Source organism: Sphingobacterium sp. NPDC055346, assembly GCF_053645235.1.
The window spans coordinates 230,686-288,356 of record NZ_JBSHMI010000007.1 but is presented as its reverse complement, the minus strand read 5'-3'; the positions used below and the strand labels follow the sequence as shown (position 1 = coordinate 288,356).

49 protein-coding genes and 1 tRNA gene (2 of these 50 only partly in view) are annotated in these 57,671 nt (G+C 40.2%); 21 read left to right on the top strand and 29 right to left on the bottom strand.

The window, feature by feature from the left end; genetic code table 11:
- The 4 genes in view from ACWICE_RS15685 to spt are tightly spaced (at most 13 nt apart) and all read right to left on the bottom strand, a layout consistent with a single transcriptional unit that may run on beyond the window.
- Positions 1-157, bottom strand: partial view of a CDP-alcohol phosphatidyltransferase family protein gene (locus tag ACWICE_RS15685; RefSeq protein WP_185213477.1) — the 5' portion only. The gene continues 542 nt to the left of window position 1, outside the view; 157 of the gene's 699 nt are visible here — the first part of the coding sequence; its start codon is at positions 155-157; its stop codon lies off the left edge, out of view.
- A 13-nt stretch (positions 158-170) separates the two neighbouring features.
- Positions 171-1,169: an NAD-dependent epimerase/dehydratase family protein gene (locus ACWICE_RS15680; RefSeq protein ID WP_454298745.1), complete on the bottom strand. Its 999-nt coding sequence runs from the start codon at positions 1,167-1,169 to the stop codon at positions 171-173.
- The gene (locus ACWICE_RS15675) at positions 1,166-2,287 is read right to left on the bottom strand and encodes a hypothetical protein (RefSeq protein ID WP_254529458.1); all 1,122 of its coding nucleotides are present in this window, start codon (positions 2,285-2,287) and stop codon (positions 1,166-1,168) included. The genes ACWICE_RS15680 and ACWICE_RS15675 overlap by 4 nt, the downstream gene beginning before the upstream one ends.
- A gap of 12 nt (positions 2,288-2,299) precedes the next feature.
- Positions 2,300-3,511, bottom strand: coding sequence for a serine palmitoyltransferase (gene spt, locus ACWICE_RS15670; protein WP_185213474.1), 1,212 nt, complete (start codon positions 3,509-3,511; stop codon positions 2,300-2,302).
- 309 nt (positions 3,512-3,820) lie between these two features.
- Between spt and smpB the strand changes: the two genes are divergently transcribed.
- The gene (gene smpB / locus ACWICE_RS15665; RefSeq protein ID WP_185213473.1) at positions 3,821-4,276 is read left to right on the top strand and encodes an SsrA-binding protein SmpB; all 456 of its coding nucleotides are present in this window, start codon (positions 3,821-3,823) and stop codon (positions 4,274-4,276) included.
- Here smpB and ACWICE_RS15660 read toward each other — a convergent pair.
- A complete protein-coding gene (locus ACWICE_RS15660) occupies positions 4,263-5,186 on the bottom strand; it encodes a helix-turn-helix domain-containing protein (protein WP_454298744.1) in 924 nt (307 codons plus the stop codon). The genes smpB and ACWICE_RS15660 overlap by 14 nt on opposite strands.
- A 175-nt stretch (positions 5,187-5,361) precedes the next feature.
- Between ACWICE_RS15660 and ACWICE_RS15655 the strand changes: the two genes are divergently transcribed.
- From ACWICE_RS15655 to ACWICE_RS15645, 3 genes are all read left to right on the top strand, one after another.
- Positions 5,362-6,864, top strand: coding sequence for an aldehyde dehydrogenase family protein (locus tag ACWICE_RS15655; RefSeq protein ID WP_454298743.1), 1,503 nt, complete (start codon positions 5,362-5,364; stop codon positions 6,862-6,864).
- Positions 6,865-6,934: 70 nt separating this feature from the next.
- Positions 6,935-7,309, top strand: a complete 375-nt coding sequence (locus tag ACWICE_RS15650; RefSeq protein WP_313191786.1) for a DUF779 domain-containing protein — start codon at positions 6,935-6,937, stop codon at positions 7,307-7,309.
- 125 nt (positions 7,310-7,434) lie between these two features.
- Positions 7,435-8,511 (top strand): NADH:flavin oxidoreductase/NADH oxidase, encoded by a 1,077-nt coding sequence (locus ACWICE_RS15645; RefSeq protein WP_454298742.1) that lies wholly within the window; start codon positions 7,435-7,437, stop codon positions 8,509-8,511.
- Between the two features lie 3 nt (positions 8,512-8,514).
- Here ACWICE_RS15645 and ACWICE_RS15640 read toward each other — a convergent pair whose 3' ends face one another.
- The 3 genes from ACWICE_RS15640 to ACWICE_RS15630 form a co-directional block, all read right to left on the bottom strand.
- A complete protein-coding gene (locus tag ACWICE_RS15640) occupies positions 8,515-8,916 on the bottom strand; it encodes an acyl-CoA thioesterase (protein ID WP_185213468.1) in 402 nt (133 codons plus the stop codon).
- A 21-nt stretch (positions 8,917-8,937) separates the two neighbouring features.
- The gene (locus tag ACWICE_RS15635) at positions 8,938-10,758 is read right to left on the bottom strand and encodes a MutS-related protein (RefSeq protein ID WP_454298741.1); all 1,821 of its coding nucleotides are present in this window, start codon (positions 10,756-10,758) and stop codon (positions 8,938-8,940) included.
- A gap of 229 nt (positions 10,759-10,987) precedes the next feature.
- On the bottom strand, positions 10,988-11,644 hold the full coding sequence (locus ACWICE_RS15630) for a protein-L-isoaspartate(D-aspartate) O-methyltransferase (protein ID WP_093101430.1): 657 nt from the start codon (positions 11,642-11,644) through the stop codon (positions 10,988-10,990).
- A 178-nt stretch (positions 11,645-11,822) separates the two neighbouring features.
- Here ACWICE_RS15630 and ACWICE_RS15625 point away from each other — a divergent pair, with 178 nt between their 5' ends.
- The 4 genes from ACWICE_RS15625 to ACWICE_RS15610 all read left to right on the top strand — a co-directional run bounded on the left by ACWICE_RS15625 (position 11,823) and on the right by ACWICE_RS15610 (position 17,090).
- Positions 11,823-12,680: a DUF4886 domain-containing protein gene (locus ACWICE_RS15625; protein ID WP_454298740.1), complete on the top strand. Its 858-nt coding sequence runs from the start codon at positions 11,823-11,825 to the stop codon at positions 12,678-12,680.
- Between the two features lie 95 nt (positions 12,681-12,775).
- Positions 12,776-13,426, top strand: coding sequence for a DUF6266 family protein (locus tag ACWICE_RS15620; RefSeq protein WP_454298739.1), 651 nt, complete (start codon positions 12,776-12,778; stop codon positions 13,424-13,426).
- Between the two features lie 130 nt (positions 13,427-13,556).
- Positions 13,557-15,890 (top strand): TonB-dependent receptor, encoded by a 2,334-nt coding sequence (locus ACWICE_RS15615; protein WP_454298738.1) that lies wholly within the window; start codon positions 13,557-13,559, stop codon positions 15,888-15,890.
- Positions 15,891-17,090 (top strand): PepSY-associated TM helix domain-containing protein, encoded by a 1,200-nt coding sequence (locus ACWICE_RS15610; RefSeq protein ID WP_454298737.1) that lies wholly within the window; start codon positions 15,891-15,893, stop codon positions 17,088-17,090. It abuts the gene before it with no gap.
- Here ACWICE_RS15610 and priA read toward each other — a convergent pair.
- Both priA and ACWICE_RS15600 read right to left on the bottom strand, forming a co-directional pair.
- Positions 17,084-19,564 (bottom strand): replication restart helicase PriA, encoded by a 2,481-nt coding sequence (gene priA, locus ACWICE_RS15605; RefSeq protein ID WP_454298736.1) that lies wholly within the window; start codon positions 19,562-19,564, stop codon positions 17,084-17,086. The genes ACWICE_RS15610 and priA overlap by 7 nt on opposite strands.
- Positions 19,565-19,718: 154 nt before the next feature.
- Entirely contained in the window at positions 19,719-20,108 is a 390-nt protein-coding gene (locus tag ACWICE_RS15600) for a DUF423 domain-containing protein (protein WP_454298735.1), read from the bottom strand.
- Positions 20,109-20,240: 132 nt separating this feature from the next.
- Here ACWICE_RS15600 and ACWICE_RS15595 point away from each other — a divergent pair, with 132 nt between their 5' ends.
- From ACWICE_RS15595 to ACWICE_RS15575, 5 genes are all read left to right on the top strand, one after another.
- On the top strand, positions 20,241-22,889 hold the full coding sequence (locus ACWICE_RS15595) for a hypothetical protein (protein WP_454298734.1): 2,649 nt from the start codon (positions 20,241-20,243) through the stop codon (positions 22,887-22,889).
- Positions 22,890-23,005: 116 nt separating this feature from the next.
- Positions 23,006-24,013, top strand: a complete 1,008-nt coding sequence (locus tag ACWICE_RS15590; RefSeq protein ID WP_185213459.1) for a DHH family phosphoesterase — start codon at positions 23,006-23,008, stop codon at positions 24,011-24,013.
- Positions 24,014-24,040: 27 nt separating this feature from the next.
- Positions 24,041-25,033 carry an FKBP-type peptidyl-prolyl cis-trans isomerase gene (locus ACWICE_RS15585; protein ID WP_185213458.1) on the top strand — a complete coding sequence of 331 codons (993 nt, stop codon included), beginning with the start codon at positions 24,041-24,043 and terminating at the stop codon, positions 25,031-25,033.
- Between the two features lie 109 nt (positions 25,034-25,142).
- Positions 25,143-25,937, top strand: coding sequence for a TatD family hydrolase (locus tag ACWICE_RS15580; protein ID WP_454298733.1), 795 nt, complete (start codon positions 25,143-25,145; stop codon positions 25,935-25,937).
- A 3-nt stretch (positions 25,938-25,940) separates the two neighbouring features.
- Positions 25,941-26,963, top strand: a complete 1,023-nt coding sequence (locus ACWICE_RS15575; protein WP_185217747.1) for an asparaginase — start codon at positions 25,941-25,943, stop codon at positions 26,961-26,963.
- On the opposite strand, the gene ACWICE_RS15570 is transcribed toward ACWICE_RS15575, so the two are convergent.
- The 12 genes from ACWICE_RS15570 to ACWICE_RS15515 form a co-directional block, all read right to left on the bottom strand.
- Entirely contained in the window at positions 26,950-28,251 is a 1,302-nt protein-coding gene (locus ACWICE_RS15570; protein ID WP_454298732.1) for a bifunctional folylpolyglutamate synthase/dihydrofolate synthase, read from the bottom strand. The two genes, ACWICE_RS15575 and ACWICE_RS15570, sit on opposite strands and share 14 nt — an antisense overlap.
- 10 nt (positions 28,252-28,261) lie before the next feature.
- On the bottom strand, positions 28,262-29,083 hold the full coding sequence (locus ACWICE_RS15565) for an energy transducer TonB (protein ID WP_185217745.1): 822 nt from the start codon (positions 29,081-29,083) through the stop codon (positions 28,262-28,264).
- Between the two features lie 58 nt (positions 29,084-29,141).
- Positions 29,142-29,549 (bottom strand): ExbD/TolR family protein, encoded by a 408-nt coding sequence (locus ACWICE_RS15560; RefSeq protein ID WP_185213453.1) that lies wholly within the window; start codon positions 29,547-29,549, stop codon positions 29,142-29,144.
- Positions 29,550-29,581: 32 nt separating this feature from the next.
- Positions 29,582-30,280 (bottom strand): MotA/TolQ/ExbB proton channel family protein, encoded by a 699-nt coding sequence (locus tag ACWICE_RS15555; protein ID WP_454298731.1) that lies wholly within the window; start codon positions 30,278-30,280, stop codon positions 29,582-29,584.
- A gap of 34 nt (positions 30,281-30,314) precedes the next feature.
- Positions 30,315-31,361 carry a hypothetical protein gene (locus ACWICE_RS15550; protein WP_454298730.1) on the bottom strand — a complete coding sequence of 349 codons (1,047 nt, stop codon included), beginning with the start codon at positions 31,359-31,361 and terminating at the stop codon, positions 30,315-30,317.
- A 37-nt stretch (positions 31,362-31,398) separates the two neighbouring features.
- Positions 31,399-33,114: a TonB-dependent receptor gene (locus tag ACWICE_RS15545; protein WP_185213450.1), complete on the bottom strand. Its 1,716-nt coding sequence runs from the start codon at positions 33,112-33,114 to the stop codon at positions 31,399-31,401.
- A gap of 12 nt (positions 33,115-33,126) precedes the next feature.
- The gene (locus tag ACWICE_RS15540) at positions 33,127-36,156 is read right to left on the bottom strand and encodes a tetratricopeptide repeat protein (protein WP_254529481.1); all 3,030 of its coding nucleotides are present in this window, start codon (positions 36,154-36,156) and stop codon (positions 33,127-33,129) included.
- 534 nt (positions 36,157-36,690) lie between these two features.
- Complete coding sequence (locus tag ACWICE_RS15535; RefSeq protein WP_185213448.1) at positions 36,691-37,626, bottom strand: aspartate carbamoyltransferase catalytic subunit; 936 nt, start codon at positions 37,624-37,626, stop codon at positions 36,691-36,693.
- 21 nt (positions 37,627-37,647) lie between these two features.
- Entirely contained in the window at positions 37,648-38,193 is a 546-nt protein-coding gene (pyrR, locus tag ACWICE_RS15530; RefSeq protein ID WP_185213447.1) for a bifunctional pyr operon transcriptional regulator/uracil phosphoribosyltransferase PyrR, read from the bottom strand.
- Positions 38,194-38,967: 774 nt separating this feature from the next.
- Positions 38,968-40,002, bottom strand: coding sequence for a collagen-like triple helix repeat-containing protein (locus tag ACWICE_RS15525; RefSeq protein ID WP_454298729.1), 1,035 nt, complete (start codon positions 40,000-40,002; stop codon positions 38,968-38,970).
- An 82-nt stretch (positions 40,003-40,084) separates the two neighbouring features.
- On the bottom strand, positions 40,085-40,282 hold the full coding sequence (locus tag ACWICE_RS15520; protein ID WP_454298728.1) for a hypothetical protein: 198 nt from the start codon (positions 40,280-40,282) through the stop codon (positions 40,085-40,087).
- A 144-nt stretch (positions 40,283-40,426) separates the two neighbouring features.
- Positions 40,427-43,450, bottom strand: a complete 3,024-nt coding sequence (locus ACWICE_RS15515) for a glycosyltransferase family 117 protein (protein WP_254529483.1) — start codon at positions 43,448-43,450, stop codon at positions 40,427-40,429.
- 264 nt (positions 43,451-43,714) lie between these two features.
- Between ACWICE_RS15515 and ACWICE_RS15510 the strand changes: the two genes are divergently transcribed.
- From ACWICE_RS15510 to ACWICE_RS15490, 5 genes are all read left to right on the top strand, one after another.
- Positions 43,715-43,785, top strand: a tRNA-Gln gene (locus ACWICE_RS15510).
- Between the two features lie 468 nt (positions 43,786-44,253).
- Positions 44,254-46,215, top strand: coding sequence for a tetratricopeptide repeat-containing sensor histidine kinase (locus ACWICE_RS15505; protein WP_454298727.1), 1,962 nt, complete (start codon positions 44,254-44,256; stop codon positions 46,213-46,215).
- Positions 46,208-46,840, top strand: coding sequence for a response regulator (locus ACWICE_RS15500; RefSeq protein ID WP_185217735.1), 633 nt, complete (start codon positions 46,208-46,210; stop codon positions 46,838-46,840). The genes ACWICE_RS15505 and ACWICE_RS15500 overlap by 8 nt, the downstream gene beginning before the upstream one ends.
- 200 nt (positions 46,841-47,040) lie before the next feature.
- The gene (locus tag ACWICE_RS15495; protein ID WP_185213442.1) at positions 47,041-47,997 is read left to right on the top strand and encodes a ribose-phosphate pyrophosphokinase; all 957 of its coding nucleotides are present in this window, start codon (positions 47,041-47,043) and stop codon (positions 47,995-47,997) included.
- A gap of 173 nt (positions 47,998-48,170) precedes the next feature.
- Entirely contained in the window at positions 48,171-48,767 is a 597-nt protein-coding gene (locus ACWICE_RS15490) for a 50S ribosomal protein L25/general stress protein Ctc (protein WP_185213441.1), read from the top strand.
- Positions 48,768-48,854: 87 nt separating this feature from the next.
- Here ACWICE_RS15490 and ACWICE_RS15485 read toward each other — a convergent pair whose 3' ends face one another.
- The 6 genes from ACWICE_RS15485 to ACWICE_RS15460 form a co-directional block, all read right to left on the bottom strand.
- On the bottom strand, positions 48,855-49,469 hold the full coding sequence (locus tag ACWICE_RS15485) for an SCO family protein (protein WP_454298726.1): 615 nt from the start codon (positions 49,467-49,469) through the stop codon (positions 48,855-48,857).
- Between the two features lie 8 nt (positions 49,470-49,477).
- Positions 49,478-50,242: a formylglycine-generating enzyme family protein gene (locus ACWICE_RS15480; RefSeq protein WP_313261768.1), complete on the bottom strand. Its 765-nt coding sequence runs from the start codon at positions 50,240-50,242 to the stop codon at positions 49,478-49,480.
- A 48-nt stretch (positions 50,243-50,290) separates the two neighbouring features.
- Complete coding sequence (gene nirK, locus ACWICE_RS15475) at positions 50,291-51,730, bottom strand: copper-containing nitrite reductase (protein WP_313261766.1); 1,440 nt, start codon at positions 51,728-51,730, stop codon at positions 50,291-50,293.
- A gap of 272 nt (positions 51,731-52,002) precedes the next feature.
- Positions 52,003-52,725 carry an iron-sulfur cluster repair di-iron protein gene (gene ric, locus ACWICE_RS15470; protein ID WP_185213439.1) on the bottom strand — a complete coding sequence of 241 codons (723 nt, stop codon included), beginning with the start codon at positions 52,723-52,725 and terminating at the stop codon, positions 52,003-52,005.
- Positions 52,726-52,729: 4 nt separating this feature from the next.
- On the bottom strand, positions 52,730-54,967 hold the full coding sequence (locus ACWICE_RS15465; protein ID WP_454298725.1) for a nitric-oxide reductase large subunit: 2,238 nt from the start codon (positions 54,965-54,967) through the stop codon (positions 52,730-52,732).
- 66 nt (positions 54,968-55,033) lie between these two features.
- A complete protein-coding gene (locus tag ACWICE_RS15460) occupies positions 55,034-55,582 on the bottom strand; it encodes a plastocyanin/azurin family copper-binding protein (RefSeq protein WP_454298724.1) in 549 nt (182 codons plus the stop codon).
- A gap of 216 nt (positions 55,583-55,798) precedes the next feature.
- Between ACWICE_RS15460 and pth the strand changes: the two genes are divergently transcribed.
- The 3 genes from pth to ACWICE_RS15445 all read left to right on the top strand — a co-directional run bounded on the left by pth (position 55,799) and on the right by ACWICE_RS15445 (position 57,426).
- A complete protein-coding gene (pth, locus tag ACWICE_RS15455) occupies positions 55,799-56,362 on the top strand; it encodes an aminoacyl-tRNA hydrolase (RefSeq protein WP_254529496.1) in 564 nt (187 codons plus the stop codon).
- 78 nt (positions 56,363-56,440) lie between these two features.
- The gene (locus ACWICE_RS15450; protein ID WP_093101669.1) at positions 56,441-56,623 is read left to right on the top strand and encodes a hypothetical protein; all 183 of its coding nucleotides are present in this window, start codon (positions 56,441-56,443) and stop codon (positions 56,621-56,623) included.
- 17 nt (positions 56,624-56,640) lie between these two features.
- Entirely contained in the window at positions 56,641-57,426 is a 786-nt protein-coding gene (locus tag ACWICE_RS15445) for a prohibitin family protein (protein ID WP_185213436.1), read from the top strand.
- A 72-nt stretch (positions 57,427-57,498) separates the two neighbouring features.
- Here ACWICE_RS15445 and ACWICE_RS15440 read toward each other — a convergent pair whose 3' ends face one another.
- Positions 57,499-57,671: the final stretch of a M56 family metallopeptidase gene (locus ACWICE_RS15440; RefSeq protein WP_454298723.1), read on the bottom strand. It continues 1,765 nt past the right edge of the window; 173 of the gene's 1,938 nt are visible here — the last part of the coding sequence; its start codon lies beyond the right edge, outside the window; it ends in the stop codon at positions 57,499-57,501.

The window sequence follows — 57,671 nt, the reverse complement described above, 5'->3', positions numbered from 1 at the left end:
AAGAACCGAAAAGACCGATGGCAGTCAGGCCATCAGAAGATATCCATGCGGGGATCTTTGGAACGAGATAGGATATTAACTTCTGTTCCGGATTACTTAAAATATTAGTACGCTTTCTGTCTTGAAAAAGCTTTTTATTAATTTTTTGTCCACTCATTTCAACTGAAAATTTAGAGCCACTTATTTTCTTTATACCAAAATAAACTCTCCTTCAATCCTTCATCCAATTTATATTGGGGATCAAAGTTTAAGTTCTGCATTGCATGTGTTATATCACAACCCCAGTTTTCTGCGGTTAGCTCTCTTAGTCTTTCAGGGTAGATGACGGGAGTTTTGGATGAGTTGCGATATAGTCTTTGTGAGAGTTCGGCAACGCTTTTCACCAGACTTAAAGGAACATGCATTCTGAATAGTCGTTTGTTCAGGACTTCCTTGAAAATCTCAGCCATGGCATATCGGGAATAGACCTCGCCATCACTGATATTATACGTCTGGAGTCCATCTTGTTTTACCATGCAACCTTTCAACAGTACGTCTACAAGGTCCTTGACATAGATAAAACTCAATTTCTGTGGATTTTTCCCGATATAGGGGTCCAATCCTTTGTTCATTGTATCGAAAAGGATAAAAATATCCTTTTCGCGGGGTCCATATACGGCCGTTGGGCGGAATATGGAAATTGGGGCATCGGGATATTTATCCTGAATCATCAATTCAGAAGCTTCCTTGCTCCTGCCATACACCGTCAATGGGCGATATGGCGTTGATTCGGTGATCAATTGGTCACTGGTGTAGGGAATCGGACCGATGGCTGCCAAGCTACTTACGTAACTGATCCTTTCCAAAGGCATGATATCCGCAGTTGCCGCCGACAGAATAGCATCTGTATAGCCAACATTGACTTCCCGCATTATATTTTCATCTTTAGCCTTAGTCATTGCAGCGGCATGGATGATATAATGGTACTGTTCTTTTTCGAAAAGTGCTTTTAATTCTTCCTGATTTCCCAGGTTGGGATAGACAAACTGATCGACATAGGGCTGTATATCTTGGATTTTGCTGGATTTACGAACCGCAGCATGCACCTCAAGACCTAGGTTTTGGGCAGCCTCAACAAGGTGAGAGCCAACAAAACCACTCGCACCAGTTATGAAAATCTTTTTTTTCATATCGCTTTTTCGAAAAGGCGATAGCGCTTATAAAATTCAGCGTTGATCTGTTCAATAGCGTGATTCATGAGGTAGTTGTGGTCCAACATCCAGGAACATTCCGCTTCGACGATTCCCGATGGGATTGCATTCTTGATGATCCGTCCGTAAAGACAGGCTTCAATACCTAATTTCCTGTAATTGTCCAGTACCCCTAACATTAAAACCCTTACAGATTTTACTTTTTTCAAGCCAAACAATAGCTTGAAGATACCGGTTGGGAACAACCTGCCGCGTTTGATCTTGATCTGGATTTCGTTGACATTTGGAATACCTAGCGCAAATCCAATGATATCATCCCCTTTTTCTGCCACAATGCAATACTTAGGGTCAACGATCATTTTCAAATCTTTTGCGGTATGCATAAACTCCTCATCTGTCATGGGAACAAACCCTAGGTTTTTATCCCAGGCTTTATTATAGACTTTCTTGATCTTGTCAGCTTCCCTTGCGAAATCTTTCATGTTGATTTCCCTCAGAATGATTCCAGAACGTTTCAGCCTAGTTTCCAATTTATCCAAAAGGAGAACAGAGCGTTTATTTGAGTTTTCCTTATTTACCAGGTAAGCCCTCAGGTCCACTTTCTTAACGAAGCCGGCAGCTAAGATCAAATCTTGGTAATAAGGAGGATTATAAGGCATCATGGCCATTGGAGGCCTATCGAAACCTTCAACCAAAAGACCCACGCTGTCATTGGTTGACAGGTTGATGGGCCCCACCATATTGTTTGCACCCTTTCCTTTCACCCAGGCTTCAGCAGCTTGGAACAATTTATCGGCAACCTCCTGATCATTTACACAATCAAAGAAACCGAATTGCCCTTCATTTACATTATTAAACTGATTATGGTTTGTATTGTAAATTGCTGCGATCCGCCCGACAATCTTTTCATCTTGATAAGCCAAGAACAATTGCACGGATGAATGCTTATAGAACGGGTGTTTAGCGGGATTCAACATATCATCCTGTGCAACAAAAAGCTCTGGAACATAATTTGGATCTCCTTCATAAAGGTCATGAGGAAAATCGATAAATTTTGCTCTTTGTTTTTTGCTTTCAACAGGAACTATAGTAATCACTTTTATCTGATTTTATTCACTAATAAAACTTTCAACTTCCAATGCTTTGAACACTTTGGTCATTTTCTCGACAGCTTCATCGATTTGATCGAAGGTATGTGTAGCCATCAGGGAGAAACGGATCAGGGATTCTTCAGCAGGAACAGCAGGAGCAACGACAGGGTTTACAAAAACTCCGTCATCCTGAAGCATTTTAGTAACGATATATGTTTTTTCGTTGTTTCTAACGAAAACAGGTAAGATTGGGCTTTCGGTAGCACCAAGGTCAAATCCGTTTTCCAACAACAATTTTTTAGCATAGTTGGTATTCGCCCACAATCTTTCTATATGCTCAGGTTCTGTCTGGATAATTTCCAATGCTTTCAATGTTGAAGCTACAGAAGCAGGCGTCATACTTGCACTGAACATCAATGAACGGGCACGGTGTTTCAAAAATTCTATTGTATCACTGTCTGCCGCAACGAAACCGCCTAATGAAGCCAAGGATTTACTGAAAGTACCCATGATCAAGTCAACCTGGTCGGTCAGACCGAAGTGGCTTGCCGTACCTGCACCGTTATGACCGATTACGCCTAAACTATGGGCATCATCACATAATATTGCAGCATCAAACTCGTTAGCTACTTGAACAAGTTCAGGTAATTTTACGATATCACCTTCCATACTGAAGATACCATCGGTTGCAATCAACTTAAAGCTTTCTTCAGGAAGGCGGGAGATTTTATCTCTCAGGTCTTCGATATTGTTGTGAGCGTATTTAATAACTTTTGAGAATGACAAACGGGAGCCGTCGATAATCGAGGCATGATCACGTTCGTCCAAAAGGATGTAGTCATGACGACCCGTTAAGCAAGAAAGGGGTCCTAAGTTAGATTGGAAACCTGTACTGAAAAGGATAGCTGATTCCTTGCCGACATAATCAGCAAGTTTCTCTTCCAGTTCCACGTGGATATCCAACGTACCGTTTAAAAAACGGGAACCAGCACAGCCAGTACCGTATTTTTCAAGGGCATCCTGAGAAGCTTTAATAATTCGAGGATCGGTCGTCAGTCCTAGGTAAGAATTCGAACCAAACATTAATACTCTGCGGCCGTCAATTTTTACTTCGGTATCCTGTTTAGATTGGATCGGTCTAAAATAAGCATATAAGTTTTTTGACTTGATATCTCCTAACTCGCCATTTAAAAACCGCGCAGTTCTTTCGTTTAATTTTCCCTTGCTCATTCGTCAGGTATCTATTTTCTCAATAATATTTACTTTTTGAACTTTTAACAAAAAACGTCAAAAATCCCACAAAGGTACAAAACAAGTTCTATTCACATAAATTAAATCATGTTTATATTACTTTTTACTACCTTTCTTTACAAAAAATCGACGCAAACATACAAAACTTAAACCTCAAATCATGTTTCATTTGACATATAAATATCATAAAATTAAATTAATATTAAGAGAATGTTTAGTGTATATTACATGGAAATTTTGCAAAATTTCATAAATTCTTACATTTGTGCTTCAATATAATTAATAAAAATGGCAATTTCATCAACGGTTAACATTAAAAACAAACGCGCATCCTTTGAGTATCACCTACTTGACACGTATGTTGCGGGCTTAGCTTTACTGGGTACCGAGATAAAATCCATCCGTCAAGGCAAAGCAAACATCAATGATAGTTTCTGTGCCTTTTTTGAAGATGGCCTTTACATCCGTAACATGCACATTGCTGAATATTCATTTGGATCATTCTATAACCATGAATCCAAAAGAGACCGTAAATTGCTCTTAACCAAGAAAGAGCTGAAGAAATTGCGTGAAAAGGGAGAAGAAAAAGGCTTTACCATTGTACCATTGCGCATCTTCATCAACGATCGAGGTTTTGCCAAGGTAGAGATCGCCCTGGCACAGGGTAAAAAAGATTTCGACAAGCGTGAAACCATTAAAGAGCGTGAAAGTAAGAGAGAATTGGACCGCGCTATGAAACGCTAATATCTATTTTTCGCTGGTAATTACCTGGAGTCATATTTTCCCGAGCCTTGAATAATCGGCTGAAATAATTGACATCGGTAAAGCCACAAGCGTAACAAACCTCCTTAATAGACATATTCGCACTCAGCATTTCCTTTGCCTTCCGCAAGCGTTCCCGAATGACGAGCTCCATCGGAGTAATCCCATATTCATCCTTAAACATCCTAAAGAGCGTAGCCTTGCTCATGTTAGCCTTTCGGCTTAGGTCTTCAATGGTAATTCTTTCCGTTAGGTTTTCCCTAATATATCTTTTCAGGTTAGACATCTCATCATTAGCTGTTGAATGAGGTTCAACCAGTTCGCCTAATTGCTGTTGCTGAATAATCCTAATCAACAGCTCCTTGAACAATAGATCTGCAAGTACATCCTTAAAAGGATCGTCGCTGATCATATTGCTAAATAATTTATTGGTCAAACTTGCCAGTTCATCGGTATTTACCAAATGGAACTTGTTCCAGGAGAAATCCCAAGAAAGGCTATTATTTATTTTAGGGTATGCATTATTCAGGTAATCAATGGTTTCCTCGATTTTATCGGCAGAAATCAACAAGGCCGTACATTGGGTGGGCTCCATTATCTTTGCATCAGGAAAATCAATTTTCATGGATCTATCAGCAGGGAGCACGAGGGTTTCTCCAGGGAGATAATCAAAGGCAGGCACATCTTCGAGGTGCATAATTTTCTTTCCCTTCAGCATATTGATAATGACCATATCATTAAACTGTAGGGGTACCAAGTGGCTCGGTTGATAAGTTTCATACACATTCAACTCAAAATTGTTCAATGTATACGCACGTCTATTTTCAACCAACGTGTTCAATTCCCTCTCCGACGAATAAGGAAGCTCTCGGACTAAATTATTCTTTCCCATACTACTCTATTTTATAATTGGCTGTTAACCAAAAATAAAAAAAAGTAAACAAAATCAAAAAACAAGCTATTTGAAAATATTATGCTATGATTAGCGACGATAATGCTATATAAAAAAATTGCCTCTTGGTAAATTTGAGAAAGAGTCCAATATAAACTATTAAAAACACAGAACTATGAGCGCATTAAATAGACCAACGTTCAAAGAGCGTTACGATAATTACATTAATGGAACCTTCGTTCCACCCACTCAAGGAAAATATTTTGACAATATCTCCCCTATAGATGGCAAACCATTTACACAGGTTGCCCATTCCACAAAGGAGGATATTGATAAAGCTGTTGAAGCAGCAAGCAAGGCTTTTGAAACTTGGAGCAAGACCTCATCAACGGAACGCAGCAATATTTTATTCAAGATTGCAGACCGTATTGAACAGCACTTGGAACAGGTTGCCATTGTAGAAACGATTGACAATGGAAAAGCAGTACGTGAAACATTGAATGCCGATATTCCATTGGCAATTGATCATTTCCGTTATTTTGGTGGAGTGATCCGAGCTGAAGAAGGATCATTATCTGAATTGGATAGCAAAACGGTATCCTTAATCGTTAATGAGCCAATCGGTGTAGTGGCACAGATCATACCTTGGAACTTTCCGATCTTGATGGCCGTATGGAAATTGGCTCCTGCCTTGGCTGCGGGCTGTACCGTAGTCCTCAAACCGGCAGAGAGTACGCCTACATCCATCATGGTATTGATGGAAATCATTGGCGACTTGCTTCCTCCGGGAGTAATAAACGTAGTAAATGGATTTGGATCAGAATTAGGTAGGCATCTAGTGACCCATCCGAAAGTAGCGAAAGCTGCCTTTACTGGATCAACTGCTACAGGTAGAATGGTCATGCAATATGCTACGGAGAACATTATCCCGGTTACCTTGGAATTAGGTGGTAAATCACCGAATGTATTCTTTGAGTCTGTAATGGACGAAGATGATTCATTTTTGGACAAAGCAATCGAAGGAGCAGTATTGTTTGCCCTGAACCAAGGTGAGATTTGTACCTGTCCATCTAGGTTATTGATCCAAGAGTCCATCTATGACAAGTTTATAGAGCGCGTCATTGAACGAGTGAACCAGATCAAAGTTGGAAACCCATTGGATCCAACCGTGATGATGGGAGCCCAAGCTTCCAAAATACAGAAGGACAAAATTATGTCCTATATTAAATTAGGAAAAGAGGAAGGTGCAGAAGTATTGACTGGAGGCGATGAAAACCATTTAGGTGGAGATATCGACGACGGTTACTACATCAAGCCTACTTTATTCAAAGGGAACAATAAGATGCGCATTTTTCAAGAAGAGATCTTCGGCCCTGTATTGGCCGTTACGACCTTCAAGGATGTAGACGAGGCCATCGCCATTGCGAACGACACCATTTATGGTTTAGGAGCAGGTGTATGGACCCGTGATGCCCATGAACTTTATATGGTCCCTAGAGCCATTCAGGCTGGCCGTGTTTGGGTAAACCAATATCACAGTTATCCTGCTGGTGCTCCATTTGGTGGTTATAAACAATCCGGCATAGGACGTGAGAACCACAAAATGATGTTAGCCTATTACCGTCAAGCTAAAAACATGCTCATCTCATACAGCAAAGAAAAGCTTGGATTCTTTTAATAGAGTTTAATAGTTAAATGTGTGAAAAGGGGTTATGCTCTATAACCCCTTTCTTAAAACTGCTAGAATTATGATCTCAAGGATAGATGTAACCGAAAATGCGAAAGCCGTAATCAAGGAATTAGAGGAAAAGCATGGCCCATTGATGTTTTATCAAGCAGGTGGCTGTTGTGAAGGAACCCAACCACAGTGCTTTGAAAAGGGTGGATTTTACCCCAGGATGAACGATGCCATGATAGGCCTGGTCGAAGGTTTTGAGTTTTGGGTAGACCGCGATCTTTTCGAATACTGGAAGTTTTCACATTTTACATTGGATGTACTGGATGGGTTTGGACCAGGAGGATTTTCATTGGAAACCCCTATGGGAAAAACGTTCAAGATCCACTATCGGTTATTTACGGAGGAAGAACTGAAGGAATTACCTGAGGTCATCCGGAATGAATAATAAAAAATTGATCTTTTTGGGTTCAATTGCTTTCTGAAAGTCAATAAACCCTAATTATGCTGTTTTTTTGATAAATGATCTGTAAATTTAATGAAAGGTCGAATTTATTAAACCCAGAAAAACAGATGACAAGCCCTTCCCTATTCTCTTCATTAAAACTTTCCCATTTAGAACTCAAAAACAGAATCGTTGTTTCGCCAATGTGCCAATACAGTGCAGTTGATGGCTTTGCCAATGATTGGCATTTGGTACATCTCGGCCAATTTGCCATTGGACGTGCAGGAGCAGTGATCCAAGAGGCGACTGCAGTAAGTCCTGAAGGCAGGATTTCTTATGGCGATCTCGGGATTTGGAAGGATGAGCATATCAAAAAATACAAACAGATAACCAATTTTATTAAAAGTCAGGGAAGCCTAGCGGGGATCCAATTGGCACATGCTGGAAGAAAGGCAAGTACGGATCTGCCGTGGATAAGCAGGAAACAATTTTCTCCAGATGAGGAACATGGTTGGCAGACTGTTGCTCCCTCTCCTATTCCATACCATGAAAAAGAACATCCACCCATTGGTTTAAGCCAGAGCGAGATCCAAGAAATCATTGCCCAATTTAAGGACGCAGCAGCAAGAGCAGTTGAGGCTGGTTACCAGATCATAGAAATCCATGCCGCCCATGGCTATTTGATCCATCAGTTCCTTTCACCTCTGGTCAATTTCAGGGAAGATGGGTATGGAGGTAGCTTCGAAAACAGGGTCAGGTTTCTGTTGGAAATCGTAGATGCCATCAAATCAGTTTTAAAAACTGAGCATTCGCTATGGGTCCGCTTATCGGCGACCGATTGGGCAGATGGCGGTTGGGACATTGAACAGACAGTTAAATTGACCCACCTCTTGAAAGGGAAAGCTGTTGAAGTGGCTGATATTTCTTCTGGAGGAGCTGTATCCTTCCAGAAAATCCCAGTTGAACCAGGCTATCAGATACCCTTTTCCGATCAGGTCAAACAAGCCAGTGGGATTGGGACAGGAGCTGTAGGCTTGATCACTAGTGCCAAACAGGCACAGGACATCCTAGATCGAGGTGCTGCAGATCTGATTTTATTGGGCAGGGAATTCTTGCGTCATCCCCACCTTGTCTACACTTGGGCCCAAGAATTGGGCGTAGAGCAGAGCTGGGCACCTCAATATGCAAGGGCAAAGATTGAATAGGAATTATTCTACATCCAAACCTTCCAAGACTGGAATAGGCTTTTTGTCATCTCCCAAAGCTACGAAGGTAAAACGGCCTTGGATCGCCAGTTCGCGACCATCTTCATACATACCTTCTCTAAAGATTTCTACATAAACCTTTAGGCTTGTCCTTCCGACGGTCTCTACACGGGCTACAGCTTCTACAATGCTTGCAGAAGGTATAGCTTTATGGAAATCGATTTTGTCTGTAGATACTGTAACTAGGGATTTTCTACAAAAACGTGTAGCACACATAAAGGAAACCTCATCCATGATCGCCATGGCTTTACCACCGAACAAGGTGTCATGATGATTGGTAAGGGAAGGAAACACAGTCATGGTAATTCGTGTTTCACTTTGATCGATACGTTCTTGAATAGTCATTTTATGAATTGAGCCGCAAAGTTAATCAACTTTTTCGCTTTCTACGACTATTCCGATGCCTTTCAGCAGCATCGAAGCGTTAAAGATGGTACATGCACCATCCTTTAATTTGTAATCAAACAACATTTCAGAACCATGCACCTGTATATCAAAATGATAATTTTTAAGGTATCCCGGATAATCATTAACGAGTTCAGAAAGTTGAAGGTCATGGGTGGCCAACATTCCGCGTCCATGTAGTTCAATCAACTTCTTGATGATCGCTTTTGATCCTAAATATTTATCCACGGAATTGGTTCCCCTTAACATTTCATCGATCAAGAAATAGCTTGACTTAATATCCTGTACCCGCTCCAAGATAAATTTCATGCGATCTAATTCGGCCTTAAAGGTTGAAGTGCTCTCGTTCAAGGAGTCCTTGATCCGCATGTATGTCACCAATTGATAGATAGGGAGGGCGAACTTCTTGGCACAGACTACAGCACCAGTATAGGCTAATACCGCATTTATACCTATTGTCCTTAGGAAAGTACTCTTACCGGCCATATTGGAGCCTGTGATGAGCGCTATTTTATGGTCATGGGCATCATAATCATTAGCGATGGATTTATTGGCTGGGATCAAGGGATGATTGATATCTTCAGCAAAGAGTTGGTCTTTTTCAAAATCCTCCAAAATACTTGGCTGTGTCCAATCTGGATGGTTGTACGCAAGGATGGATAAAGAAACCAGACTTTCATATTTTGCCACAGCGTCAAAACCGGACAGAATGGAATCTTCATATTGATCTTTCCATTTGCTGATGGCCATGACCTGCTTAAAATCCCACAGGGCAAGCATGTTTAGGATGGCACCTATCAGCATATTATTACGTACGTCCAATTTATCGATCAACTTACCCAGTTCATTGATGATACTGGAAAGTTTCTTTTGCTGAGCTTCTACTTCGATCTTTTTTTGAAGCTCCTGATTTAAGGCAGCTGTATACTTTTTATCTTCCATCAATTTGATGGCATCGGCAAATCCAATCAATGATACGCCAATCTTATCGATCTTATTGGAGAAATGGCTGACCTTGCCGGCTTGGACCATCGTCCATAACAGGTGGATGATGCCTAAGCCTAGGAGATAGCCTCCGATATTATGGACAAACACAGAAAACAAGATTCCAGCCAAAAATATCCATGGAACTATGGGAACATACATTCTATAGAAGGCGTTGCCAAATTGGAAAGATTTATCGTGGAAATAGCTATAGATATAGGATCTTAAGTTGATCTTGGAGCCTAGATTGAACAACATTTTGGTTTGGAAAGCCTGCAGATGTTCAGGGTCTGCTTTCAGTTCCTGAACCGCTTCCTGCCTTGCAGATATCTCTTTTTTGTTAGATGGAGCGTCCATCCATGAATGCAAAACCGCAACTCCATCTTTTGTCGCACAACGGTTGACCAGCTCGAACAAGGAATTAGGGCCGAATATATCCAGGTCTGAACTATAGGGGTGTTTAGGGTCTTCGAATGCCTCCCCATCATCGTACATGTTCTTCTTACGGTCTTGAACATGCAGTTCATTTTCATTGACACTCAAAAAGACTTTAGCCTCCTGCAGTTTTCGATCCACCTTTGCCTGTCTATATACCAGGAATGCAAAGAGAAAGATAACCAATAGAAAAGCACCCAAGACCAGAAAGATATTGTTCAGGGAGAACAGTTGCCAAATACCTATAGCCCCAAGGACCATTAGCCCCAAACGGAGAAAGGCATTTTTATTGATTTGCTTCTCTAATGATTTTATTTCCTCTTTGGTCCTATTGACATTGCTTTGGTAGAAATCTGCACTCATAGGAGCTAAGGTAGGGAAAAGACAACAGACAACAGACAACAGACTATAGAAAATGCATGTTTAAAAGCATTTTGCAATTATTAATCCTGCTTATTTTCACCTAAATCAAGCATCAAAATTGAATTAAGTAATCCTGAACTGTCTATATATACATCCTACCTTAATTTTAAGACAAAAAAAGACGCATTTAAGCGTCTATTGTCTGTTGTCTAATGTCTGTTGTCCTTACTCACCAAGCCTGATCCCCTACAAGAGGCACGAACCTGAAGGTATCGAGTTCGATTCTTTCGAAGTCGTTTTCACCTACTCGAAGGATGGTGACCATTTTTTGGAATTTCTCATCACCTACAGGGATAACCAAAAGACCTCCCAAACGAAGTTGTTTCAGCATTTTTTCAGGTACAAAGGGAGCCCCGGCAGTTACGATGATTTTGTCATAGGGTGCTTTTTCGGGGATACCTTTGGAACCATCGCCCAAGAAAAAGTTTGGCTTATAGCCCATATAGGGCAATACCTGAATGGTTCGATGGTAAAGGTTTTCCTGACGCTCAATGGTATACACATCAGCTCCCAATTCCATAAGGATACAGGTCTGATAACCAGAACCCGTACCGATCTCCAGGACTTTATCACCTTTTTTGATGTGCAGCAATTGGCTTTGATAAGCTACGGTGTAGGGTTGGGAAATCGTCTGGCCATCACCGATTGGAAATGCAATATCCCGGTAAGCTTGGTTCCAGAAGGTTTCATCAAAAAAGAAATGACGAGGGACTTTTGCAATTGCCTGCAACACCTTCTTATCTTCAATCCCACGTTTTTCGAGATGTTTCACCAACTGCTTCCTTGCGCCCTGTTCCCGGTAATTGTCTATAAACTTATAAGCCATATGTCTCAAAATTACCCTTATTTTACCATATTATTAAGGTTAAAATGCAAAACATTCAAGCTCAGAACGGTTCTGAAAAATGAGAAAGAAAATATCCCTAAGCTTTATTTTTTGTACTTTTATACGTCTAGGAAATTAAAAAATAATATTCCTGGCCCTCACCCAAAAAATTGATAGAATGAAAAAACTGACTATTTATCTGTTTATCATATTACTGCAGTTTCAAGTAGTACTTGCTCAGGAGACTTCTCCGAACGATGATGATGTCATGAAGGTTCTTGCGATAGGGAATAGCTTCTCCGAGGATGCCCTAGAAAATTACCTACATGAGTTATCCACTGCTGCAGGCAAAAAGATTGTTATTGGCAATTTATATATCGGAGGTGCGCCACTAGACCTGCACCTTAAAAATGCCCACAATAACCTGAAAGCATACAGCTATCGAAAAATAAGCATGGACGGTTCCAAAAAGACTACGGAACAGACCAGTATTGAAGATGCCTTGGCAGATGAAAACTGGGATTATGTAAGTTTGCAACAGGCTTCACCACTTTCTGGAAAGTACAATGTCGTTATGCAAACCTTAACCGACCTTTGGACGTATGTATTTGCACATGTCCATCCAGATACCAAACTCGTTTATCACCAAACATGGGCCTACCAACAGGACTCTAAACATGAAGGCTTTACTAACTATGACAATAGTCAGAAAAACATGTACGACAGCATCATGAGCGTCACGTCGAGATTAGAAAAAACTGGTGATTATGCCTTTATCGTTCCTGATGGCACTACCATCCAGAATGGAAGGACCAGTTCCATTGGTGACCAATTCACTCGCGATGGTTATCACTTGAACCTGGACTATGGTAGATTTGCGGCTGCACTGACTTGGTATGCTAAACTTTTCGACCTTGATCCCACGAAAACAGACTATAAACCCGAAAAGGTGACGGATCTACAGGCGAAGATTGTAAAGGAAGCCGCAAAAAAGGCTGTGAAGAAACCATTTAAAGTATCAAGAGTAAAAAAGTAGATTAATAACATTTACTTAAAAGAAATTTAATTTCATGTTAACTTGCTTTGAAGGCTGTTGTTTTGTAAGTTTAGAATAGAACAAACAGGTGTGATATGGCAACTTTAAAAAATGGAAATAAAATCCCACTTAATGGAAAGGTGGGATTTTTTGTTTACAGTAGTAACAAAAGTCCAATCGCGACAAACCCAACTCAATTAAGATTGACCAAGGAAAGGATCTTTCCAAAGAAAAAGTCAGACTCCAAATTTAATTTTCTCAAAGCATACATTGCGGAGATCCTCCCCTATATCCGGTTAGGGTTTAAAAATTATCATAATGGATGGACCAGCTATCAAGCTGCCATGTCGTATAATTTTAAACATTCCGTTCTTGAAAAGGAATCTAGGTTTGAACTGAATTGGGAGAAATTCAGTATCAGTAGAGGTTTTGAAAATCCGATCCAGGATGTCAAAATCAACTTATGTCATGATTCGGATTCATTTAGGATTTCTTGGGATTACGATAAAGTTCTATCTAGTGCTTATGATATGGAAGGTTATAGGATCATGATCCTACTTCAACCGGAAATTAATGGGCCCAATAAAATCTACGGTATGGTAAATGGGAACCTTTTAGTGGAAAGACAACAACAACTCTTCTTAAGGAAACACAATAAGAATGCGATTTATCATATGTATGTTGCTTTTTTATCTAATGACGGCAGCTATAATTGTACAAATAGTTTGTACCTGGGGGAAATATAAATTAGGCGGATTGCCAAGAGTAAATAGCTTAATAACAAAAAAATATAATATTATTTAATCTGGGCTTTTGTAAATAAGGGGAGATTATATAAATTTGGCGCAATTTATAATTGTTCTAAATAAAAATAAGATGCACTACCTATACAAATTGTTAACGAAAACCCAGCTTTTACTGTTCCTGATTTTTCCAATTTCTTTAACCGCCCAACAACTGGAAATCCAGGTAAATAATGAAAACTCGGGTAGACAAGCCGATGTTAACATTAAGGTAAATGGAAAAACCATAGGAAAAACAGATAATAATGGATCAGTCCTTATCAATTATGAACAGTTCAAACTACCATTAAACCTACAGATCAGCCATTCGGGCTATTTAACCCTATTTCATACCGTTTCACCTGACACTGTAAAACAGCCACTGATCTTTACCCTGCAGGAAAAAAATGATTTAGATGAGATCGTAGTTACAGCAAGTCGCAAACCTGAACATATTTCAACAGTCCCATCCTCCATTTCGATATTAACGAGTAAAGAGATTGAAGCTCAAAGCCAAATCAACACGAATATTTCCAATATTTTGGGTAACAGCATTCCTGGTTTAGGGGTAAGTAGCAATAAGGCAACCAATACCGGACAAACCCTAAGGGGCAGGTCTGTTCTAGTGCTTATTGATGGAATTCCGCAGTCTACTCCGTTAATGAATGGTGCTAGAGATATCAGATCTATTGATCCTTCAGTAATTGAAAGAGTGGAAGTAATCAAAGGGGCAACATCCATTTATGGTAATGGTTCTGCCGGAGGTATTATCAATTATATTACAAAAACCAATAAGGATGCAAACAAGGCAATTTCTGGAAGCAGTAATCTTAGAAGCACCATAAACCCTCTACATTCTTCAGAGACGATTGGATATCGATTTGATCAAACATTATTTGGAAGGGCAGATAAATGGAATTATACAATCAGTGGTACAGCTGAGTATAATGGTCTCCAGCGGGATGCCGATGGCATTGCTCTTGGTCAGGTGGACGGTCTATCGAATTCACATCAGTACAATGCCTTTTTGAAGGTAGGATATGATATTAATGAGAATTCAGGAGTTACTGTCTTGTATAATTTTTTCAACAGTTCCCAACATGCCAAGTACATTAGTCAAACCGGTAAATATGGGCAAACACCGACTATTGGAATCAAAGGTGAAGATCCAGGAAAACCTACAGGTACTCCATATAACCATAATGCCATGTTAAGTTATTTCAATAATAATTTAATAGGTTCTACTTCCATTCAGGCTTCCTTGTATTATAATACTTTTCGCTCAATGAATAGATATATTGAGAAAGGAACTGCTTGGTATGGCCCGGGGCAAACACAAATTAATTCAGAGAAAAAAGGTTTAAGGCTTAACCTGAACACACCCTTTAAGCTATTCAATGCCAATTCCGATATCACCTACGGATTAGACCTGCTGAATGATGTAACTGACCAAAATTTAACGGATGGACGCATCTATATCCCAGATATGAATATGGTGAACATAGCGCCATATGCTCAATTGCGTATTGATGTGTTAGAAAACCTGATTTTAAAGGGAGGTGTAAGGTATGAAAATGCTACGGTGAAAATCAAGGATTTCAATACTATCGCTACAGGTCCTAACAACGAAGGCAGTATCGCGGTGACTGGAGGAAAAATACCCTATAAAGGTGCAACATTCAACGCTGGACTTCGATACAATAAATATGAAATTTTCAATCCATTCATTAGCTTCTCCCAAGGCTTTGCCATCAACGAGTTGGGAAGAATCGTAAGAAGGGCAACCGACAATGATCTGGATAGTATCAAAACTGACCCAGTAATCACCAATAACTACGAGATAGGATTTTCTAGCCATTACAGTATATTCAATTTCTCGGCATCCTATTACTATAGCACTTCAAAGATGGGGGTTGAATTAGTAGATGTTGGCGGATATTTAGTGGCACAGCGCCTACCTGAAAAAGTACAGGGACTAGAATTTACTTTGAATGCCGAGCTTTCCAAGCAATGGACCATAGGCGGAACATTTGCTCACGTGGAAGGAAAAGCAGAGGACTCTGAACAGGTATCTCACTACCTCAACGGCACGAGGATAGCTCCGAACAAAGCTACAGCCTACCTGATCTATACACCGACTGATGCATTAAATCTACAATTACATTGGATACATACAGGTTCTAGAGATCGTTTTGAACGCAATGATAAAGGCCTTTACAAAAACAGCGAAGGTCCGATCAAAACCATAGACCTCTTCAACTTATCAGCGAGCTACAGGATCAACAAACAATGGGGACTTGGACTTGGTGTGGAAAACCTATTGAACAAGGATTATTACCCGGTCATCAGTCAGTACAGGGCGGTGGATGCAGAATATGTAAAAGGTACTGGGACTACCGCATCATTAAATATTAATTATCGATTTTAAATGGTAAAAAGCTTCATCCTTTGGTTGCATAAATGGTTAGGCCTCACAACAGGAATCGTTGTTGTCATTTTAGGCCTGACTGGTTGTGTATACACGTTCTTTGATGAGCTAAAGTTAGTTTGTTATCCTGATCGATATATTTTAGATCAACGCTATCATTCTAGTGATGCCCTCCCCCTAAGTCAACTTAAAGAAATTGCCAGCAAACAATTAAATGATGGCGAGTCCATTTCTAGGGTTGATCTGTATCCGGAAAAAAACAGGAGTTGGATTTTTCGTGTTCAGGAAATTGATCCCGATGCATTTGGTTATTGGAATTACTTCAAGACCTATAAAAGGATCTTTTTAAATCCATACACTGGAGATCTACTCTTTGTGGAGAATTCGAAAACCGAGTTTTTCCAAGTTATTTTGCAGATGCACATGAACCTGTTGTTGGGCAAAAAATACGGGACATGGGTTGTTGGAATCTCAACAATAATTTTTGTCGTCATCCTAATTTCTGGAATGGTGGTTTGGTGGCCAAAAAGATGGAAAGGAAAACCGTTGAAACGCAGTTTATGGATAGATTGGAAATCGAAATGGAAAAGGCTAAACTATGATTTGCACAATGTTTTAGGCTTTTATTCTTTTCTAATTTCATTGGTTTTAGCTATCACGGGTCTGGTTTTTACCTATCCTTCCTTTAAAAAGGCCTACATTTCATTTTTCAATTCCTTTGATGGCTCTGAAATCAAGAAGCTTGAAGGAGAACCTTTTAAAATCCCCAACTATTATCCAGAGGGTGAACAGCTTGATAATGCGCTCCACTTCCTATTGGAAAAGTATTCCAATGCTGGAATGATGTCCATTAGAAGTAGTAAAGAAGAAGACGAAACTTTTGATGTTCAGATCAGGATGACGGAAATGAAGACTGGTGATTTTAGATGGTATTACTTCAATAAAAAAGAAAACAGTATTGAAAAGGTAACTTCTTCCGAAAATTTAAAAGCCGGTGACCGAATTGGGACATTAAATTACGACATTCATACGGGCAATATTTCTGGGTTGCCAACGAAAATCCTGGCTTTTCTTATTTCTTTAATTTGCGCGAGCTTACCAATTACAGGATTTGTGGTTTGGCGCAATAAGGTAAAAGGGCAAAAAAGAAAGGCAGAAAAGCAGATTAAAAAGCGTGATTTATTGAAATCCAATCAATAAGGGTCTACATCGATCTGAACGCGGACGCCCTTGTTTTTCTTATCCAATTCAAAATGCAATAATGCCTGTTTGATGAGTTCCTTTACTTTCGAAATAGAAATGTTTTTCCGTTCAATCTTCAAGGTAATGGTCTGAATAAAGTTATTCCTTACCCGAGCGACAAGCGGGGGTTCTGGCCCAAGGACACGTTCAGCTAACTGCTGTCTCAGTAGGGACGCTAATCTCTTTGCTGCATCATGTACAAGATCTTGATCGGTATGTTTTACATCAAGCTTGATCAATCTATAAAAAGGTGGATATTGATAATTCTTTCTTTCCGTAATTTCAGCCATAAACATGGCCATGTAGTCATGATTGGTGACCTGCTCGAGGATGCGATGGTTTGGAGTATTGGTTTGAATAATCACTCTTCCCTCCGACTGCCTTCTTCCGGCACGCCCTGAGACCTGTGAGAACAAAGAGAATGCCCTCTCATAAGCCCTAAAATCTGGAAAGTTGATCATTCCATCGGCGTTAATAATCCCAATTAAGCTGACATTACCAAAATCAAGTCCTTTCGTGATCATCTGCGTTCCGATCAGCACATCGAACTCTTGATTATCGAAAGCCGAAATGACTTTATCAAAACCATATTTCCCTTTCGTGGAATCCAGGTCAAGGCGTCCAATTCGCAGATCAGGCAGTTGGATTTCCAACTCCTCTTCCACTCGTTCTGTTCCAAAACCTTTGCTCTGCATATTTGGCAATCCGCAGGCAGGACAAGTCTGCACCAGTTCTTCTGAAAAGCCACAATAATGGCAATGCATCAGGTTACTGGTTTTATGGTAAGTCAAACTAACATCACAGTTCACACATTTAGCCACATAACCACAAGTGCCACATTGCAAAAATGGCGTATGTCCTCTTCTATTTTGAAACAGGATCACCTGCTCTTTATTTTGAACAGTTTCTTCAATGGCCTTCAATAGCTTCAGACTAAAATAAGAGTACATCTCTTCCTTTCGGCCAGCTTCGGCAATATCCACAATTTCGATTGTCGGCAGCTTGGCCTCACCAAATCGTTCCGTCAATTCAATCAGACCATATTTACCAGCCTTAGCATTGTAATAGCTCTCCACTGAAGGGGTAGCAGAACCCAATAGTACTTTTGCTTGATGCTGATGAGCCAAGTAAATTGCCGTATCTCGTGCATGATACCTTGGAGCAGGATCATATTGTTTATAGGAGTTCTCATGTTCTTCATCCACAATAATCAACCCTAGGTTATGGAAAGGAAGGAAAACAGAGGATCTCGCGCCAATGACTACCTTAAACTCACCCTTATTTACTTTATGCCATACTTCTGCACGCTCATTGTCATTGAATTTTGAATGGTAAACACCCAATTGATCCCCAAAATGCAATTTCAAGCGTTCAGTTATCTGTGCTGTCAAGGCAATCTCCGGTAGTAGGTACAATGCAGATTTACCCTCTCGAAGCACAGCCTCAATCAAACGGATAAAAATTTGGGTCTTTCCAGAAGCCGTTACTCCATGGAGCAAGGCAACATCTTTCTCAGCAAAGGAATTATTGATTTCATCAAAGGCCTGTTCTTGGGCTGGACTAAAACTAAAGTCTGGAGATAACAGAACATCAGTACCCTCAAATCTACTGACCAACTTTTCCTCAACTGTAAAGACACCTTTATCGATCAGGGCGGTTATTGCACCAGCTCCTGAACCGGATACTTCCATGATATCCTGTCTGCTGACATCATTCTTTGTTTTGATAAGTTGGAGAAATGCAATGATTGCATCCTGTTGCTTGGGAGCTCGATTTAAACTATCCAATAATTCCCGTCTACCCTCCGGATCATTGAATTCGGAAGCTAACCTCAGAAAAGCTTTGGTTTTTGCCTTATATTTCTGCTTGATTTCTTCAGAGATCAGGATATATCCATGTTCAAATAGGTTCCTCAATAAAGGGAATACCGTTTTTTGACCTAAGATTTTGATGACATCGTTTACCGTCAACTCACCAGCAAGATCCAAGGCTTCAAGAATCATATAGCCTTTATCTGAAAGCGAAGAACGATCTAAATTAGGGTCGTCTGATGCGACGATTTTAGTTTCAGAGGCCATTTTTAGGGCTGCTGGCAAAGCCGCCTGCATCACATCACCTACATAACACATGTAGTATTCTGCGATCCAATCCCACATCTGCAATTGAGTTTCATTGACAATGGGATCATTGTCTACAACATCTAAGATATATTTGGCTTCATATTGATGAGGAGGTTCAGTCGTGATATTCTTGACCACAGCTGAATAAATCTTGTTCTTACCGAACTGTACGATCACCCGAACTCCTACTGCTACCTTATCATTCAATTCAAAAGGAACTCGATAGGTATAGGACTTAGCAATCGCCAATGGCAAAATAACCTCTACAAAATAAGTGACACGACCAGGAGCCGTTAAATCCAGTTGAGACATAAACAAAGGTAATAATAGTATTTATTAATAGCATTCAGTATTGGGATCATGCTTGCCTGTTATTGATTTATTATTCGACATAAATCAGCCATGCTAAGCAAAAAGGCACCAATGGTGCCTTTTACAATTCTATTTTGAGAATAGTCAATACAGATTAAGCTCTATTTCTCATTGCTGCAATGAACAAGGCAACCCAGCCGACCATAAAGCATAGTCCTCCTAAAGGAGTCACCGGACCAATAATAGAGATATTTTCAATGCCAAGTAGGTTTCTTGTGCTCAAGAGGTATAAGGACCCTGAAAAAAGGAATATACCGATAGTGAACATGATATACGAAACTTTAATGGACTGGCTTTTTGCTCTAGAAAATGTGGATAGGAATAAAAGTGCCAAGGTATGATAGAAATGGTACTGATTTGCAGTACCCCAAGTTTCTAGTTGTTTCTCAGAAATCTTACCTTCAAGACCATGTGCACCGAATGCACCAAGTATTACAGCTAACAAACCGAAAAAAGAAGCAGTTAGGATAATTTGTTTGTTCATAAATAAAGCTAAAATAATCGCTTATGATTTTTCGTTTATAAATGTATAAAATAACTTCTTAAAAAGCACTCCTATTTTTGCAATTTTGTCTATATTGAACACTAAAACAAACAAAAGGAAGACTATTCGTCCATGAGAAATACAATAATTGTTTCAATCCTTCTATTTATTGCGGTGGTGGTTGCGTCGGTATTTTACTTTGGGGATTTAAACAAGGAACAACAAGAATACGTAGGACCAGTACAGCATTTGCCGGAGGACACCTATTTAATCGCATCATTCCTAAATGATGCAACAACAGACAATATCTTCAAGGATTTTGAGATTTTTGAAGCCATGTTGGGCAAACACGCCATGCATGAACTCAAACAACTGAAACAAAACTTACTTCGTAACAAAGAACTGTCTCCATTGGTTGGAGGAGCTGAAATCTTGATGTCTTTCCATCCAGAGAAAAAAGGAATAAGCACCTTGTTTAGTATCCATAGCATGGATCAAGTCGACCAATCTGTATTGGATCAGACCTTCCTTACCCTGAGCAAAAAATATAAAGTAAATATTGCCGATACAGCTGGAATACGCATCTATGAATTCAAGAACATCGAAAAGGACACGACTTTCAAGGATGACAAAAAACTGGACTCCGTTTTTTATGTGACCTACCAGGAAAATACCTTCTTCTCCAGTTTCAACAAGGGACTTTTGGTCAAAGTAAATGACAAGAAAGTTGAAAAACTTAAAAAAGAGCAGGTTACCTTCTTTAATGAACATAACAATCGGAATGCTCCATTTACCATTTATGTTCCCCAACAAAACATCGCATCCTTCATTTCTGTATTCAAGGAAAATCGCCCCGGTGATTTCTTAAGGCAATTTGTAAATCTAAAGGGAGAAACCGTTTGGAACATCAATTTCAAACAAGATGCCCTGATGCTGACGGGTGAAAGTCAGCTGGTTGATAAGGATAGCGAGTATATTGGACTTTTTGCAAACCAAAGCAAAACCAACCAACGCTTATACAATTATTTCCCTTCAAATACCATGATGTATGTGGAGTACTCTTTCAGTGATTCCAAATCTTGGTTTGAAGACCTAGCGATCTGGCAATCCAAACAGGATAACTTCCAGCAATTACAGGGACAAGCCAAGGAAATCAACAACAATCGGGAAGGTCTATTGGCAGACTTCCAGTCAACCTTGGCTGGCAACTTTGCTGTTGCTGAGCAGAGCAATTCTGATTATTTAGGTTTCGTCACCATTCAGGACAGCAGCAAACTGAATGAGATCATCGATAATATTGCGGAAAACGTAAGTGATAGTACTTATAGATTTAGATTCGCCAATATTCCTTATCGTTACTTTGGGGAAGGACTTAAAGCTTTTTCAAGACCATATTTCGTACGTATCAATGATATGTTAGTCATGGCAAATCAATTATCTACAGTGCAGGAATATGTGCGCAAATGGAAAAACAAGGATTTGTTGGTTGCGAGTCTAGGTTTTAAGAATTATGAACAGATACAGGGCAACGAGGCCAATGTCACCTTCTTTATCAATACTAAAAACGCCGGCAACTTCATCAATAACACCTTGAAATCTGAATATAGCCGTAAGTTCAGGGACGATGATGAATATGGATTCCAGGATTTTTATTCTTGGTCTTTACAATTATCAGGAAATACAGGGAATTTCATCAGCAGGTTCTACGCCATCTATAAAAGTAAAAACCGATTGGGAGTGACTCCCGAATGGACTTATGATATGGGCAGTAGGTTGATCAATGGCCCTTATGTTTTTGAACATTCCGATACTTCCCAATTCATCCTCGTACAGGAACAAGACCATACAGTGCATGCCATCCATCCTTCTGGGAATAAACTATGGTCCTCCGTGTTTTCGGGTAGAATTGTTGGCAAGGCAAAACAATTGGCCGATAGGAGTCTGTTATTGGTTACCGACAGAAGGAGATTATATCGATTCGATACCAGTGGAAAAACATTACAAGGCTTCTCCACCAGTGTTTCTTCTGAACCTACAGGAAGTCCAACCATCGCGGAGTTCAGTGGTCAACAGATCATTTTGATCCCTGCAAAGGACAGAATAATGGCATATGACATGGAAGGCGGACCGGTCAGCGGATGGGACAATGCAAGAATAGAAGGTGAACTTCTTGGACCAATTCACTTTATTGACCAGCAGGCCGTGGTTGCCAGCAGTTTCGGAAGAATTTATTTCTTTGACCAAACTGGCAATAAAACAAAGGAAATTGACATTCCAGGGGATGTTACGTTTGTGGGTTCGATGGGAATAGTGAACAAGGAAAATAATTATGAGTTTTATTGCACAGATAATGAGGGTAAATTACATCAAATAAAGGCAGATGGAACAAGCAAGGTCGTTCTGAATGGGGAATGGAAAAAAGGCTATGATGCTTACTTTGAAAATATCAATGGTACCACTGCTCCAGAATTGATCGTAGTAGATGGCTCCTACCTTCAGGTTTTAGAACTTGGAGACAGCCCAAGACAACTTTATGACTATACGTTCACCCAAAATATAGATGCAGAACCTAATTTCTTCCCGGTTTCCAGCAGTATGTTTCAACTTGGAATTGCAGACCAAGAGAATTTAGTCTATCTATTTGCTGAAAATGGATCATTGGCAGACGGCTTCCCTGTGGAAGGTTTACCACTGTTCTATTACGGCAAAATCAATTACAATTCTGGCAATTATTTATTAACGACAAAGCGAGATTACAAAATCTACGCGTTCCGACATTAACAGACTAATTTTCAATTGATTTAGATTGGCGATAATTTAAATAAAGTAAGATATTAAGCCGTAAAAATTTTTAATTGCAAACTTTTTTTCATTAGGTTTGCATTCACAAAAAACGTATGCTACAAGGAGAAGAATATTTAGAAGAGCTTTCCAGACCTAAAAAGATAATAATTACCACTCATCATAAACCCGATGGAGATGCTTTAGGCTCATCATTAGGACTATATCACTGGCTTAAAGGAAAAGGCCATGAGGTGAATGTTGTGCTGTCATCTGATTTTCCAGACTTTTTAAGCTGGATGCCTGGCTTTGCAGACCTAATATACTTTCCTGATCAACCTGAGGAATCCCAAAAACTATTTGATGAAGCAGAAATAATCTTCTGTTTAGATTATAGTGCCCTTTCGAGGACCAATATTCTGGAACCCATAATCCGTGAGGCAAAAGGCCAGAAATGGATGATTGACCATCATTTAGATCCAGAAGATTTCGCAACCGTTGAGTATTGGGACTCCAGCGCAGCAGCAACGGCACAGTTGGTTTACACCTTTATTGCAGATGTCTACCACGACAAAGAATCCATCACTGCTGAAATTGCATCATGTTTATATGCAGGGATCATGACGGATACCGGTTCATTCCGTTTCAGGTCTACCACCTCTGCGGTTCACCATATCATTGCCAACCTGATCGATGCAGGGGCAAAGAATTGGGAAATTCATGAGAATATATACAATAGTTCCACAGAAAACCGTTTAAAGTTCTTAGGCTATAGCCTTTTGAACTGTTTGGAGGTGATTCCCGAATACAATACGGCATTGTTTTCATTGACCAAAGATGATCTTTTGAAATTCAATGTCAGCACCGGAGATACCGAAGGTTTGGTGAACTATGCATTATCGATAAAAGGGATTAGATTAGCCGGTTTATTTATTGATAGAACTGAATTAATTAAATTATCTTTGCGTTCGATTGGCGATATCCCTTGCAATGAGATCTGCAGGAAATATTTCAATGGTGGAGGGCATTTGAATGCCGCGGGTGGCAATTCAACAGAGAAGTTGGAAGATGTGGTAGCAAAATTCAAATCTATCCTTCCGGAGTACTCAAGTTATTTAAAATAGAATATAATAAGCGTTATAAATAAAAAAATGAAAAAATCGATTTTAGTATTAACAGCATTAGCTGGTCTTTTTCTAGCTTCATCATGCCAAAGTTTCAAAAAAGGTGAAGGTGGTCTAGAATATAAATTCTTCGAAGACAAAGGTGGTGAAAAAGCTGTAGGTGGAGATGTTCTAGCCATGGATATTGTTGTTAAAACAGACCGTGACTCTTTATTGGCAAGTACTTATGATGTAGGATTGCCACAGATCGCCCCTGTAATCCCTGATTCATTGGTTCAAGGCGGATACGCTGGTGACAACAACACGATCTTGAAAATGTTAGGTGAAGGTGATAGTGCAACATTCAAATTGGACTTAGATACTATGGCTGCTAAAACAGGCCAACCAAAACCTGACTTCGCAGATAAATACATTCAATTTACTATCAAGGTTAAGAAACTTTTCAAAAAAGGAAGCTTAACAGATTCAGCTTTATTCGAACAAGTAAACAAATACTACTTGGCTGAAATGGAAGGTCTGAAAAAATCTGAAGAAGGTAAAATTGCTAAATACGTTGAGAAAAACAAATTGCAACCTAAGAAAACTGCAACTGGTCTTCAATACGTAATCAAAACTGAAGGTACTGGCGCAAACCCAGTTGTTGGTGATACAGTAGTTATCAACTATACAGGTGGTTTGACAAACGACAAAATCTTCGATACTAGCAACCCTGAGGTAGCTAAAGAAAAAGGTATCTTCCACCCAATGAAACAATACGAGCCATTGCGCGTACGTGTTGGTCATACTCCTGTTATTCCAGGATGGACTGAAGGTCTTCAATTATTGAAAAAAGGTGGCAAAGCTACGTTGATTATCCCATCTTCATTAGGATATGGTGAGCGTCAGCAAAGTAACTTGATCCCACCGTATGCTCCATTGGTATTTGACGTAGAAGTATTGGATATTATCCCTGGTCCAAAAGGTGATACTCCGCAAGTTATAGCTCCAACAGGTGCTCCAGTAGAAACTCCAGTTAACTAATAAGGAGTTCTTTTACAAAATTTATAAAAAAACGCAGTTTTCATTATGAGAACTGCGTTTTTTTATTCCATAGAACCAGATTAACTAACAATATATTAACTTTGGCAGCATGGAAGAGCAAATTGATCTGAAAAATCAGACTTTAACCGACACGCATACTCATATCTATTATCAAGCTGGAACCCCTAAACTGAAAGAACAGCTTGACCGATGTTTTAAGAATGGTATCAGCAGACTGTTTCTTCCGAATGTCGATGTGGAGTCCATCAACAAGGTTTTCCAAACCGTTGAAGCCTATCCTGAAAACTGTTTCCCTATGCTTGGTTTACATCCTTGCGATGTAAAAGATGATTATCAAAAACAATTGGATCAGATCTACGCAAAGATTCAAGAGTCTAAGATTTATGCCATTGGTGAAATAGGGATCGACCTATATTGGGATCAATCCACTCTGGAAATCCAGAAAGAGGCTTTCAGAAAACAGATCCAATGGGCTAAAGACCTTGGACTGCCTATATCTATCCATTGCAGGGAGGCTTTTGATGAAGTCTTTGAGGTACTGGATGAAATGGCCGATGAGAAATTATTTGGCATTTTCCATTGCTTTACCGGCAGCTTAGAACAGGCTCATCGCGCTATTGCCCTAGGATTCAAACTAGGAATTGGTGGCGTGGTTACCTTTAAGAAAGCAGGCTTGGATGCCGTTGTGAAAGAAATCCAATTACAACATATTGTACTGGAAACAGATGCACCGTATCTGGCTCCCGTACCTTTCAGAGGAAAAGAAAACGAAAGCAGTTATCTGCTATATGTAGCCCAAAAGGTTGCAGACTTACATGAGATGGGAATTGAGAAGATCGCGGAAATAACTACCAACAATTCTAAACAAGTATTTAAGATTTAATTGATGTACAATATTTTTATCATTTATACCGGTGGCACCATTGGTATGGTAAAAGATCCAGAAACCGGAACTTTTATTCCTTTCGATTTTGAACTGATTGAAAAGAACCTACCTGATCTAAGTCGCCTGAACTATAAACTGACTGTGCACTCTTTTGAGCCTATCATCGACTCTTCCAATATGCGTCCAAGCATCTGGTTGGAGATGGCCAAGATCATCAAGGACAATTACGAGCTTTATGATGGTTTTGTAATCCTACATGGCTCCGATACCATGGCCTACTCTGCATCCATGCTGAGCTTCCTATTGGAAGGCCTACAGAAACCTGTTATTTTTTCCGGTTCCCAATTACCCATTGGGGAAATCCGTACGGATGCCCGCGAGAACCTGATGACAGCATTGGAGATTGCTTCTGCCAAGAGAGATGGCAAATCCATCATCCAGGAAGTATGTATCCTTTTTGACAATAAACTTTTCAGGGGTAATCGATCCTTTAAATACAATTCCGATAAATTCGAAGCTTTCCGTTCCCCGAACTTTCCCGTACTGGCCGAGGCTGGAATCCATATCCGATACAATGATGAGGTATTGGCCAATAATGCTGGGCAGGATTTTATCTGCCATTATCATATCGACAACCGTGTTGGGGTTCTTAAACTGTTTCCTGGCATCAGTCCCGAAACCATTAAGGCGGTATTGAATTCAGATGTAAGAAGCATTGTGATGGAAACCTTTGGTAGCGGAAATACCATGACGGATACCTGGTTCCTGGAACTGCTCCAAGAAGCCATCAAATCGGGAAAGAATATACTAGATATTTCGCAATGTAAGGTGGGTTCTGTAGAATTAGGTCGTTACGAGACTTCTCAGGGCTTGAAATGCATTGGAGTGCTCAATGGGTATGACATGACCTTTGAAACTGCTGTAACCAAGCTTATGTACCTTCAAGGTGAATTGGACAGTCAAGAGGACGTCGCACATTGGGTACAGCAGAGTCTTCGCGGCGAATTGACTAAAAATGATTAGTCAATACTTCCGCAACAACAAAAGTACTTCCACCGATAAATATGAGATCACCCTCTTGGTAATTCCTTAGGGTGGCTTCATAAGCTGCATCAATCGAAGCATATTCTTCACCCTTCAGGCCGAATGAATGTGCAAGTTCAGCCAGTTCCGCTGCTTTCATTGCACGAGGCATCTGGGGTGCAGCAAAATAATAGGTCGCTTGTTTTGGTAATAAAGGTAGAATGTGTGAAAGATCTTTATCCTTCATTGCTCCAATGACAAAGTGAAGGTTATTGAAATTTAAGGTGCTCAGATTACGAACCACAGCCTTTATCCCATCTTCATTATGCCCAGTATCACATATTATCCAAGGATCAGTTGACAAGGTCTGCCACCTTCCCTTCAAACCTGTAGATTCTTGGACCTGACTAAGACCTTTCCTGATATCTTCTTCACCTAACTCAAAGCCCAAAGCCCTCAATTGATCAATAGCCTTCAGCACTCCAAGGATATTCTTCTTTTGATATGAACCTGAAAGATCCAATTGCCAAGTGATACATTCTTCTGTCTTCTTGTTTTCAACCGTGATATCCAAGCCTGTCTGCTTCTTCTCAACCTGATGAACCTCATAATAGTCTTCAGCAAAAAAGATCGGGCTATCCCCTTCTTTAGCTTTATTAATGAAGATATGTTCTATCTCACCCTGCTTTTCAGAAACAACCACTGGCACATGTGGCTTGATTATTCCCGCTTTCTCCCCTGCTATCTGCTCCAATGTATCACCAAGGATATTCATATGGTCCATTCCGATATTCGTGATCACACACAGCTCAGGCATAATGATATTGGTGCTGTCCAATCTTCCTCCTAGCCCTACTTCGATCACTGCAATATCAACTTGCTCTTTAGCAAAATAATCAAATGCCATGGCAACAGTCACCTCAAAGAAAGAAGGCTTAAGGTCTTCAATCAGCACTCGATGTTCATTGACAAATTCAACAACAAGCTGCTCAGGGATCATCTGACCATCAATCCTGATCCTTTCCCTAAAATCCACGAGATGGGGGGAAGTATACAGACCTGTTTTCAAATTAGACGCTGCCAATACAGAAGCAAGCATATGCGAAGTAGAACCTTTACCATTGGTTCCGGCAATATGGATTGATTTAAACTTTTGATGGGGATTGCCAAGAGCCTGGCATAGCAAAAGAGTTTTGTCTACATCGGCATTGATGGCACTGGCTCCATCACGAGTAAACATAGGTAATCGAGCAAACAAATACTCGATTACCTCTGCAAATGTTTTCATATAATTAGAATTATCTTACTCTAAATCTGAAGGTAATTAGCCCCGTTTGGGTCTGAGGCGCATTAGGCAGTGCATTCAATCGTGCTTGTTCAACTGCACGGATACACTTTTCAATTAATCTGTAGTCCGCAATGGTCGTACCTTTAGCCTGTCTGGCACGCACGATATTACCACTCTTGTCCACGGTAAATTCAATCTTGACAATACCGGTTTGCTGGCCATTGTCATCTATCTTCGGTGGCACCGTAAAACGTCTGTTTTCCAGTGATAACATCGCATCACCAAATCCCGAACCACCTTCTCCATAGTTACTAGCTAATGGATCCCCAAGTTTAGAACCTTGGTTCCCTGGTGTAGAACCAGTACCATCACCTGTACCTTGCGCATTATTTTTCTTGCCTTTGTACAAAGCATTAGGATTCACTGCTGGTGTCGCATTCTTTTTCTCCGCCGTAGCCTGTTCTGCATTTGCCTTTACGGGTTTCTCCGCTTTAGGAACTGCTGGTGCTTCTTCAACATCCTGGGTTGCTACTGCTTTATCAGCAATCTGCTGAGAAGGCGTAGGGATAGGTGTTGAATTCGGGTCTATCTTGTCCGGTTTCACATTGTTGGCATTCTCATCCATTGATGGTTCATCGACACTCATGTAATCATCTCCCATTCCTTCTGGAGATGTACCATAGTTTACTATGATACCCCCCATACCGTATTCAGGAAGATTTTGACCAAATACAATAAAGAAACCAATAACGGCCAATCCAGCCATTACCAGTGATGAAATACCTAAAGCCTTTGGAAGATTATTATCTTCTCGATATTGATTGTAGTACATTTTCCTTGATCTCTTCTAATTCGACCTTCTACAGCCCAAAACGTTTAATAATAAATTATTAATCTTTCTTAGGCTCTGTTGCCAATACCATTTTGACCTTCAATCTGTTGGCAATATCCATTACCGAAATTACATTCTGGATAGGCACTGTACTGTCTGCATAAAGCATAACGGTCAATTCCTCACCAGTAGCAATATTGGATTGGATATAAGATTCCAGGTTCTCCAATGGAATAGCTTGTTTGTCCACATGGTAAACCAGATCACTCGTGATCGAGATCGTCATGGTCTTCTTAGCCACCGACTGCTCCCCAGCACTGGACTTTGGTAAAAGCAACTTTACCACCTGTGGGTTAGATACTGCCGAAGCCAACAGGAAGAACAACATCAGGAAGAACATGATGTCATTCAGGGCAGCTGTATGTACTTCTGCAGCGGGTTTATTTCTTCTATTACGTAAATTCATTTTTAGCCTTTCAATGATGGACCAGGTCTAGCTTACATGCTAGGCTCATCCAATAAATCGATAAATTCAATTGCATCAGTCTCAATGCGCAAGATCAAGCGCTCTACCATCATGTTCAGGATATGGTAACCGATATAAGCCAAGATACCAATGGTCAGACCCGAAGCCGATGCGATCATCTTCACATAAAGACCTCCAGATACCGAACCAATATCGATACCACCGGCCATCTCTACATCACGGAAGATCTGGATTACCCCAAAGATCGTTCCTACGAAACCTAACATGGGAGCAATACCGGCAATGATACCCAAGATATTGATGTTTTTCTCCAAACGAGAAACTTCCAATTTACCTTGGTTTTCAATCGCGCCTTCAATATCCTTGATCGGACGACCTACACGTGTCAAACCTTTCTGCAACATTCTTGATAATGCCGAGTTGTTGGAACGACAAGCAGCCATAGCAGAATCGATTTTTCCGGACAATACACTGCTCTTTACAGAAGCTAATAATCCGCCTTCGGATTTACTGGCTTTGCGAATGGTAATGTATCGTTCAAAAAAGATGACCAATCCCAAGAAAAATAACAATAAGATTGGAATCATAATCCACCCACCCTTCATCAGAAGTTCAAGCAGGTTAAGGTTGTCTGTTGTAGCTAATGCTACCGGTTGTTGTTGTACTTGATTCAAGGTATCAACGATTGCAGGGTTTTGTACTAATGACATAGTTTATTAACGTATTTTGTGCTGTTTGATTGATTTACTTGTTTATTTTTTGATGCCAAGCATCCGCAACATAATGTTTCCTCACATATTTCAGGGCAGAATCCGCCTGTTCTTTTGTTTCATAAGAATCCCAGATCACTTTCTTCTTGTTATGTGCAAGGTTGCTCGGAATTACCCGTACAGATTCTATTCCCGCCTTGTTAAATGACTCCGCCTGTTCATAGGCCTGAGCCAAAGTAGCATGCGTTCCTATAACGATCTGATAAGTGTGATTTGCAGGGATCAAAGGATTGTACACCTTCTTACCTGTACTTGTATTTGCTGTACTGTCTACCGTAGTAGCCGCCGCCGTACCGCTTGTATCCACAGGTTTTGCAACGGAGGTGTCAGGTTCTACGATACCGGCATTCAAAACGCTATCTTCCTTCTCCTCTGTTTTGCCTGAGCTGTTTGTATGGTTGACATAAAACAAACCAGCAATGACAACAATAGCCAAGACCGCAGCCCAAATATACCATTTTGATTTACCAGTGCTCTGAGGCTCCTCATAAACCTCTGGTACGACTTCCTGTTCTGCCACAGCGACTACTGGCTCTTCAACGATCTCTTCTTTCTCTTCCTCTTTTGACAATTCCGCTTCAGGCTCTGGGGTCGTAGGTTCAACGACTTCCACCTGTTCAGGGACCGGACTCGCTGCTCCTTCTATCGGCTGCAATTGGAATCCGCTCAGATCCTCAGCTTTAAACACCAGAGATGAGCCATGCTTGATCAATTGCCCCAAATGGTTCAAGGTCACCGATCCATTCTCTTTAATGGTTTCCAACAGATTCAATACGGCATCATGCACGTCAGCCTCTGCCGATTGTCTAGAGGTTTGTTTCGACTGTTGGATGTAATCAATAAAATCAACACCATCAGTAGATTTCCCGTCAAATTCCAAATATGTCACTGGAGGCAAATACACTCCGCGGCGATCATCATATACAGAAGGCGTGTGAATGCGTTTGAAAACTCCCAAACCCTTCACATACACCTCGTTTCTATGCTTTAATAGCTGATGAATGTATCTTCCTAAATCCATTTATTCCTTTGCTGCTGCAAATTTAAAGTTTGTTAGATTAAAACGAAAAATTTAGACCACCTAAAATGTTGAAACCTAATTTAGGGTAGTATAAATAACGTTGGTATTCTGTATTCAACATATTATTTGCCTTTACAAAAACACCTAGGTATTTCGTTGCTTTATATTCTGCTCCAGCGCTCAGATCAAAGAACGATGGAATGGTTTCCTTTTTATATGGGTTGCCATCAGGCACACCATTTAAGTAAGTGAACTCTTGAGCATAGGCGTTTCCGTGGAACAATGCCTCTGCATCAATGAACAATTTCTCAGAAATATTGAATCTTGCATTTGCCGCTAAACGCATTTTCGGCATATGCCAAGCCTCTTCCTGCTCAACCATGGTATATTGATCAATATTCAGACGACCACCCAAGTTCACCAATGAAGATAACCTCACATTGATCTCTCCTTCGATTCCCACATGCTTAACCGCATCGTCTCCATTTCCATCATAAACCAGATCAAAGTTGAACGGAGTCTCCATATTGTTCACGAACATGGCCATGCTTTCTACTTTTCTGTAGAAACCTTTTACCTTATATCCAAATGTCGCACCGGCATTACCCTTGATACCACCATAGATATTCATACGCTCCACTGTATTTTGGATGTTGGCATTTGGACCTAGATATGGGTTGATGCGTGTAAAATCACGGAACGAACCTTTTTCTACATTTCCTGTAACCCCTCCAAAGATGTAGAAGTACTCAGGCGCTAAAGCAAAATCAACTTCTGCTTCTGGGAATACGTTGAACCTAGAGTTATCGCCAAATTCAGAAACGATATTTGCTCCCAAGGTAATGTTGTAGTTATCTCCCTTGAAACGGATATACGGATTGATCGAAGCAATCGAGTTATTTAATTTTCCGGTTGAGGTGTTTACTCCCTTAAGACCGTTATAGTCCAAGGCCACATTCGCACCTGCGTTAAATGCACGGTAGCGTTTGTTCAAGTAACCTGATAACGCAACGGAATTTTCACCAGCCTCAAATTTATCCTTATAGGTATAGGCATCCGCCTTTACCGAGTAGCTTAATGCATCCTCATTCGCAGGATCATAATTGCTGGTCAACTCTCCACTGAAGTAAATATCATTGAATCGCTGCGCCTCGCGGGTCGGATTGATGGTAGATCCATCTTGGTTAGTTGGAATACCATAAAAGCGGGTCCCATAACCATTGTAGCCAATTAATCCATCCAAAGTAAACTTAGGTAAGATACGGCGACCAAAAATACCGATCTCCTGTCTCGAGAATTTCTGGTCTTCCAAATTTCCTTTTTGGCTTAAGTGTTTTGCGAACCCACCAAAACGGATGTCTTCGTAATCTTCCACTGCAAAGTAAGCTTCACCCAAGATGGTATTGAAGTTACCCGCACCAAACTTCACATAATTACTCTTATGGTCCATGATTCTAGAAAATGGAGTTTCCATGATCTGTAATTCACTAAGGCCCGTATTGATGTCTAATTTTTTGTCAGGAACATTGCCATAGTTTAACTTAGGCATATATTCTCTTTTGTTTGACATGTCAGGACTACGACGGATTTTTACTGCATCAGCAAGAATAGGTCTATAATCACGAACGATATCAAATGAATCCAATGTTACGGGACGGTCGGTGGTATCTCTTTTTTGAGCATATGCCCCTACACCCATCCCCAACATTAAGGTTAATATAGCAGATTGTTTAAAAACAGTATTCAACTTCATCTTTTCCTATTCTTATTTAATTTTTTCCAATAATTGTTTCGCTTCATCCAAAATACCATCTTCTGTGTTCTCATAATTGTCGATTACACTTTCCAATGTTGATTTAGCTTGGAATTTATCGCCCTTGCCCTCATAAGCCTGAGCCATTACAATAAATCCTTTCGCTACCCAATAGTCATATGAAGAGAAGGAATCAGATATATCCAGTGCAGATTTGATTGCACCATCGTAATTTTTATTTTTCAATTGTTGTTCCGCAACCAAGAATCTCGCTTCAGCGCCAGTCTCTGTTTTAGATTTCAAAGCCGCCAGGTTCAATTCTTTCATACCCTCAGACCCTTTTGAAGTAGATAGGTATGCTTTTGCAGCATAGAGATGTGCTTTTGCGATATCCTCTTCTGAAGATTTCTCGTACTTCTTGATGATATTCGCATAGGTCAATGTCTCTGCATAATCACCCATGTTGTAGTAACTTACCAATAGGTTGTTTACTGCCCATCCGTAGTTCTCCTTGTATTCTGAAGTCAACTCCAATTTCTTCAACACCTGTACAGCTTCATTGTAAGCTTTATTTCTCAAGTGTAGTTTAGAAACCGAGATCAAGGTACGCTCTGTATAGGCCGAAGTCCAATCATTCATGATGATATTGAAATCATGCATTGCCTCGGTATCCTTGCCTAGGTTCGCGTTACTTTCTGCACGGATAAAACGAGCATGTTTCTCTTGAATAGGTTTAGGAAATTTATCAAAGTATGCATTCACTGCTTCTACAGCTGCTTGCCAGTTACCACGGTCAAACAAGGTGCGCGCTATGGAGAAAGTATGAGAATCTTGTTCAGCTGTGCTTAGGTCACCGATATTAGTGCTTGTAGCATAACGGATATATCCCGAAGCATCCCCTTTATCCAAATAGATGTTTTCGATAGATGCCAATGCTTGTTTAGCCTCATCCGTAGTAGGATATTGGTTTACCACACGTTGGAAAGTAGCTAATGCCGCATCGTTATCATCCTTGTTATATTGTACCAGACCGATCGTTGTCAATGCTCTAGGAACGTATGAACTTCTTGGGTATTGCTCAACCATTTTTTGCAGACCATCGATCGCACGGTCATGATCACCCATTAAGAAATAAGTATAAGGGATTTCAAATGCCACATCATCCGCATAGTTCGATTTTGGATATTTCGCCATTACCGAATTCAAAGTTGAAATCTTGCCATTATTATCACCCTGAAGACCTAACAGGATACCTTTTTGGAACAAAGCATAGTCCTGACTCTGCGCTCCAGAAGCAATCAAACGATCATAATAGTTTGCTGCCTTGCTGTAGTTTTTGATAGCTAAGTACGAGTCAGCTGCACGTGCCATCGCATCGTTTCTGGTATTCAGGTCGATGCCATCTTTTCCGCCACCGGCTAGGAAACGCTCAAAGTAATTTGCAGCCGTACTATAATTGTCTGCTCTAAAGGCAGCATATGCTAAAGCATAATTTGCATAATTGTAAACCTCTGTTTTTCTAGCTGCCGGCAATTGCAAGAATTTATTGAATGCAGCTACAGATTCTTTATACTTACGGACCTCATACATCGCTTCTGCTTTCCAATAGGTCGCCAATGCATAGATCTCTTCATCATTGCGGTTAGCTTCAGAACGCATGAACATAGAAATGGCATTTTCAAATGCACGCTCATTGTAGTATTCCAATCCGCGGTAGTAAGTTACTTTTTGGTATGCAGCATTGGCATCTTTACCTCTATTAGGCAAGTCTTCCAAAACATCCACCGCAGCACGGTAGTTTTTGGTGCTTAATAAAACCTCTGCCAATAAGGTCTTCGCCTCTTCTTGGCGCTTTGACCTTGGGTAAGTCTGCATGTACTCATTGATCGCATCCAAGGCTACTTGGTGAAACTCTAGATCATAGGACAGTTTTGCATAGTTGAACAAACCTTCTTCTTTTAATTGTGGATCAAAGTCTAATTTTGAAGCTCTGAAGAATGCGTTCCGTGCGCTTTGCTTATTGCCTGTCTTCAAGAATGCATCCCCTAAAGTGATCATGGCACTTTGGAAATAGGCATCCGGTTCTTCCAATTTCTCTAATTCAGAGATAGCTTTTTCGTACTCGCCTAATTTATAGTTGATATAACCGATTTGGTAGCTATCTTGATTGTTTTGGGTCTTACCTTGGTCTTGTGCTTGGAACCTATCGTAAAAGTCTTTCGATTTCTCCAAGTCACCTTTGATGAAATAGGTTGCTGCGATGATACGCAACATCTCTGTCTCACTTTCCTGCTTAGTGGTTTCTAGCTTAGGCAATGCATAACTCAATACATCATCATAACGCTTATCCAAGAAGTACAAGGCTGTGATATAATATGGATAACTGTTCTCATAAGTTTTTGATCCTTCCAGACGCTCAAACTCATTCAGTGCAGTTTTATATTCTTGGTTTAAATAGCTTAGGTAAGCCGAATAATAGATAGAAGCCTCTTGGTACTGTCCCCTTAGATCTTTCAGTTCGTTGAAAACAGGTCTAGCAGCCTCATAGTCTCCCGTCATAAATTTTGCATAGGCCAATTTGAAACGGTATTCGGTATTCTCCGCTCCTGCTAAATTCTTACTGTCAATCTTTTCAAACCATTCAATGGCTTTTGGATAGTCTTTTTGAGCATAATAGGACTTTCCGATCTGGAAATAGGCTGCTTTGGAATTTGCACTTGCTGGATAATCTTTTATGTATTTCAAGAAGCGGCTCTCAGCATCTGTTTCTCCCAACTCTAAAGCACAAACAGCTTGATAAAATCGAACATTCTCTTTGAGTAAGCTTAATTCCTTCGTTTCGTCCAACTGAAGTGATGATTTCGTCCTGATCTCCTCAAACTTATCAAATTGTTTTGCAGCAGAACTGAACTTCCCTCTTTCATACAACTCCAGCCCATCCTTGTAGGCTTTATTCACCTCTTGCCATGCAGAATGTTGCGCCAATACCGGTGTACTCAATAAGCTCATCGCCACACCTAACTGGTAAATTTTTTTATACATATGATTGAATACTCCTTAAAATGAATGCGTCAGTATTTTTATTGAAAATCGTGCTGTAACACCTTGACAAGATGGTACAAGCCTTCAACCTACGAAATTAATGGATAACTTCAATGTTTTCCTCAAAAGTTGTTAACAACTGTGGATAACCTGAGCTATTTAACTTTATTTAACAAAAGGAGAAAGACATCAGACAAAAGACATAAGACAGTAGAACTAATCCCTAAACTAAAGCGGGATATATTTCCAATTCCTCCATCAAAAATTAATCTCATTTATAGCAAAAATCTTGTTCCAATCTATCAAAAAAATTACACCAAAGTTCCCCATAGACAAAGTTCAAAAGTTGTTCCAACATGTAATATTTCGACCGGAAAGTTTTGCACATCCGACCATCATAAGAAGAGCCTAGAATTATAGAATTCTAGGCTCTTTTTTATCTAATGAGTTATAAGAAAAATTCAAATTAGGACAAATAAAATCCCAATACCTTTTCTATTGTCTTATGTCTATTGTCTTATGTCTAATTAGAAATTACCCCCTCTTCCCTGCCAACAAATACAGAACGGCCATTCTCACGGCTACTCCGTTTTCTACTTGGTCTAGGATGATGGAATGACTGCTATCCGCTACATCCGAGGTAATTTCCACCCCACGGTTGATTGGTCCAGGGTGCATGATGACGATCTCCTTATCCAATGAATCCAAGATCTGTTTGTTCAAACCGTACAACATGGAATATTCACGCAATGAAGGGAAGTAAGCAATATCCTGACGCTCCAACTGGATCCGCAACATATTAGCTACATCACACCAGTTCAAAGCTTTCATGAGGTCATGCTCAACCTTCACACCAAGGGAGGTAATATATTTTGGAATCAAGGTAGTTGGTCCACAGACCATCACCTCAGCTCCTTGTTTCTGTAAACAAAGAATATTGGACAATGCTACCCTAGAGTGAAGGATATCTCCAATAATGGCGATTTTTTTTCCTTCAACCCCACCTAATCGCTCACGGATAGAAAATGAATCCAATAAAGCTTGGGTAGGATGTTCATGGGCACCGTCTCCAGCGTTCACGATCTGGGCATCCACATGTTTGCTCAAGAAAACACCGGCACCTGCATAAGGATGGCGCATCACGATCATGTCCACTTTCATGGCCAAGATATTGTTCACCGTATCGATCAGCGTTTCACCCTTACTTACCGAAGAAGAGGATGCTGCAAAATTGACGATATCGGCAGACAGGCGCTTTTCAGCTAATTCAAAAGAAAGACGGGTACGGGTGGAGTTCTCGAAGAACACATTGGCAATGGTAATATCTCGCAAAGAAGGCACCTTTTTGATTGGTCGGTTCAGTACTTCTTTGAAATTTGCAGCCGTATCCAAGATCAATTGGATATCGTTGCTATTTAAATCCTTGATACCTAATAAATGGCGGGTACTAAGTTGTTCAGATGTTGACATTTGTTAAACAATAAAATCTTTCTATTTCTTTTCGGTGATCAACACAATACTATCGTTATCATCCACCTCTTTCCAGCTTACAATTACTTTTTGCGAATCAATGGAGTCGACCTGTATACCTATATAGTCCGGTTGGATAGGAATCTGTCTCGAAAAACGACGGTCTACCAAGACCATTAATTCAATTCTGTTCGCCCTACCAAATGCTTGGATCGCATCCATCGCAGAACGGATAGTCCTTCCGGTCCACAGTACATCATCAACCAAGATGACATCCTTGCCCTCTATAATAAAATCAATTACCGTACTGTTCGCAGCTAATGGACTGGCTCCTTTCATCCTGAAATCATCACGATAGAAAGTAATATCCAAAATACCCAATGGCACTTGAACTCCGGTCATTCCTTTGATTTCCTGTACTAATCTTTCAGCTAAATAGGTACCTCGAGGTTGAATTCCAATGATTACAGCGTTGGAGAAATCTCCATGGTTTTCAATTAATTGTTGAGACAATCGCTTGAGCGTAATCTGAAACTTCGGTCCATCTAATAATATCGATTGTTTCATCTATGGATTTATTTAGGCAAACTTAAGGCATTTTTTCCAAAAATCGTAATCTAAGCCACATTGGATTGGAAAAAATAAGGCAGCGTAAGATGGTTTAGTTGATGCAGGATGCAAAGGATGTTTTGAACCAGGATGGAAGGGATTAGAGGATAGACCAAGATTTGGATTTGAACCAGGATGGAAAGGATGAGAGGATAGACCAAGATCTTAAAATAACATTGGCACGCAAAACCATATTTGGACGTATTTCTGAAAAGGCGTATCGAACACGGCCGCCGCTAATGTCCTGTAATCGTTAACCGAAGGTTAACGAACTGTACGCCATTGCAGGCTTTATACTCATCAAGAGATTAGCCCTATACATTTAAACCAGGATATCATCAACAAACTACCAATGAACATGTTAGTTAGAACTGTGTCTGTAGTCTTTCAGGCCCATATTTATTTATCAGAAGGATATTTTTATCCGCCATACATCCCCAGCGGGGATGTATTATTTTAGCAATGGTTTTAAACAATATAGGGTTAATGCAAAAACGATGTTCGATTAATCGAACATCGTTTTTGCGCGACCTCCAGGCTAACGTGCCATGTTTGCTAAAATAATGGAACCCCGATAGGGTTCTATATTTAAAAATAAAAGCGCTAATTTATTTTCATTGCCAACATGCTGTCATCACCTTCCAATAAATTTAGCCCAAATTTTTAATTCTCTCTACAAAAAAGGATGGCCATCTTTTCAGACGGCCATCGTTATTTTAAACTCTCATAATTTTATCTATCGCTCATACCAAAATATCTTGACACAAATGAATCATTAATCTTTTGATTCGGGTAATTTTTGGACAAGTATTCAATAGACTCCTTAGGCAATAAAGTAATCCTAATATCTACCTTCATTTCTGCGTCTAAATAGCTCATTAATTGACTCTTCGAATACGTCCCTGGAATAGAGACCATCCTGTCAGACCCAATAAATAATTGACCAGAACTATTATAATACTTGATAATTGATGGAGCAAACATCAACATGTACTCGCGAACCCCTACTTTATATTGTTTAATGATTTGCTTCTTATTAGTTGGATCCAGAACAAACCATTCACCTCCATTTATCCTTGCCTCATAAGTTACAATCCCGTTGCTATAATATTGTTGAATTTCTCCTACATTAATATAGACATCCGCAGTAGTAGAAGAATAGGTAGAAACACCAGGTATCCAAGTCGTAGAATAAACAGAACATGCATCACAATTCCTTGAATAATCAAAATTCTCTTTAATTAAGACCCTTTTCTGTAGGGTTGAAGATCCTTTTAAAGAAATTGGGGACCCCCAACCATTATTAGTTTTTGGTCCATAAAAATCCATTTTTGAAAGATCAATATAGAAATCCCCTAGATTACCGGAATAAAAACTTGGAACAGCTTTTCCACTTAGAATGGTATTACCATTTGTCCCATTAGTACCATTTAAGCCATCTGCCCCATTTTGTCCATTTTGACCGTTCTGACCATTAAGTCCATCCTTTCCATTTAATTCTATCGCTGTTCCCCAATTCCCAGATTTTTTAGGACCAAAAAGCTTTTTAGAATTTAAATTCAGGTAAAAATCACCGTCTTTCCCAATTGCACTGCTAGGATCGGTCGTTCCACTTAAAATGGTACTCCCGTTTTCACCTTTAATCCCTTGGGATCCTGCAGCACCAGGAAGACCTTGTTCACCTTGAGGACCTTGAGCACCTTCTTTTTCACAGGCAGAAAAACTTAATAATAAAGCAATGCAGATCGCATTAAATACTAATTTCATATGATTAATAATTATGTTTGATTTGCCGCAAAAGTAGCCATACAGACATATTTAAGCTTACGGTTTACCGTAATTCAATAAATTAAAAATTGTTATCGGAGGTGCTTTCTAGAGATAGATAAGGCCATTTTGACTCTTGGTCCATCCTCCAATCCTTTCCATCTTGGTTCAAATCCAAATCTTGGCCAATCCTCTCATCCTTTCCATCTTGGTTCATTCCCCGATCTTGGCCCATCCTCCAATCCTTTCCATCCTGGTTCAAATCCAAATCTTGGCCCATCCTCCAATCCTTTCAATCCTGGTTCAAATCCAAATCTTGGCCCATCCTCCGATCCTTTCCATCCTGGTTCAAATACCCGAATACATCCCCCCACAAAAAAAGGGTTGCCGTTCGGCAACCCTTTTCCCTTTCAAAGCAAAAATCTTATTGACTTGCTGCTTCGTATAACGGTCTATAAGTTTCAAAGATCTGATTAACTTCTTTTAAGAGATCTTGTTGTTTGGCATCCGTCAATACCCTTTGGTAATTCTGGATAGCTGCCAAGCCGAAACGCATATTTCTAAATTCAAGGTTAGGCTTAGTTTCAGCGATGTTCATGTAGTAAGCCATATTTTCGCGAAGGAATTTCAGGTTTCTTTTCACGATTTCATTTGCTTTCTCGGCTTCACCTGATTTGTACATGGCATCGATCAAGGAGGTATAAGAGAACACTTCCGACATTAAGTAAGGACGCTTAGGCAAATTCTCATAGGCATTGTTCACCAATTTCTTAGCCTCGGTATTCTTGCCCATTGACAATAGGTTCTGAGCCGTTTCGCCAAAGATATTACCAGCATACATGCTGATATAGCGGTATGAATCTGGATCTAGGTATTTGGAATGAGCGATATTTCCCCAAGTGAATTTGTTGATGATATTATTGTAAGTTCCCTCCACATCGGTAATCGGTCCTGAAACTTCACCTTCAGCAGCTAATGCAACTGGCATCAGGCGCATGGCAAAACCTTCAGAAACCAAGAACTTCTCTAGACCGATCATATTCTCTTCTGGAGTAGTCGAAGTAAAATAAATAGGACGCTTCCATCCGTTGTTTGCCAATAGAGCCATGATCGAAAGGTCTGCTCTACTTACGATACCTCCACTGTAATTCCACTGCATGGTATCGACGATAGCATCTTCCCACTCTTTAGGTACTACTTTGTTAGCTATTACCGCTTGCTTATCAATCTTCAATTGCATATTCTTCGTTGGAAGGATATTTGCCCAATCTCCACTTTGCAACTGTACCTTATATTGTTGTTCATCGGAAAGCATGATTTGCAATAGATCCTCAACATCTACATAGCCAGGGATATTCATGTCACTGAAGTAGATTACATCACGAACACCATCCTTGATTTTCTCAGGATCGATGTTCAATGGCAATGCATCTGCATCATTTACCTTGTGCATCATCTGTTTCATGTACCAATCTGCACTTAATAAACTTAAGTTCACGACACGCACATCTGTACGGAACCCTTCAACCTCTTGAACATACCATAATGGATAGGTATCGTTGTCACCATAACTGAACAGGATGGCATTCGGCGCACATGATTCCAGATAATTCTTTGCCATATCACGGGCCAAGAATTTCTCCGAACGGTCATGGTCATCCCAGTTTTGGCTGGCCAATAGAACCGGTCCGCAAAGTAGGGAAACGGCAGTTGCCCCAATGGCCGCATTTTTGGCATTCACTTTCTTCGACAATAAGTCTGCAATCCAAATTACACCCATACCAACCCAGATACAGAATGCATAGAAGGAACCTGCATAGGCATAATCCCGTTCACGTGGCTGCAAAGGAGTTTGGTTTAGGTACAATACGATGGCAAGACCTGTAAAGAAGAACAATAGGGTCACTACAGAAGCATCACGTTGCTGTTTCTTGAACTGCCACATTGCCCCTAAGATTCCCAAAATCAATGGTAGGAAGAAATAGGTATTTCTACCTGCATTTTCCAATTCTGAAGTAGGAAGGGCATATTGACCTCCCAATCTTGCATTATCTATCGGTTTGATACCCGAAATCCAGTTACCTTCGGTAAATGAACCCTGCCCTTGTTGGTCATTTTGACGACCTACGAAGTTCCACATAAAGTAGCGGCTGTACATCTGTCCAATCTGATAACCAAAGAAAAACTTTAAGTTATCGACCATGGTAGGCACTTCATCCGGACCTAAATTCAAGAACTCTCTATAATAGGATTCATGTTTATCGGAATATATACGCGGAAACAAGGTACTGTGGCTCCATGTATAATCGAATTTTTTCTTCGCTACGACATATTTATTTCCGTCCTTACGGTAGATGTTTCCTGTCTCAAATACATCAGTGGGTTTAGCATCAAAGTACCTTCCTTTTAACAGAGGCTCATCGCCGTATTGTTCACGGTTCAGGTAACTTAAGAAGGTAAATACGTTGTCAGGATCAGAGTTGTTCAAAGTTGGGTTCGCCTTTGCCCTTACCATGATCATGGTAAATGAACTATATCCAAAGATTACGAATGCCAAACTCAACAAGGAAATATTCAAGATAGGTTTTACGTTTTTCCAGGAATACCAGATACCGAAAAGCAACAGACCAGCAACCAATAAAGTGAAGAAAGTAGCCCCTGTACCAAATCCAAGCCCTAGACTGTTAACAAAAAACAGGTCAGAAAAAGCTGCAAATTTGATCAGAAATTGAATTACTCCCCATAAAACCACTGCTAATACAATTACCCCAATGATCAAGGCTTTGGCAATACCGCCTCCAGTAACTTTGGACGTTCTTCTGAAATAGATTACCAAGGCTATTGCTGGAATAACCAATAAGTTCAATAAGTGAACCCCAATGGATAGCCCCATCACATAAGCAATTAGGATCAACCAACGGTCTGCCCCTGGCTCATCAGCCTTAGCTTCCCATTTTAGTATGGCCCAGAACACAACTGCAGTACACAATGAAGACATGGCATAAACCTCAGACTCAACTGCTGAAAACCAGAATGTATCCGAGAAAGTATAAGCCAATGCTCCTACAACCCCTGCTCCCATGATCTTGATCAGATTACCTTCCGAGATTTCCTCTTTAGCACTCAGACTAACATAAGCTTTCTTGGCAAGTGCAGTAATGGTCCAGAACAAAAAGGTAATGGTCAAACCACTACATACTGCAGATCCCACGTTCATCCAATATGCAATTCGGGAGTTATCACCCATGGCAAGGTTGGAGAAAAGGTTTTGGATCATCAAAAATAAGGGTGCCCCCGGCTGATGCACAATTTGTAATTTGTACGCCGAAGCAATAAATTCACCTGTATCCCACCAGCTTGTTGTCTTTTCAAGCGTCAAAATGTAAGTCAGTGTAGCAATAATACCCACTACCCATCCTAACAGGTTATTGATTTTTTTATAGTTCATACTAAAATATAGAAGGGTTTTCTAAAAATTATGCTTCGAAAATAAGGAATACAAATTATAATTAGACAAATAGTTTCTAATTTCTAGCAGTAAAAACCCATAATCTTAGCTACCGATAGTCTAATGAAAGATAAAGTGAAAAAATATCGGCTTGAAAATCAGTATATTTAATAATTAACGCACTTTTTTATTTGCAGAATAGAAAACTCGACGTATATTTGCATCGTCAAAAGGGAACAACCCGATGACAAAACCATAAAAGTTTGCCCAATAGTATAATGGTAGTACGACGGTTTTTGGTGCCGTTTGTCTTGGTTCGAATCCAGGTTGGGCAACTCAAAAAAAGGCTTGAAACAATGTTTCGAGCCTTTTTTGGTTTATTGGAAAACCGAAATACCAAAATTTTTAAAACCCTAACAAATAGCCATTTGACACGAATAGCAAAAAATTAGGATTTCAGCAGAATCTACTCAATCCTAAACCTACATACAATCTAATCTTATTCTAAAAAACAGAAGTTTAAGTCTTGCTTTTATCCCACTCTTATTCGAGACATATTCGAGAATTCATCGAAAATACTAAGCCGAATTGTTGACTATTGATTAGGTCATTTTGCGAATTTTCGGAATATGTCTCGAATAAGGTCAATATATAACCCAAAATATCTGCTTAATACCAGCTAGGAATAAGCTAAATATACCGATGCAGAAATGCTATATTAGAGTATTATGGATCTGTACCCTCCTATTATTAGGTATTTTTTAATGCGAGTTATTTAAGCATATTTGACTTTTGCTACTCACATGAAAAAAAGCTTCTACCTTTTTCTTTTTCTTCATATCAGCATTGGGGTATTAGGACAGCAATCCTTAAAGCCAAACCCGATTGTGGATAGCTTAATCCATGTACAAAAAACGGGTAAAACAGACAGCATCAAAGCGCGAGCAAACTTTTTGCTTTCTGATTATTACTATAAAGATACAACACTCTCCAAGTCCTACCTAGAGTCGGGAAGAAAGTTAATACAGAACAACAATTTCCTGATTGGTCTTTACCACCATTATTATGCAGGCATCTATTTTTACCTAGATTCTGAAATTGCCATTCGGGAATATAAATCCGCTATTGAGTACTTTGAAAAGGCACACAGCAAGGAAAGTCTTGCCTTTCAGGCGAAATCATGGCATAATATCGGGGTGCAATACCAGTTCCTTGGAGAGCCTAAAAGGTTTATGGAAATCTTGATCGACCATAGCATCCCCCTTTCCCAAAAGGCACAGGACCATGGACAGACTGCACTCTATTTTGGCGAGATCGGGATGATGCTCATGAATAATCAGGATTACCAGACTGCTTCCCAATATTTTCACAAAGGATTAAAGACCATGGAGGCTCATCCGCCCGTAGATCAGGCAGATCATCTGGAAATACTCGTCAATACCGCCCGGAATTTTCTATTCCTAAAAAAACTGGATTCCGCAAAAATATTTATTGACAGAGCGGAACAAGTCGCTATGGAAATCAGGGACAACAGCCTTTACTATGATTTCATTGCCGTTAAGTCCAATCACCTTAATGAATCGAAGCAGTTCTTAGCCGCAAAAAAATTATTGTTACCCGCAATTGAATCTGCAAAGAGGGACAATGTATCCGATTCGCATACCTATAAAATCAATGCGCTTTACTTCCAGCTGTACAAGGCCTATTTTGGCAGCAACAACTTCCTACAGGCTAAGGACGCTCTTTACCAAGGCATGAAATACGAGCCCTATAAATCGGCCATCAACACGGTTATTCGATATTCCAAACTGGCCGAGGTTTATGAGAAACTTCATGATTACCCATCGGCCTATAGATATGCGCGGCAGGCCTTTCAGATCAGGGACTCCGTCTATAATGAGGATTCCAGGAAGGAAATCAATGCCATGGAAAAAAGATTGCAATTATCACAAAAGGAAAGGCAGATCAACCAACTCAAATCAGACAACGAGCAGATCAGTTTAATCCACAAAAATCAACAGTTAATACACAGTTTAATAGCAGTAGGGAGTTTTATTCTGCTTTTGCTGGTTCTTTTCTTGATCTATGTTTTCCAAAACAATAGACGAACGAATAAAATAAAGCTCAATATGTTGGAGCAACAGAATAAAATCGAGGTGGCACAGGCCGTCATGCATGCTGAGGAAAATGAAAGGCATAGGATAGCTCGAGAATTGCATGATGGATTGGGTGGAACCTTATCAGCCATCAAGTATAAACTATCGATGGACTCTGAGAGCAATACGCCGGCATTGATGAAGGAAATCAACAAGCAATTAGAAAACTCGATATCAGACCTCAGGGGCATTTCCAGGAACATGATGCCCGGCACCTTAATACAGTCTGGATTGGATATAGCACTCAAAGATCTTTGTGCATCCTTAGCCACTGAACACCTACAGGTGGAATATCATTCCTTTACAATCCAGGACAGCCTTTCAAAAGACAAACAACTAAATATCTATAGGATTATCCAAGAATTGCTGACCAATAGCATCCGGCATGCTGAGGCTAGTAAGATCTTGGTTCAGTGCAGTCAGGCAGAAAATAAATTTTTCATAATGCTTGAGGATAATGGCAAAGGATTTGACAAAGATATCTTGAAAAACAACATGGGGATGGGAATTAACAATATCAGAAGAAGGATTGATCTGATGCAGGGAATTTTTGAATTGGATTCCACGATTTCCGAAGGGACAACGGTTAATATTGAATTAAATGTCTGAAGGAAGGAAAAAACTAGCATTAGTCGACGATCATCCTATCGTAATTGAGGGACTTAAATCAGTTCTGTCCAAATGGAACAGGCAATATGATTTAATCTGTTTCTCTAATGGCCTTTCTATTTTAAATTATTTGCATGATCATCATATCGATATTGTCCTATTGGACATTTCTCTGCCAGACATCAATGGCCTGGAAGTCTGCAAAAAAATAAAGATAGAAAGTCCGAGGACAAAGGTCATAGGGTTAAGTAATCAAGCTGAGTACAGCGTAATCTCCATGATGCTTGAAAACGGAGCTTCGGGCTTTCTGCTCAAGGAGGTTCCTTCGCAAGAAATTATGGAAGGATTGGATCAAGTGGTAAGAGGTGAAACCGCTTTGAGTGCTGAGGTCAAGAACATCCTGTCCAGCCAATCGAAGCAGACGCAGAGTTTGCCTTCACTTACAAAACGGGAAAAGCAATTGATTCAATTGTTGGCCCAGGGAAAAACGACCAGCAAAATTGCTTCTGAGCTATCCTTGAGCAAATTTACAGTAGATACATACCGTAAGAATCTTTTGCAAAAGTTCAATGTCAAAAACAGCAGTGAACTATTGGTGTTACTCATAGAGAACAAGATGATATAATTCCTTGATAACAAACGCATCAAAATATTAAAAAGAGCGAAAAGGATGTAAGGATATTGTAGGCAATCCCCATTCATATTTTATATTCTGAAACATTTATCTAACTTTGCGGCTACATAAAGTTAACAGGCTCAAAAGAAGCTTTAAAATGCTGCAGAAATCGAAATATCAATATAAAAACCCCAATAAATCATTTCACCATGCCTTTGCAATTTAACACCGTAAAATTATTTGCTGGTTCAGGAACTTTAGAACTAGCAGGCAAGATTTCAAAATCTTACGGAAAACCCCTAGGAGACATGACTTTGTCGAAGTTTTCTGACGGCGAAATTCAACCATTCTACAACGAGTCCGTTCGCGGTAGTGATGTGTTTTTAATCCAATCTACCAATCAACCCACAGACAATCTATTAGAGTTATTGTTGATGATCGATGCAGCTAAGCGTGCTTCAGCGCATTACATCACGGTAGTTGTTCCCTATTTTGGGTATGCACGTCAGGACCGTAAGGACAAACCACGTGTTGCAATAGGAGCAAAAATGATCGCAAACCTAATCACTGCTGCTGGTGCACACCGCATCATGACCATGGACTTGCATGCTGCTCAGATTCAAGGATTCTTCGATATCCCTGTTGATCACTTAGATGGTGCCATTATCTTCGTTCCATATATCAAATCATTGAAATTGGAAAACTTGATGATCGCTTCTCCAGACATGGGTGGATCTTACAGAGCTCGTACTTTTGCTAAATTCTTCAATGCAGAGGTTGTTATCTGTGACAAACGCAGAAAACGTGCTAATGAAATTGAATCGATGTCCATCATCGGTGATGTTACAGGACAGGATGTGGTATTGATCGATGATATCTGTGACACTGCAGGTACGCTTTCAAAAGCTGCTGCCCTGATCATGGAAAATGGCGCAAGATCTGTTCGCGCAGTATGTACACATGCTGTATTATCAGGTAAAGCATATGAAACCATTGAAAACTCCGTATTATCAGAAATGATTGTTACCGATACGATCCAACTGAATCCGGAGAAGGCTGCTCAAAGCACAAAAATCAAGGTTCTTTCTACCGCAGATCTATTTGCAAATGCTATCAAGAATGTAAATGAACATGGTTCTATTTCGGATTTATTCGACGTTAAATAAACCATTATTCTCATAGAACAAGGGAAAGGATGCTTCAAAAAGGCATCCTTTCTTCTTTTTGGAGATGTAGCCCACAGATTAACAGCAATTTATTTTCGCATTAGGGCCAAAAAATCTTTCAGCAATTCAATTTAATGATTATCTTTGCACCTCAAATTTTAATATATTAAAACATGAAATCAATTGCTATTAGCGGTTCTGCAAGACAGAACGTAGGGAAAAGAGATGCTAAGGAATTGCGTTACGAGGGAAAAATCCCTGCAGTTCTTTACGGTGGTAAAGAACAAACACATTTCTCGGTATCCGCAGCTGATTTGAAACCAGTTCTTTACACTCCAGAAGTTATCTTCGTAGAATTGGAAATCGGTGGCAAAAAATCAAAAGCTATCGTTCAAGAAGCTCAATTCCATCCATTAACTGACGAAGTTACTCACGTAGACTTCTTACAATTATTTGATGACAAAGAAGTTTCTGTGAACATTCCAATCAAATTGGTAGGTACTTCTCCAGGTGTTAAAATGGGTGGTAAATTAGTTCAAAAATTACGTAACCTTCGCGTTAAAGCTCTTCCTAACAACTTACCTCAAGAAATCGAGGTTCCTATGGAAGGTCTTGAAGTTGGTAAATCTTACCGTGTAGGCCAAGTAGCTTTAACTGATGCTAAAGTATTAAACAACGCTGACGATACGATCGTTTCCGTTACTATGTCACGTGCTCTTCGTCAAGCTGAGCAAGAAGCTGCGAAAGCTGCTAAAGGTGGTAAAAAATAATTTACTGGCACAGTATAAAAAAATTGAAGGCATCGAAATATCGATGCCTTCTTTGTTCAAACTAAATATATAAGAGTTAAATGTTTCCTAGATCTTGGATGCTTCTTTTTCAATAGCATCTATGGTTGGAGAATAATCGACCCCTAAACCTTCCTGTTGATAAACCAATTCGCCCTGAGCATTGAATAAGCTGATGATATTGGAATGCGAGAAATCAATTGGCGATATCTGTTTATAATTCACCGCCAAGGTTGCTGCAAACTCCCGAGTATCTTCCTCATTGGACCTCAGGAATATCCATTGCTCCCCATCCATTTCATTTTCAATGGCAAATTGCTTGAGCCTTTCCGGTGTATCGACCTTTGGATCAATACTGACCAATAAGAATTTGATCTTGTCCTTGTTCTTGGACTTCACCGTTTTTTCAATATGGCGCATATCGGCGACCAATCTTGGGCATGCAGCCTTACAGGATGTATAGATCATGACCGCGACCACGACATTTCCCTTTAGATCTTTCAGTTCCATTTCTTCCCCATTCTGGTTGGTCCAATGCGAGGGAAGGTTATAAACGGAGAGGTCAGAAAGAGAGTCCGTCAGGGTAGGCTGTTTGAGCTCTACCTGGGTACTCGTTTCAGGATTCTGGCAAGCTTGAGCCAATAACCCAAACGCAAACAAGGCCATTAATAAATTCTTCATCATATCATTATCTATTTTACATCTCTTGCGCAGCGAAAACCAAGGTTTCTACTGCTATAGGAAGCTTTCATGCTTCCCCGAAAAGCATAGCGCATAAATGCTGCGTAATTCATCAGGTCGGAGGCATTTACAGAAGCCCCTCCGCAGAACAGGTTCCCATCTTCCCCTTTATCCTTCCTGGACTCGCCAGTCAAGAAGATACTGTTAAAATCGGAAGTCCATTCCCAGACCAATCCATGCATATCATATACTCCCCAATAGTTCTTAAAGGTACTCCCGACTTCATTATTATAGGTCTTAGCCGTCTCATACCAACTTAGGATATATTGATTGTAGGATTTTTTGGTCCTGGCATCCATGGTTTTGGCATCCGACATCGCGGCATATTCCCATTCATCCATGGTCGGCAAGCGCATTCCTTTACTTTCACAGAACTTTTTGGCGGCATACCAGGACACATTGGTCACTGGAGACTTTGCCTTTGCGGGTGCATAATCAAAATCAGACTTCCAATAAGCCAAGTAGCTTTTATCAGCAAACAATTTTTTGATCTGCGATTTGCTATAGCTTTTATTTGTCTCTAAAAATTCCAGGTAGTCCTGATTGGTGACAGGGAAGACATCCAGATAGAAAGCTTTCACTGCAACGGGACGCTTATCGGCAGTACCATATAATGGCACATAGCTACCCTTTTTAATCAGGACCATATCTTGTGCTTGGGCGGCATGAAAACTGAGCAGGCCCAACAGTAGATATCTAAAAATTTTCCACATCATCAATTCTCCTAGAGTCTGGGGAAGCTACATCACAGCTCCCAAACAATATTATTTTGCGCGACGATCCCTCACATTAATAGGAGTTACGAAAGTCTTATTATTGTCCCAATTGTTATATACATAGTTCAACACATCGGCAACTTCTTGATCAGACAAAGCCTGTCCAGGCATGACTGAGTTATATTTCTCGCCATTGACGGTTATCTCACCCTTCAAACCGAACAAGACCGCATCGATTGCTTTTTCTTTATTGTTGTTCAAGAAATCAGACTTTGCCAATGGAGGGAATACACCTTTGATCCCTTGTCCTTCACTCTGGTGACAAGCCAAACAGGTTCTGCCAAAGATTGCTTTTCCATCTGCAATGGATTGATTTGGTGTTTTGGCAATAACGGATGTTTTCTTAGCCTTTTTAGGCATATGTTGAATGGTACCTCCTTCTGGCAGATAGATTCCTTCCATGATTTTACCTGAATAGATCTGGTGGTTTTCTTCACCTTCCACTTTCAGCATACCCAAGGCACCTTTGTTGAAGGCACGGAATATGGAGTGATCCACCAACACCAGGGTACCCGGTACTTCGACCTTAAACTCTACCATGGCGGCACCACCTGCGGGAATCAGGGTTGTTTGGACATTTTCGTTGATCAGATCACCACCTTCCACATGTACTCTATCAAATATTTCACCGATAACATGGAAAGAGGAAACTAAGTTAGGACCACCATTTCCAACGAAAAGACGGATGGTTTCTCCAACTTTGGCCTGAAGGGCATTTTCATTGACCAAAGCACTTACATTACCATTGAAAACTACATAATCTGCTTCTTCTTTGATGGCTTTATTCATATCAAATGCCTGTAAGCCTTGCTCACCATAGGAACCTTCGGTATAGAAATCACCCTGCATCACATAAAATTCCTTATCCACTGGAGGCAATCCACCTTCTGGTTCGACAAGAATCAAACCGTACATTCCATTGGCAATGTGCATACCTACAGGTGCTGTAGCACAGTGATAAACAAAAAGACCAGGGTTCAAGCACTTAAAGGAAAATGAAACCTCATGCCCAGGCGCAACCAATGAGGATTCAGCACCACCACCGGGACCTGTTACGGCATGTAAGTCAATATTGTGAGGCAGTTTGTTGTCGGGATGGTTTTTAAGCAAAAAGTCAACCTCATCCCCTACTCTGGCGCGAATAAACTGGCCAGGAACGGAACCTCCAAAAGTCCAATAGGTATATTTAACCCCATCGACCATCTCACCTTCTAATTCCAATATTTCAAGGCTTACTTTTAGTTTTGCAGCATCTCGTTTACCGACAGGTTTCGGCACTAAGGGTGGCGAAGTAAGCTCCGCTACGATTTCCCCTTTGACCGGAATCTTGGTCGTATCGATCTGTTTATTTTCTGCAGAATGCTTACAGGCAGTAAATGCCATGGTAACCCCCAATAGTATACTAAATAAAGTGACTTTGTTTTTCATGTTTCAGCATTATTGTTAATTAATCTTCCTCTTTCTTAATAATTAAAAATACCGCAAAATTGAGTGTTTTTAAATGACACTAACCATACAAAAAAGTGGCCTTCATTACATTTTCATGACAAAATTCCTGACGAAAATCATGCACCATAAAAGCTGGCTAAAAACGGAAAAAAGAGGCTTTGGGAGAGCCTCTTTTTTCAATAAAAAATTTATTCAACGGTGTTTAAGGATTTTTGCTGGCGCAAAAATTGAGTCAAAATTTATGGAGAATCTTATTTCGTATTTTCCTCTAATCGGATGGATTTGGGAAATAGGATATTGTTTTCTAAGTGTATATGTTTATGCAGGTCTTGTTCAAAGTCGCGGAGCATATCAAAGGCAACACGATAGGTATTGCAGGCATCTTCTGGTGCAGTATAATTGTCTGTCAATTCAGCAATTTTTGCAAAGCGGCCACCTTCAGTTTCGTGTTCATGGATCATCATACTGATCGGGTTCTGAACGGAGCCGAATCCTGGCTGAACATAGGCTGCTGGATTTGATTTTGTTTCCTCTAATTTTTCAATATATGGGAACAGAATCTTTTCTTCTTTTTCCAAGTGATGACCTAGGTCCACCGCACTTTCTTCGAACAATTTATTGATTTCATAGAGTTCAGGATGTCTTTCACCATGTACACGAGCCACTTTATTTAGGTAAGCCAAAAGGACCGGTGTTTTTTCCCGCACATATCTATGATGTGTTTTTACGATATAGGATACCAATAAATCCGAAGGCCATGAATTGAAATCTATTTGCTCGCCGGCAGATTCATTCAATACATTGTTTAGGTCATCCAATAAGCTATCCTTATTGATTCCTTTTTTATCGGCAACTGTTCCAATGGCAACTTGGCCACCACAACAGAAGTCCATTCCATACTTGGTAAATACAGCAGCTGTTTTAAAATTCTTTGCCACTACATTACCGATTTTTTCATTTATTAAGTTTTCCATGATTTTATTGTTTATTATTTTTAAGTGTTAAATCAAATACAAACCAAGCACATGCAAATACCCCGATGGCAAAAACGATGTCCCCAGGGGTCCGCATCCATTTCAGGAATACCATACCAGGTTCTTGCATCAACTCGGCCGAACGGGCATACCACATACCCTGCCCAATACTTTCAATGGCTTGCCAGATTCCTACAGGCAGCAAACTGAGGAGCGCCATTCCCAGCAATCCGATATTTAAGCTCCAGAAACCGACCTTGATCAATTTATCATTCCATTTGACATCGCGATATAGGCTTCGAAGTACAAAAAGCATCAAGCCAATCCCAAGCATTCCATACACACCGAATAATGCGGTGTGACCATGTAAAGGCGTGGTATTTAAGCCTTGCACAAAATAAAGTGCAATTGGTGGATTGATGATAAATCCAAAGACTCCTGCTCCCAGGAAGTTCCAGAACGCAACGGAAATCAAGAAATAGATTGGCCATTTGTAATCTTCCAACCATTTTGTGGCTTTTGAAATCTTATAGTTATGGTAGGCTTCAAATCCAATGATGGTCAACGGAACAACTTCCAAAGCACTGAAGGTGGCACCCAAGGCCATAACTGCAGTTGGCGTTCCTGAGAAATATAAATGGTGAAAGGTTCCGAGGATACCGCCCGACAGGAATATGATGGTGGAGAACAATACACTGGAAGTTGCACTCTTAGGTTTCAATAATCCTAAGCGAACGAACAGGAATGCCATAACCACGGTTGCAAATACTTCGAAGAAACCTTCTACCCATAAATGCACTACCCACCAGCGCCAATATTCCGCAATGGCTAAATTTGTCTGTCTGCCCCACATCAGACCTGCTCCATAGAACAGGGCGATGGCCGAACAGGAAATAAGGAACATCACGATCAGGTTCTTTTCTTCGCCACCATTTTTCAAGATCGGCAACAATGGTCTCACCATTAAGGCTAACCAGACGAAGAGCCCAACGAAAAGGAAAATCTGCCAGAACCTTCCTAGGTCCACATATTCATAGCCTTGATGGCCAAACCAGAAGTTTTGGACCAAGTCCAGTTTTTGCATGACACCGTACCATTGCCCAACCATGGAACCAACCACGATGATCAAAAGTGCGATAAAAAGAAAGTTCACGCCGAAGACCTGGAATTTAGGGTCCTTTCCGGAAACTGCTGGCGCAATGTAAAGCCCTGTAGCCAACCATGCGGTTGCAATCCAGAAGATGGCTAATTGGGTGTGCCAGGTACGGGTAACCGAATAAGGAAGGAATTGATCGATCGGAATTCCGTACAGTCCATCCCCTTCTACACCATAGTGAGCCGTGACAATCCCTAAACCGACCTGAACCAGCATCAACAGACTGACTACCCAGAAGTATTTCTTCACCAACTTCATGGATGGTGTAACCCCCTGTCTCAACAAAGGATCTTCAGCTGGATAGAGCAGTTCATCTTCTGCCCCGGCCATAACTTGCCATAAAACCAATGCACCCACACAAAAGATCAATAAGATGATACTTACTCCTGACCAAGCTAATAGGTCCATTGTCATTTCGTTGCCTACTAATTTTTCGTTAGGCCAGTTATGAGTATATGAAACCTTAGAATCGGGCCTTTCGGTCACTGTCGCCCAAGTAGCCCAGAAGAAAAAGGCATTCATCTTATGCATCCTTGCTTCATCCTTAATGGAATTCACCGGAATGGCATAATCCTTTCTCAATTGGTCGAATTTGGGATCATTGGTAAATAACCCTTTGTAATACTCAGAAAGTGCTTTGATGGCAGATACTCGATCAGAATCAACAGTAATGGTATTCCTAGCTGCATCGAAGGTATTCTTCCTGATCTTAGATTTTAAGCGGGTAGCCAACATGGCCTGTTGATCTTCGCCTATTTCATCATATGGTTTAGAAAATTCATTATTTGCATAGATGTCCAATATATATAAGGCTTCGCGGTGCAACCAATCTGCAGTCCAGTCTGGAGCGACATAAGCACCATGACCCCAAATGGAACCTACTTCTTGACCACCTATACTTTGCCAAATATTCTGTCCATCCTTAATATCTTGTTCCGTAAAAATAGTTTCTCCAGATTCATCGACGATTTTTTCTGGAATTGGCGGGGAAACTTGGTAGATCTCATAACCGTAGTATAGCAGTACTGAAAATGACAATACTACCACGAGGATAAAGGCCCACCATAATTTTTTCTCTCTTTTCATTCTTTAAAGGCTTTAGCATGATAAGATGGTCCCATAGCTTGGGACCATCCAAAAAATTGTTTCAAACTATTCGGCTATGATCTTTCCTTTCATTACCGCAAGGTGACCAGGAAATGAACAGATGAAATCATAGGTACCTGGGCTTTCAAGTGTAAAGTCGATTTTGCTTTCTTCGCCACCGCCAATTAAATTGGTATGGGCTAGAACATCAGCTGTTGCAGGGACATAGTCTGTAGCTTGTGCCTTTATTGCCTCTTCTCCGAACTTAATGGGGTCAGTACCTAGTTTCAAAACAACCAAGTTATGTCCCATCACTTCTTTTTTCATGGTACCAACGTGCTTTAATGTAAGACTGATTGGCTCTCCGGCTTTGACATGTAATTCATTTACATTGAACTGCATTTGATCGTTGCTCTCTACCACAATGGTATTTGAAGTTGCGGAAGCAGCAGATTCAGGCTCAGCTGCAGGAGCAGGAGTTTCGGTTGCTGTTGCTTCGGTAGCATGTGAACTGTGATCGGTAGAATCAGATTTAGGTTGTTCTGAATTGTCACATGAAGCTAAAAATAAGCATGAGCATAATGCAAGAGTTCCAATGTTAAAGGTAGTTTTCATATAATGTGTTTTGTATTTAAGACAAAATTGTCTTTTTTATCCCTTGAAAAAAATTCCAACGGTCACATTTTTCAGTGATGCTAGTAATATTTTACTTTTATTCAACATTTAGGACACATTGCAAATGCCTTATCATTTGGATATCCGATTTATCAATTGCTTTATCATTTGTAAACTATATTTAACAAATGATATATAAATCCTATTTTTGCAGGCATGAATTATCTGATAGTAGGATTAGGAAATATTGGAAGGGAGTATGCTGATACTCGGCATAATATAGGTTTTATGGTTGCAGACGAACTGGCAAATCAGGCCGGCACGTCTTGGTCAACCTTGAAACATGCTTATTACACTGAATACAAGCAAAGAGGTCACAACGTTTTTGTGATCAAACCTACGACCTTCATGAACCTGAGCGGAAAAGCCGTAAACTATTGGATGCAAGAGCTGAAGGTACCTATCCAGAATGTCTTGGTCATTGTGGATGACTTGGCCATTCCTTTTGGATCATTGCGTATCAAACCTAAGGGATCTGCAGCTGGACACAATGGCCTGAAATCCATTGAAGGGTCGGTGGGCGGACAACATTATGCACGATTAAGATTCGGTATCGGAGATAATTATCCCAAAGGAAGACAGGTAGACTATGTATTGGGTCCTTTTGACAAGGAAGAACAACGGGAATTACCCGCGCTGATCGAACATTCCGTAAAAATGGTGAACAGCTTTATCAATATCGGAATTGAGCTGACCATGACTAACTTGAACACAAAATAAATCCCGGACTCTTCCAGATTCCCTAAAGACTTAGGCTTTTTTTTCGTATATTATTAGCATATTTACGCGACATAATTTATGGATAGAATACGACCTTTCATTACCATTCCGATCATCTTGGTTTTCTTTATATGGGGATCGACGCAGGCATTTCATTTATTGAGTGCGGCATCAGATTGGGATGTTTTTGTGGGCGTTTGTTTGGCTCTCTTGCTGATTGCCATTCTCTATAAGTTCATTATGTATATCTTAAAAAAATAGACCAACCAATTTTATTTATGAAAAGAAATCTTATTGCTTTGGGGGCAACCCTTATTATCGCTTTGCTAGTTTGGATCATTTGCACGGAAAGGATTGACGCCGGATATGAAGGTATTAAGGTCAAACTCTATGGTTCTGAAAAAGGTGTTCAGGATGTCAGTCTTGTTACCGGAAGGGTTTGGTACAATCCAGTCACTGAATCGATCTATGAGTTTCCAACCTATGTTCAGACAGTCAACTACGAGAACTTTACGGTAAATGCCAAGGATGGTTCGGTCTTTACGGTCGACCCTACCCTATCCCTGCGCGTATTGACAGGCAGCTCACCGAAGATCTTTACCAAATATAGAAGACCAGTGGACGAGATATTAAACATGACTTTGGTGAATCACATCAAGGATGTGTATAGGATCGAATTCAACAAGTATTCAACAGATTCCATCATTAGCAATCGTGAGAAGTTTGAAAATGGTGTACAGGATAAAATGATCAAGTTTTTGGAGGGCGAAGGCTTTATCTTGGAGCAACTGACTTCAGGTATACAGTATCCTGAATCGATCACCCAAGCTATCAATGCCAAAAATGCCGCCATACAGAAGGCACAGCAGGCTGAAAACGAGCTGAAGGTCGTGGAAGCGGATGCCAGAAAAATGATCGTCCAGGCAGAAGCTGAAGCCAAGGCCAATCAATTGAGGCAGCAGACCTTGTCACCATTGCTGATTCAACAGCAGTTTATTGAAAAATGGGACGGCTCGACACCGCTATATGGCAACAGCCCTGTGATCTTTAAGGAATTGAAATAATAAAAAGGCAGCCCTAGGGTTGCCTTTCTTGCCTGATTTGATTTAGTAAATAATAATATTTAATAAAAGTCTTTATTTGGATTTTGTCCCAATGATCACCACTCCCTTTTCACCTTTTTTCCCATATAAGGCTTTGCCTCCTTGTGGATCCAACTGGTTCAAATATTCTATTTGATTATTATCCAATTTGTCAATAGCTTTCTTATTGGCGATCTTTCCATCGATGACAACAAGCTTATCCTTTA

Bases quoted from the DNA above. Each gene is read 5' to 3' on its own strand.
- ACWICE_RS15660 (WP_454298744.1), bottom strand. From the start codon at position 5,186: ATGGGAAAGAATAATTTAGTCCGAGAGCTTCCTTATTCGTCGGAGAGG.
- ACWICE_RS15460 (WP_454298724.1), bottom strand. From the start codon at position 55,582: ATGAAAACTACCTTTAACATTGGAACTCTTGCATTATGCTCATGCTTA.
- pth (WP_254529496.1), top strand. From the start codon at position 55,799: ATGAATTATCTGATAGTAGGATTAGGAAATATTGGAAGGGAGTATGCT.
- ACWICE_RS15645 (WP_454298742.1), top strand. From the start codon at position 7,435: ATGACAAGCCCTTCCCTATTCTCTTCATTAAAACTTTCCCATTTAGAA.
- spt (WP_185213474.1), bottom strand. From the start codon at position 3,511: ATGAGCAAGGGAAAATTAAACGAAAGAACTGCGCGGTTTTTAAATGGC.
- ACWICE_RS15485 (WP_454298726.1), bottom strand. From the start codon at position 49,469: ATGATGAAGAATTTATTAATGGCCTTGTTTGCGTTTGGGTTATTGGCT.
- ACWICE_RS15525 (WP_454298729.1), bottom strand. From the start codon at position 40,002: ATGAAATTAGTATTTAATGCGATCTGCATTGCTTTATTATTAAGTTTT.
- smpB (WP_185213473.1), top strand. From the start codon at position 3,821: ATGGCAATTTCATCAACGGTTAACATTAAAAACAAACGCGCATCCTTT.
- ACWICE_RS15480 (WP_313261768.1), bottom strand. From the start codon at position 50,242: ATGATGTGGAAAATTTTTAGATATCTACTGTTGGGCCTGCTCAGTTTT.
- ACWICE_RS15655 (WP_454298743.1), top strand. From the start codon at position 5,362: ATGAGCGCATTAAATAGACCAACGTTCAAAGAGCGTTACGATAATTAC.
- ric (WP_185213439.1), bottom strand. From the start codon at position 52,725: ATGGAAAACTTAATAAATGAAAAAATCGGTAATGTAGTGGCAAAGAAT.
- ACWICE_RS15630 (WP_093101430.1), bottom strand. From the start codon at position 11,644: ATGGCTTATAAGTTTATAGACAATTACCGGGAACAGGGCGCAAGGAAG.
- ACWICE_RS15495 (WP_185213442.1), top strand. From the start codon at position 47,041: ATGCCTTTGCAATTTAACACCGTAAAATTATTTGCTGGTTCAGGAACT.
- ACWICE_RS15520 (WP_454298728.1), bottom strand. From the start codon at position 40,282: ATGGGCCAAGATTTGGATTTGAACCAGGATGGAAAGGATTGGAGGATG.
- ACWICE_RS15565 (WP_185217745.1), bottom strand. From the start codon at position 29,083: ATGTACTACAATCAATATCGAGAAGATAATAATCTTCCAAAGGCTTTA.
- ACWICE_RS15640 (WP_185213468.1), bottom strand. From the start codon at position 8,916: ATGACTATTCAAGAACGTATCGATCAAAGTGAAACACGAATTACCATG.
- ACWICE_RS15620 (WP_454298739.1), top strand. From the start codon at position 12,776: ATGGCAACTTTAAAAAATGGAAATAAAATCCCACTTAATGGAAAGGTG.
- ACWICE_RS15600 (WP_454298735.1), bottom strand. From the start codon at position 20,108: ATGAACAAACAAATTATCCTAACTGCTTCTTTTTTCGGTTTGTTAGCT.
- ACWICE_RS15550 (WP_454298730.1), bottom strand. From the start codon at position 31,361: ATGGATTTAGGAAGATACATTCATCAGCTATTAAAGCATAGAAACGAG.
- ACWICE_RS15505 (WP_454298727.1), top strand. From the start codon at position 44,254: ATGAAAAAAAGCTTCTACCTTTTTCTTTTTCTTCATATCAGCATTGGG.
- ACWICE_RS15560 (WP_185213453.1), bottom strand. From the start codon at position 29,549: ATGAATTTACGTAATAGAAGAAATAAACCCGCTGCAGAAGTACATACA.
- ACWICE_RS15580 (WP_454298733.1), top strand. From the start codon at position 25,143: ATGGAAGAGCAAATTGATCTGAAAAATCAGACTTTAACCGACACGCAT.
- ACWICE_RS15590 (WP_185213459.1), top strand. From the start codon at position 23,006: ATGCTACAAGGAGAAGAATATTTAGAAGAGCTTTCCAGACCTAAAAAG.
- priA (WP_454298736.1), bottom strand. From the start codon at position 19,564: ATGTCTCAACTGGATTTAACGGCTCCTGGTCGTGTCACTTATTTTGTA.
- ACWICE_RS15570 (WP_454298732.1), bottom strand. From the start codon at position 28,251: ATGAAAACATTTGCAGAGGTAATCGAGTATTTGTTTGCTCGATTACCT.
- ACWICE_RS15650 (WP_313191786.1), top strand. From the start codon at position 6,935: ATGATCTCAAGGATAGATGTAACCGAAAATGCGAAAGCCGTAATCAAG.
- ACWICE_RS15610 (WP_454298737.1), top strand. From the start codon at position 15,891: ATGGTAAAAAGCTTCATCCTTTGGTTGCATAAATGGTTAGGCCTCACA.
- ACWICE_RS15465 (WP_454298725.1), bottom strand. From the start codon at position 54,967: ATGAAAAGAGAGAAAAAATTATGGTGGGCCTTTATCCTCGTGGTAGTA.
- ACWICE_RS15575 (WP_185217747.1), top strand. From the start codon at position 25,941: ATGTACAATATTTTTATCATTTATACCGGTGGCACCATTGGTATGGTA.
- ACWICE_RS15625 (WP_454298740.1), top strand. From the start codon at position 11,823: ATGAAAAAACTGACTATTTATCTGTTTATCATATTACTGCAGTTTCAA.
- ACWICE_RS15515 (WP_254529483.1), bottom strand. From the start codon at position 43,450: ATGAACTATAAAAAAATCAATAACCTGTTAGGATGGGTAGTGGGTATT.
- ACWICE_RS15545 (WP_185213450.1), bottom strand. From the start codon at position 33,114: ATGAAGTTGAATACTGTTTTTAAACAATCTGCTATATTAACCTTAATG.
- pyrR (WP_185213447.1), bottom strand. From the start codon at position 38,193: ATGAAACAATCGATATTATTAGATGGACCGAAGTTTCAGATTACGCTC.
- ACWICE_RS15490 (WP_185213441.1), top strand. From the start codon at position 48,171: ATGAAATCAATTGCTATTAGCGGTTCTGCAAGACAGAACGTAGGGAAA.
- ACWICE_RS15615 (WP_454298738.1), top strand. From the start codon at position 13,557: ATGCACTACCTATACAAATTGTTAACGAAAACCCAGCTTTTACTGTTC.
- ACWICE_RS15500 (WP_185217735.1), top strand. From the start codon at position 46,208: ATGTCTGAAGGAAGGAAAAAACTAGCATTAGTCGACGATCATCCTATC.
- ACWICE_RS15540 (WP_254529481.1), bottom strand. From the start codon at position 36,156: ATGTATAAAAAAATTTACCAGTTAGGTGTGGCGATGAGCTTATTGAGT.
- ACWICE_RS15680 (WP_454298745.1), bottom strand. From the start codon at position 1,169: ATGAAAAAAAAGATTTTCATAACTGGTGCGAGTGGTTTTGTTGGCTCT.
- ACWICE_RS15635 (WP_454298741.1), bottom strand. From the start codon at position 10,758: ATGAGTGCAGATTTCTACCAAAGCAATGTCAATAGGACCAAAGAGGAA.
- ACWICE_RS15585 (WP_185213458.1), top strand. From the start codon at position 24,041: ATGAAAAAATCGATTTTAGTATTAACAGCATTAGCTGGTCTTTTTCTA.
- ACWICE_RS15535 (WP_185213448.1), bottom strand. From the start codon at position 37,626: ATGTCAACATCTGAACAACTTAGTACCCGCCATTTATTAGGTATCAAG.
- ACWICE_RS15445 (WP_185213436.1), top strand. From the start codon at position 56,641: ATGAAAAGAAATCTTATTGCTTTGGGGGCAACCCTTATTATCGCTTTG.
- nirK (WP_313261766.1), bottom strand. From the start codon at position 51,730: ATGAAAAACAAAGTCACTTTATTTAGTATACTATTGGGGGTTACCATG.
- ACWICE_RS15450 (WP_093101669.1), top strand. From the start codon at position 56,441: ATGGATAGAATACGACCTTTCATTACCATTCCGATCATCTTGGTTTTC.
- ACWICE_RS15595 (WP_454298734.1), top strand. From the start codon at position 20,241: ATGAGAAATACAATAATTGTTTCAATCCTTCTATTTATTGCGGTGGTG.
- ACWICE_RS15555 (WP_454298731.1), bottom strand. From the start codon at position 30,280: ATGTCATTAGTACAAAACCCTGCAATCGTTGATACCTTGAATCAAGTA.